This is a genomic window from Nostoc commune NIES-4072, assembly GCF_003113895.1.
GTDB lineage: Bacteria > Cyanobacteriota > Cyanobacteriia > Cyanobacteriales > Nostocaceae > Nostoc > Nostoc commune.
In genome coordinates this window covers 6,060,915-6,118,585 of the sequence record NZ_BDUD01000001.1, presented here as the reverse complement: position 1 = coordinate 6,118,585, position 57,671 = coordinate 6,060,915, and the positions used below count along the sequence as shown (strand labels likewise).

The window sequence follows — 57,671 nt, the reverse complement described above, 5'->3', positions numbered from 1 at the left end:
AGCAATTACGAGCTGAACTCAAAGAAAAAGAATTAACAGCTAAACTCGCAGAAAGTCAAAAGAAACAAAGGCTCAGTGAAGCTCAATTAAATCGTTCATTAAAAATTGCACTTACTGCTTCTGTTCTCGCCATATTAGGATTAAGTGTTTCCATCGTCACAGCAGTAGATAGCGAAATAAAAACCCTCAGCGCATCTAGTGAAGCCTTATTTGCATCCCAAAAAGGTATTGATGCTTTAAAAGAAGGTTTAAAAGCAGGGAGAAAATTACAACAAACAGTCTGGGTAGATTCCAATACTAGAGAACAAGTACAGACGGCACTATATCAAGCAGTTTCCGGGTTAAGAGAATATAACCGTTTCGACGGACATATATCCGGGATAAATAGTGTTACATTTAGCCTTGATCGCTCTTTAATTGCCTCAGCCAGTGCGGATACTACAATTAAACTTTGGCATCCCGATGGTAGCTTGGTCAAAACATTATCGGGGCATGGAGATGTAGTTAATAGCGTCAGTTTCAGCCCAGATAGCCAAATCGTTGCTTCCGCCAGTCAAGATAAGACGGTAAAACTTTGGAGTCGAGAGGGTCAACTGCTTACTACTTTATTAGGGCATCAGGGTGTCGTGAATAGTGCCAGTTTTAGTCCAGATGGTCAGATTATTGCTTCGGCGAGTAGTGACAAGACGGTGAAACTGTGGAATCGGGATGGTAAACTGCTCAAAACTTTGCAGGGACATAATGGTGCAGTTTTAAGTGTCGCTTGGTCAGCTGATGGACAAACCATTGCTTCCGGGAGTGCTGATAAGACGGTGAAATTGTGGAATCGGGATGGTAAGCTGCTTAAAACCTTCCAGGGACATGATGATGCAGTCTTGAGTGTAGCTTGGTCGCTCGATGGTCAAACTATTGCTTCTGCTAGTTTAGACCAGACAATCAAACTGTGGAATCTAGAGGGTAAGTTACTGAGAACCTTATCGGGGCATAGTGCTGGAGTTACCAGCGTCACTTTTAGCCATGATGGGAAAGCGATCGCTTCCGCAAGTACCGATGAGACGATCAAACTTTGGAGTTCTGAAGGTATGTTGCTCGGAACCCTGAAGGGGCATAATAATTGGGTGAATAGCGTCAGTTTCAGCCCAGACGGTCGCACCTTGGCTTCTGCAAGCCGCGATAAAAGTATAAAACTCTGGCATTTGGACGATGTGTTACTGCAAAAGCCGAAAGCCGATAACAATGACTGGGTAACTAGCATCAGTTTTAGCCCAGGCGATCGCACCTTAGCAGCAGCAAGTCGAGACAAAACTATAAAACTTTTCAGTCGAGACGGTAAACTACTCAATACATTCACGGGGCATAAGGGTGAAGTTTGGGGCGTTAGTTTCAGCCGCGATGGTCAAGTAATTGCTTCGGCCAGTAAAGATAAAACGGTGAAGCTTTGGAGTCGTGACGGTATACTACTCAATACCTTGCAGGGTCATAAAGATACCGTCTTGAGTGTAGCTTGGTCGCCTAATAGTCAAGTAATTGCCTCAGCTAGTAAAGATAAAACAGTAAAGCTTTGGAGTCGAGATGGTAAACTGCTCAACACCTTGCAGGGACATCAAGATGCGGTGAATTGGGTAAGCTTTAGCCCAGATGGCAAGTTGCTAGCATCAGCCAGCGATGACAAAACAGTAAAAATCTGGAATTTAGATGGTAAATTGCTATACAACTTAAATGGTCATAGTCGCCGGGTAAATGGGGTTGCTTGGTCGCCTGATGGAAAAGCGATCGCTTCAGCTAGTATTGATAACACGGTGAAGATTTGGAGCCGGGACGGTCATTTGCTAAATAATCTTACAGGCGATGGTGATAGTTTCATCAGTGTGAGTTTTAGCCCCGATGGTAAAACTTTGGCAGCTAGCAGTGATGACAAAGTGAGAATTTGGAACCGAGAAGGGACGTTGCTGATTGCTTTGAAAGGTGATAAGCAAGAGTTAACCAGCGTCAGTTTCAGTAATGACGGCAAGACTCTAGCTGCGGGTAGTGGTAATGGTACAGTGATTTTCCAGAATTTGGCAGATATCGAACTGGAAAAATTGCTGGCACGGGGTTGCAATTTGCTACATGATTATTTGCAGACTAATCAGAAGGTAATGAAGAGCGAACGTGCCTTGTGTTCTAGTAGGTGATGGAGACTTTGTTCCCATTCAGATCGTTAATTTAAAATGAAGCCGAGCTTTTATAATGTTGGGTTTCGTTCCTCAACTCAACCTCAAGCTGTTGTTTCAGAACTACGGCAGGAAAATCAAGCAGGATTCATAAACAAAGCTGTACATCTTGGTAGCATTGAGTGAAGTACTCGTCAGCAAGGGAGCGAGGGTGATGTATGCAACCGTCACACAACCACTGACTTTTGAAGAGTTTCTTGCCTGGGATGATGGTTCAGGCAGAGAATTTGAGCTATTGGATGGAATTCCTGTGCCATTATCAGAACCAAATGCAAATCATGAGGATTTGATCGAGCGACTGTGTAGCTACTTAGAAAATCACTGCCAAGAAAATGACCTGCCTTATGTGTCGCGTCAGTCCAAGCAAGTTCGGCTCAAAACAGCACCAACAGAAAAAGAAAAAAGCCGGAAAGCAGATATTGTCATATTTGCAAGAGTTGAATGGCAGAGAATGAAAACTAGCTCTAGTTCTGCTGCTGCATATATTCCACCACCCGGAATCATTGAAGTCGTTAGCAACAACTGGAAGGACGACTATCTGACAAAACTTGCTGAATATGAGGACTTGGGCGTTTTCGAGTACATCATTGTGGACTATGCTGCTTTTGGTGGCATTCGGTTTATTGGCTCTCCTAAACAGCCAACCATTACAATCTACCAACTTGAAGATGGAGAGTATTTACCCCCAAAGGTGTTTCGAGGGCAGGATCGAATTGATTCTAGATTGTTTCCGAATATTCCCTTAACGGCTGAACAGATTTTTGCAATGAGTCGCTGATTAGCGAAGAAATTTCTTCTAGTCGTCTTCTTGCCATATTTGATGCGCGATCGCTCTCAGTCTTGGAGGAGCGATCGCTGGCTTAACCCAATAGACTTTTTGCATGAGTAAAGTCTCTGTGTTTGAAATGGAGTTATCCCTCTTTTGCCACTTTCGGAAAACAATAATCGAAGCAAGATTCTGAAACTTTGATTTAGCCGAGCTTTGAGCCTTTATTTTCTAACATTAACTAAAGTTTCTAGGCAAAATACAGATAGATTTTGACATCTTTTTGCTTGGTTTATTGATATATCTTAGGTTTGAGCCATTTTTGAGCTAATGGCGTATTTCCCTTGCCCTGCATGGGTTTGAGGCTTGTTTCTCTCTCAAAAATGTCTAAGTTCCGTTATAAAATAAGTCAGACACATGAGATGTGCCGCGTGCGAACAGCGTATCGCGTTATATATATTAATAGGATTTAGACAAAAAACACCCAGAAAAAAATCTCAAATCTATATACAGAGAGATTTTGAAATCATTTTACTTGGTTTATTGATATATCTAGGTTTGAGCCATTTTTGGGCTAATGGTGTATTTCCCTTACCCTGCATGGGCTTGAGGCTTATTTATCTCAAAAATGTTTAAGTTCCGTTAATCATCTATCAAAATAATCTTAATCCATGCAAAAAATCGTATCCGATCCAAAAATAATGATGGGCAAACCTGTCATTTCAGGAACTCGTATTACAGTTGAGTTAATTCTTGAAAAACTTGCTGCGGGTGAAACACCTGAGCAAATGCTCGAAGCGCATCCACGACTTACCGATGAAGGGATTAAAGCAGCTTTGGCATTTGCGGCTCAAGCTTTAAGGTATGATGTGGTTTATCCAACGATTGAGAAAGCTTCTTGAAGTTTTTAGCGGATGAAAATTTAGATAGGCAAATCGTTGAACGTCTACGGCTTGATGGTCACGAAACTTTGTATGTTGTGGAAATGGAACCAGGAATTCCTGACGATGAAGTTTTGAATTTGGCTAACAATGAAGGTGCAATTCTATTGACATCAGATAAGGATTTTGGTGAGTTAGTTTTTCGTTTGCGCCGAATTGCAACAGGTGTTGTGTTAATTCGGTTATTCGGTTTATCTGCAAATGATAGAGCAGAAATTGTTGCCAATGCCATTAATCAACATGCAGATGAATTATTAGGAGCTTTTACTGTTATTTCTAGGACTTACGCACACTCTACGAATTCTCGGCGCTCTTGGCGTCTTGGCGGTTCGAGAAATTAAGCTTTTTAGCAATTTTTGCGTAAGTCCTAATTTCATCTAAAACTATTCGCATTCGTAAAATGACTTGATGCAGAAAAATTAAAAGAGGCATTTTCCAGCTACTAGAGTAAAAATAAAATCCCTATTACCTTCTATTAGTCAAGGTCTTAGGGATTTCTTTGCTTACGGGATTGGTGCGGCTCGAACGCACGACCTGACGCTTAGGAGGCGTCCGCTCTATCCAACTGAGCTACAACCCCAACTATGAAGCACATATAATTATAGCAGTACTTTTACCGAGACTGCCAAACATTATCCTAAGAGCCGCCGCCTACTTCTAAACCACAAAGAAAACTTTCTGCTTTCAAGATTATTTTAGATTTTCTCCCATTTAGTTCTCGTAACTCTAAATTTAACTTTCCTTGCATGGTGTCTTTGCAACAGTATCTTAAACCATCCTCTGTGGGCGCACGCAGAGGTGTACCAGCTAAATCCGTGGTTCCTGTCAATTCAATTTCATAATTAGAGTTGGTAGCTTTCATTTGCCATCTACCCCAAGGCTGAATTTCCCAATCTACTTGTGAATTCCAGGGAACGAATTCATAAAACTTGCCTTGATAGTGCAACCCAATCATCGCTACAGATTCCATCCACCACAGCACACCGCGCCGTCCACCGCCAGCAGTTAATGCTAAGTCAGGTTCGCCTTCAAAGCAATTACAATTTAGCCAAAACCATTTTTGAGGAAAAGCACCACCCCAATTTTTCTCGCCGTAGGCTGGCGCGTTGGTGAATTCGTAGATTTTGCCATTCCAGTCAATTTTTCCACTGGCTAAACCGTGAGCCATCAAAATTTGCCATCCAGGTTCAAAAATCTGCAAAAATGACACCCAGCCAGCAGTTGATTGCTGAATGCTATTTTGATTACCCCAACCGTATACTGGTTGAATTTCATACTTCCAACGGCAATAATTATTGGTGGCGCGATCGCAAATGATTCCTTGATTCAAGGTGGCTGTGGCTTGATATCCCTCTTGAACATGATGCTCAAACTCTGCTGGGAGCAAGTATAGAGGAGCAATTTGCAAATCTGTTTTACCCCAATGACCTAAACCCAGGACATCTCGACTACCCCAAAATTTATTCACATCAGGAAAAGTACGCCATAAATACTCATCATCTGGGCCGAGGATTTGGGCTGCACCGCCACTGTGGGGTTTACCGCCAATGGGATCTTCGATAGAGTACATAAAGGCGAATGTTTGCCCAATTTCCGGTAAAGTGACGCGGTAATACCAACCTTCAAAGAAGCGGCGACTACTACCATCCCAGTGATAACCAGAATGGGGCGTTTGTGTTGATTGGAGGAGATTTAGGGGAATAGTTAACATATATCTATATACTTGCCGATTTTTTCAGTATGCGCGATGACCTCGATATCAATCATGCTTATGAAATTCTTGGGTTGGAACCGGGTGCATCACAAGCACAACTAAAGCGAGCTTACCGTCAACTGGTGAAAATTTGGCATCCCGATCGCTTTCTTGAGCAAAAGCAAAAACAAGAAGCTGAGGAAAAAATCAAATCAATCAACTCAGCTTACAACAAGCTCAAATCAGAAAGTCCATCTGAGCCTCCTATTTCTGAAAATCTATCTTCATCTTCGCGTAAAAATCCCACAAAAATATCTGTGAATCGTTGGGATGCTGAAACTTTCTATAGTTTAGGGGTAGAAAATGCTACAGAAGGAAGGTATGAGGATGCGATCGCAGATTTCACCCATGCAATTCGTCTCAATCCTCACTATGTTGAGGCGTATAAATATCGTGGGCTAGTTTGTTCACAACTGGGATACGAATATAGAGCCGCTTCCGATTTAAATAAAGCTGCACAAATAGAAGAAGAGTTAACAAATCCGGGTGCTGCACGGAGAGTGCGATCGCCTAGATATGTATCAAAACCTAGACCTCTGCTAGAAAGATTTTGTCAGAAGATTAAAAAGATATTGCGGCTAAATCGGCGTTGGAGATGAGAAGTTGCGTAGAATACATATCAGACAAGCATTGCTCATCAACTTAACGTAAAAGCCATGTCCCGCAAGGAACTTTAGTTCCTTGCTAATAGCGAAAGTCTTCTGTTGATGACTAAAAATATAGCCAAAAATCTTTAGTCTACTTGAGTAGACTTTAGCTAAAAGCCAAAGAACTTTAGTTCCAGGCGAGTGAGGAAGCTAACAGTTAAGCCAATACGGTTCGGTTAAGGCAAGAGACGCGATAAATCGCCGTCTTTACAATAATCAGTCCTTTATCTTTACGGCGATGTTTTTATCAACACATCACCTAACCGTTTAATAACATCTATCTTTAGGAGAATCTTTCTTTCGATTAAGTATTAACTTCCTGGAGATAGAGCCACATGTCTAATCTCAGAGGTTATTCTGATAATTACCAACAGTTGAGTAGCAAATAAAACTCAATATTCTATCAGCAACATAAATTTTTAAGCTCATTAAAACCTCTTGTTCTTACAAAACTTTAGTTTTTCAAAATCTTATTGAGGAGTTAAATCAACAGCTATGTCTATTCCCAATGAACGCGAAAGCAAAAACAGTGAAATCAAGCAAGAATCTTACACAGATATTAATGGTAATATTCATACTGACTTGACACGAACTACTGAAACAGTCAAGAACAGCACAGCTAATCCTAACTCTTACACTAACGGTTACGTACAAGGTCGAAATGTTGAGCGTAGCTACCAGCAAGAAGATTTAGCCCAGCGTGATGAAAATAATGCTAGTGGTGGTTTGCTGTTGGGTATTATTCTTACTTCTATACTTGGTTTGATTATAGGTGGAGTTTGGTACTTCAACCAGCAGAATAACGCAGCCGTTGACAATACTGTGCCGGTCGCAGTTCCTGTACCAACTAGTAGTCCAACTCCTAGTGCTTCTCCTCAAACAAAAACAACGATAATCGAAAGAACTAGGGAAGTACCTGTTCCTGTTGCTGTTCCTGTTCCACAACAGCAGGTTACGCCTCCGTCTGCACCTCGCCAACCGGATATTAACATTACTATTCCACCCCAGCAGCCTGCCGCAGAAAAAGCGCCTTCTGTAATCCAGCCAACCCCTAAAGCGACACAAAGTCCAACTACTAATACTGTTGCGCCAAGTACGAAAAGTGATACCTCTAAAACCACTCCACCTCAAGGAGTAGACCAGTCAAACAGTACATCTAATAGCGGTTCTTCTACCGCAGATGATACTACTACAGGCGGTTCTGCTCAATAACGGCTTCTGAATCAGCCCACTTGATGATGCTGGGATTAACGCCAACATCTAACAAGTGGGAATAATTTTTAAGAAAGATTTCTGAATTGTTGCGAAAAGTAAATGGTACTCAAGTTTAGTAAAGGTGTCTTGTAGCTAAACAAACATGATGCTAGATTAAGAGCAAGGTACAAACAGGTTAAGAGTTAAACAAAAACTTTCCAGTTAGAGCCTGTACCTCCTGCTCTAATGTTCTTGTGATCGCTCTTGAAGTTGTGGCATCCATTGAATGTGTTTTCGCCTTAAGTTCAATGAGTTGTTTTGGAGGTATTAAAACGCACAGCCAGAAAATGCCTGCCTAGTTGGAATGTAAGGATGTGCAATTCTGAGTAGAGCGATCGCCAATGCTGTCCACCTTAGTTTGAGTTAGTTACTTCTGAATTCTCCAATCTTCAAGAAACCGCCCCAAGCTGCTGATACTTATCCACCGTAGCTTCAGGCGGTTTCTGCTTTGAGTGTTAGGTATTTAAATTGCACACTGACCAGTAAGGGCTGTCCTTTGTCATTTATTTAGACCAATGCCCAATGCCCAATGCCCAATACTAATGACTAACTAACGTAATTACAGTCACTTCTGGCGGACAAAATAAACGTCCTGGTTTATAAGTTCCTAAACCGCGATTGACATATAGTTGATTTTCTTCGACCTTGTGAAACCCTTGCGCCCACTCCCAATATCGCACGACTTTAGAACAGTCTCCTAAGAAAAATGTTACCCAACGCCGTAATTTTTTGGGAATTTGTTTGAGTAGCTTTTTATAATAAAATACTACAGGGCCAATACCTGGAATTACGATGTGCCCACCGTGGGTATGACCAGATAGTTGCAAATCTACCCGCCATTGTTGCAATATCTTAGCTGTATCTGGATTATGAGATAAAACGATACGGGGTGTAACCGAGTCTAGTTGATTCATGACTGGTGCAGGGTAAAATTCCCGTGACCAATAATCAGCTAATCCTACCAATGGTAATTGTTTTCCTAGTGGATAGGCGATTTCATTCCAAAGCACATGCACCCCAATGCTAGTTAACGCCTGTGTAACTTCTGCTTTTGAGTGGCTGTAATAGATATCGTGATTACCAAGTACGGCGTAGATACCACAGCGACTTTGCAGATGTTTGAGTCGATGCACCAATTGGTGAATCGGTGTCGGATCGTCAGTTACGTAATCACCAGTTAATAGAATTAAATCTGGTTCAGCTTCGTTAGTAAGTGCGATCGCTTTTTCTAACATATCCTCCGATAGCCGCAAACCATCGTAGTGAAAATCTGACAACTGCACTAGCGTTGTACCTTGTAAAGATGCTGGAAGTTCCGCAATCTTAACCGTGATTTTATCTACTCTTAAATGTCCTGTAAACAACCAATGCATAAGGCAACCGATACTCCTCATACCAGCGCTTACAGCTTACCAAAATTAAAATGTAACTTGATAAACTGCAATAATTTATGTCATCTACTCCAGATACAATTAACTAATTGATTGAAATTCTGAAACTAAACTACAGGTACTCATTAGCTAGAATACCTGCTGTGATTCTGTTCTTGAATTTTTAAATTTAGATTACTTACTCAACCTGTAGGGTGATTATAGTAACTTCTGGGCGGCAAAATAAGCGTCCTGGGAGGTAAGTTCCCAAACCACGATTGACATATAGCTGATTTTTCCCCAGCTTATGGAAACCCTGTGCCCATTCCCAATGGCTGACTACAGAAATATTTTCTGACAAAAATGGAAATCGACGCTGCACTTTTTTAGGTATTTTTTCTGCAAGCTTGTCGTAAAAAAACATTGCTGGGCCAATTCCGGGAATCACGATTTGACCACCGTGAGTATGACCAGATAATTGTAAGTCAACTCGCCATGTTTGCAGTATCTCCGCAGTATCTGGGTTGTGGGATAAAACGATGCGGGGTGTGTCGGGGTTTAGTTGATTCATTAATGGTACAGGATTAAATTCCCGTGACCAATAATCAGCTAATCCTACCAATGGTAATTCTTTTCCTAGTGGATAGGCGATTTCATTCCAAAGGACGTGGATTCCAATGCTAGTAAGGGCATCGGTAACTTCTGTTTTTGCGTTTTGGTAATGTATATCGTGATTGCCAAGAATAGCATAGATACCACAGCGACTTTGCAGATGTTTGAGTCGAAGTATCAGTTGGTGAATCGGCGTTGGATCGTCAGTTATGTAGTCACCAGTTAATAGAATTAAATCTGGTTTAGCTTCGTTAGTAAATGCGATCGCTTTTTCTAACATTTCTTCCGACAGCCGCAAACCATCGTAGTGAAAATCTGACAACTGCACCAGCTTCTGACCTTGTAAAGATGCAGGCAACCCTGTAATATTAACCGTCAATTTCTCTATACTCAACGGCCCAGATAACAACCAATGCATAAGACGTTCACTAAAGCTCAATCATAGCGCTAACAGCTTAACGAAACATCTTCGATTTGTGTGTAGAGATCAGTTCAACTTAGTGAACTACCCCAACTTACCGAGTACGGTTGAAGTTGGGGCTTCTGTAATCAAAGGGGAGTGCCTAAACTTAGACTTTCGCCCAAGAATAGGACTTACCTCCCCTCCTACAGCAGAGACGGCTGAACCTTCCGCCAAAATCATTCTGATACCCTCTGCTCTAATGTTCTGAGCGGCGTTCGCATCACGATCATGATGAGTATTGCAATGAGGACAAGTCCACTCACGGACATCCTCTTGTCTCTCACCTATTTGATAAAAACAGTTAGAGCAAAGCTTAGAACTGGGGAACCACCTATCAATTTCAACCAACTTTCCACCTCTGCGTTCTAGCTTATAGGCTAGAAAGTTAGTGAATGTTCCCCATCCTACATCAGATATTGATTTCGCCAATTTGTGATTACGAACCATGCCTTTGACATTAAGATTTTCTACTATGACAGCTTGGCTATCGCTGACCAACTTGTAACTAAGTTTATGCAGAAAATCTTGCCTTGAGTTACTAACTCGCTCGTACACTTTGGCAACAACTTTTCTATATCTATTTCTTGAATTACTCCCCTTTTGTTTACGTGCTAATTTTTTCTGCTTACGTTTGAGGTTTTTCTCATGCTTGGCAAGGTGCTTGGGATTATCGTAAAAAGACACTTTCTCGCCATCGGTTACGACAGCAAAGTGTTTTAGTCCTAAATCAATGCCATAAATTTTACCTTCTGAAATAACCGGATTTTCACCTTCAATTTCAGTCAGAATGGATGCAAGATATTTACCAGAAGGCGTTTTACTCACAGTAACAGTCTTGATTTTTCCCTCAATCGCTCTATGTATTTTGGCTTTGACTATCCCTATGTTGCCAGGAAGTTTGACATTACCATCTACGATTTTGACATTTTGAGGATATTGGACAGACTGTTTTCCATGCCGAGACTTGAACTTAGGAAATCCAGCACGTTTTTCAAAAAAGTTTTTGTAGGCTGTAGTTAGATTGAGTGTTGTAGCCTGTAAAACTTGGCTATAACAATCTGCTAACCACACAGTCTCTTCTGCCTTTTTGAGTGTAGGAAGAAATGCGTTGAGTGCTACACGGCTAAGTCCCTTACCCGTTTCTTTATAAGTTTCAATCGACTTATTTAGAGCGTAATTCCACCACCATCTAGCACACCCAAATGTTTGAGCTAGTTGCATTTCTTGCTCAACTGACGGATATAAACGGACTTGTACAACCTTGTGTAACACTCAATATCACCTCCTTGATGTCTTTATTTTATCATAAATATAGATTGTGATAAAATAAAATAATTGGTGATTTCTCAACCACCCCACTCCTTAATCAACCGCAGGTTGATTAAGGAGTGGGGTGGTTTCGTCATCACCCGGCTATCCATCCCCTGAGCTGTAGACGGATGGGGAATTCCGCCGAATTAGTTAAAAATTTAATGAAAAATAATCAAAAGCCTGAAAGCTATATATAGTAAAACTTTTTAGCCTAAATTCCACTTTTTTGCACAGATATTCGATTCAACCCAAATAAGAAAACCCCTCTGCGTGTAGTAATTTTACTACAACGCAGAGGGATTTCATTTTTTATTTTTGTATAGCGTATAGGCAGATTTTAAAGATAATGCTGGCAAAAAACCAGTTTCTCTGATGTTGTGTTTATTCTAACCTGCCTATTCAGTTTAGCCTAGTACAGTACGACCTAAATAAACCACCCCATTCAAAATGGCCAAAAAGTCTACCCTATAAGCTTTTTGAGTTTTGACTTCCTGCGGTACTAGTCCCAATCCGGAATCTCAGCATCTTCTCCACCAACCCCGATTCCAGTGTTAAAGATTTCGGCATCAGTGAGGTTGAGATCATTCATTGATGCTTTATACACATTAGAATCGTGAATCGTAGCGCGAGTAAAATTTACGCCGTTGAGATTGGTTTGCTTCAAATTCACATTGCTTACATAAGCGGATGTTAGGTTAGCACCTGCCAAGTTTGCACCAGTTAAGTCAGCACCTTCGAGGTTAGCGCCTACTAGGTTGGCTCCTTGGAGCTTCGAGCCTCTCAAGTCAGCACCAATTAAATGAGCGCCACTAAGGTTAGCTCCGGATAGATTGCAGTTAACACATGCCCCAGTTGAAAGCAGCTTTTCTAAGTCCTGCGGATTCTCGGCTCTAACCGAGCTACTGAAAAATAGGGGAGTTGCTAAGGCCATGGCCGCTAATAGCTGGAGTTTCATAATTTTCCCCCTTAAATAATCAAGTTGCGTCCGTTCTGTCCCTCACAACTCTATTATCTCATTAAACTTCTTGAGGTCAATCTATCTCTTGACAACTTAGTTGGGATATGAGACAGGCATAACGGTAATCTAAAAATGCCGTTAATTCTGATTTTTGGCGATTTTTCTTTGACAATCCTTCAAAAACTGCCAGTATTAAATCACTATTAAATCTTTTTAAAAGTTTCCACTACTTGCCATAATTTGGCTATTTTGATAAGTATTTATACTTCTTTAAGTCCTCAAAAATTCTCGCATATACTGATTAACCAATTCAGGTTGTTCTTGTTGCACCCAATGACCACAATTAGGTATGTACTTGATTTGAAAGTCTTTGACATAAGCTGCGGTGCCGTAGCTTAGTTCCTTGCCGAGTGCAGTGTCATTTTCTCCCCAAATCATCAGTGTTGGCACTTCCAGAACGTCCCAACTTGGATTTAGCATTCTCTGTTGAAAAATATTGCGGTAGTAGTTCAACATTGCTGTGAGGGCACCGCGTTTTGCCGCAGCATTTTTATAAGCGTCAATATCTGCTTGAGTGAAAGCATTCTTGTTAACTGCTGTATTTTTAAAAGCTGTTTCAATTACTTGGTAGTCTGAAGATTGTAAAAGTAATTCTGGTATCCACGGTAGTTGAAACAGAAATATATAGTTGCTACGTAGCAACTGTTGGGGAGTGCGTAACCCTTGAGCAAATTTGGCAGGATGAGGCAAGTTAAGAATAATTAATTGTTCTAACATTTCGGGGTGAGTGTATGCAAAATTCCAAGCGATCGCACCTCCCCAATCATGTCCAACTAATACACATTTTTGGTATCCTAATCCTTTAATTACTCCCTCAATATCTTTGATAAACTCATCCATTACATAAGCTGATTGCTCATTTGGTTTATCACTATCGTTATAGCCACGCAAGTCAAGGGCGACTACTTTAAAATCTTGGGCAAATTCTGGTATTTGATGCCGCCAAGAGTACCAAAACTCAGGAAACCCATGCAACATCAACATTAAGCGGCCTTCACCTTGGGTGACATAGTGTAGTTTCACCCCATTGGTAGTTATATATTCGTGTTTCCAAGAACTTTCTATTAGAGACATAATTAATCCCAACTCAGCATTAAAAAACACTAAATAATAATACTGTGCTTAATATAAGATTACTATTTGATTTTTGAACGAAATTAAGTATTGTAGAGTGTGTTAGAACGGAGTTCGTAACGCACTATTATCAAGGGTTTGATGCCGTACTCTCTGTGCTAAAACATCCTACGTATATTTTCAGAAATCAAACCGGATTCCTATAACTGTAATATTATTTTTAGCAGCCTCACATCTATTAAAAGACAGTATTACGATAGTGATTGTTTGCAAAAATATTAGACAATTTGCCTTGGGGTAGATGTGAGTCGTGGGTAAATTTTGGTAAAAGTAGATATAATTCTCTCCAACTACTCATGACACAACAGTTGACAAACCATACTTCATTGTGGGTTGAGCGACTGGGACGATTTGGCTATGTTTCCAAGGGAGTAGTTTACGGTATAGTTGGACTACTGGCAGCACAGGCGGCTTTTGGTAGGGGTGGTAAAACAACTGATACCCAAGGCGCTCTCCAAACAATCGTCAACCAGCCATTTGGTAAATTTTTGCTGGCTTTAGTTGCAATTGGCTTGATTGGATACGTAATCTGGCGTTTTGTACAGGCAATTAAAGACCCAGAAAATAAAGGTAATGATGCCAAAGGTTTGGCAGTGCGAATTGGTTATGCAGTTAATGGCTTGATTTATGCAAGTTTAGCCTTAAGTGCTGTGAAAATTGTTATGGGTACAGGTAGCGGTAAAAATAGTAGTGATTCTACTGAAGCTTCCACAGCACGTTTGCTTTCTCAACCTTTTGGTGAATGGTTAGTTGGAACTGTGGGGGTGTTTGTAATTGCTCTAGGCTTCTATCAGTTTTATCAAGCTTTTAGTGGCAAATTTCGTAAAGAACTCAATTTAACTGAGTTAAGCAACACAGAAGCCCAATGGGTAATGAGGATTTCCAGATTTGGTTTAGCGGCACGGGGTATAGTATTTTGTATTATCGGTTGGTTTTTAATTGAAGCTGCAAGGCAATCGAACGCTGCTACCGCAGAAGGTTTGGATGAAGTATTACAGACACTAGCGCAACAGCCTAACGGAGCATGGCTTTTGGGTATTGTGGCACTAGGTTTGGTTGCCTATGGGATTTACACAATAATACAGGCGCGGTATCGTCGGCTAGTCAATGTTTAGATGGTGCAGTGCCGAGAATTTCAATTTCTAGAAATGGCAATAATCGAAACCCGTGGTATCTGGCTGACTACTACTGATAGTAAGGTTCTCAGGTCAAAGGAACGCATTGCCGAGGCGATGGATTTCCTTGCCGAAACGGGATTTAATGTGGTGTTTCCCGTTGTTTGGAACAAAGCAGTAACTTTATATCCTAGTCAAACAATGCAGCAGACTTTTGGAGTCGAAATTGACCATCTGTCTGTAGGGCGTGACCCTTTAGAAGAGGTAGTAGTTGAGGCGCGGCGAGTTGGGTTAAAAGTTATTCCTTGGTTTGAATACGGTTTTGCCAGTTCCTACAATTTGAATGGTGGTGTACTTTTACAAAAAAAACCGGAATGGACTGCGCGTGACTGTAACGGCAATTTACTGAAGAAAAACGGCTTTGAGTGGTTGAATGCACTCGACTCACAGGTGCAAAAATTCTTCTTGAACTTGGTGCTGGAAGTTGTAAAGAATTATGATGTGGATGGTGTTCAAGGAGACGATCGCTTCCCTGCATTCCCCTGTGAAGGTGGCTATGATGAGGTAACTGTAAGACGTTATCATCAGGAATTTGATCGCAATCCGCCACAGAACCCCAAGGATAAACAATGGTTACAGTGGCGTGCAGATATTCTCACTGAGTTTTTGGCGAGTCTCTACCGGGAAGTGAAAAGGGTGAATCCTCACTTATTAGTAGCGATCGCACCTAATATCCATGATTGGGCATTCCAGGAATATCTGCAAGACTCACCCGCATGGCTGAAGCGGGGAATAGTCGATATGATTCAGCCGCAGATTTATCGCCGTGATTTTGGGAGTTATTGTGCGATCGCTGATAAACTAGTAAACCAGCAGTTCACAGATGCGACGTTGCTGAAGTTAGCACCAGGAATACTGATGAAGCTTGGCAGTTATTGTATTAGTCCAGAATATTTGGTGCAGGCAATTGAATACAATCGCCAACTTGGCATTCAAGGAGAGGTATTCTTTTTTTACGAAGGTTTGCGAGAGAATAACAATACCCTAGCTAAAGTTTTACGAAATGGGCCTTATGCTAAGTCTGCATCATTTCCCACTCTGTCTGATTTGAGTGCGGGTGCTGTGATTAACAAGAGTACATCTTCTATTTGGCAACGGTTGTTAAAAAAGATTTTTTAAGGAAAAATGCGCGTGGAATCTCAATTATCGGTAGAACGGGTAATTAAAACTCTAAAAGAGGATTTACCAACACTTTTTGAAAAAGATATTTCATATCACATTTATACAGACGATATCTATTTTAAAGACCCAGTAAATACAGGGTAAGCGCATCTCAAACCCTATTGACACGGTGGTTTTGGGGTTCAGCCAAAGCACAAATCAGTTCCAAATTACTACACTGAGCCAAGGGGTGGGATTGACATTTTCGTCTTTATGTGGTCAAAAAACATAAAAAGCTATTTGACCCATGTTTTTTCAATCATTTACGACAATTTGTCCTATTTTGAATGAAAGACTGATATTCAGATAGAGGTTTAAGCTTTTTGTCTGTATTAAGAGCTACAAAATTAGATGCGCTTACCCTGCCAGTAAATACATTCAAATACAAATTTAACTATCGCATTATATTTTGGACTTTGCGATTTCACGCTCGGCTATTCTTTACCCAAATTTACTTTGATGTACATGAGATTTATCAGTCAGCCGAAGATACGATTTTAGCAAATTGGACAGTGCGGGGAGTGTTGCGCGTTCCCTGGAAAACAGGTTTGCTTTTTAATGGCTATTCAACGTATAAGCTCAATCAAGATAATTTGATATACGAGCATATCGACACCTGGGATAGAAAGCCAGGGGAAATTTTACGGCAGTTTTGGCAAAGAGGAGAAGAGAACTAGTTAGCTGTTAGATATTTATTCTTGAGATGCAGAATAATTAAGATTAAAATAGGTGCGTCTTAGTCCTGCTGCTAACCAGGCTTTTGAGGAGTGCGAACGCGGTGAAATTGTTATTTACATACCAACGATTTGCCTTGTAGAAATTGTTTATTTACAGTAAATAAAAATAAATGGAATTATGAAATTTCTAGTTGCGTTTGTTCTGCTATCTTATGAGCTAATTTCTTAAAATCCTCATAAACATTTTTCACTGCTTTAGTATGAGCGCCAATAGCACCATCAGCAGGTTTTAAGTAGAACATAGGTTTATGAGCTTCTTGAGCCATTGGCATCAAGCTTTGGTAGTTTTTGAGCAGAGCCAAACAGTTTGGATCATTTTCTATAGAGATATTTTCACTCTTACTATTTAAAACAACCTCTTGATAAACTGTTGGAATACGAGCGATCCAACGTTCATATGCTTTTACTACACGATCTAACCTTACTGAGTGCTGTAAAACGATATAACCAACAGGTTGCATTGTTCCTTGAGGAAGCTGTAAATCTGATGCAAGACCTTTCTTACCTGAAGAACTTGTTTTGGCTAATCTTTCTTGCCACTCTTCGCGCCAAGTTCGCAATGTAGGGCCTAAGTTACGCAAGCCTTGTAGAGAAAATAAATCTGGTGCAAGAGGAACAACAACATAGTCGGCTGCAATTAATGCTGCACGATTGATTGCACCTAAATTAGGCCCTAAATCCATCAATATTATGTTTGCTTTATGATTAATAGCTGTTTGTTGCAGAATTCTCCAAAAAGCAGAAATTACCCGTAAAGCTCGTTCTTGACCACCTCCACCAAGACAATTAGGCCACTGTGCTGAAAGCTCATCTTCAAATCCAGAAAGTGCTAAATCTCCGACCAAAAGAGCTAATGAGCCTAATTCTAAAAACGGGGACAATAAGGTTAATTGTCGTGAGGGCTGATTTTCTTGAACATATTCCAAATGCGGATTATCAATATCCCCAATACCTTTTAATAGGGGTTGAATACAATCAAAAATAGTAGTTGGTTGATCATTCTCCAACCAAATTTGTTCCAAACGTTCCTCATCTAAGAAAGCAGCAGTGAGGTTAGCTTGAGGATCAAGATCAGCTGCAACTACTCGCAACCCTAAATCTTGATACATCCATGCCAAGTGATAAACCAAGGAAGTTTTACCAACTCCTCCTTTGTTATTGAAGAAAGCAATAATTTTTGTACTCATGGTTTTCTCTTAAGCGTGACCAAGACATGGGCATCTTCCACAGTGAATTCCAGAGGTGGATTACCATTTTTTTGAAGTTGCTGCCGAGCATATTGAATTCCTATACCAAATCTCTGAACATAGCCAAGATTTTTCATCGCTTCGGCAAGGTGAGGATTTCGATAGTCTGTTATGCCTGCTTTTCCAAAGTTTTGCCGATTTACTTGACCGAAAGGGCCGCCGGGATTTTGAATTTCGATTCGGTCATTAAACCATGTAATTCTTACTGGGGCATTTGTCCCTTCGTAAGTGCGATGCATAACCGCATTTCTTCCTAATTGTTGCAATGCAACTATTGGATAGTCAGGCTGTCGCAACTCTATTGGTTGAGCAGTGATGTCTGTCGCTACTGAAATATGAACTTGAAAAGTTTCGTCCAGCATCCGCAACAAATCTGGAAGCGGGCCGCCAATTTCCTTTTGGTCTTTAATAGGGTCTGTTAACTCGATGCCATCAATGCGAAGAAATTGAACATAGGCACTGGGAACGAATTGTCTAGGATCGTTACCTATAACTAGCACGCCCAAGATAGTTGGTTTAGGCAACGGTTCAACTGTTGCAAAACGCATTGATTGAAGTTGTTGTTCAATAGTGCGTTGATTTTCTTGAAGAATATCGTTTGCTAAGGCAGAAGGCAAATAAACTCGACGAAAAATTTCTAAATCGAGGTCATCTAAACTGGCTGATGATAGGGGTCGTAGATCGAAAGGTAAGTCTTTTGAGCGTCTTTTTTCAGCTAAACGACGTTCTTCTTCTGCTGTAGCAGTAGCTCGACGGGGGCCAACTCTGATCCAAACACGTCCATTAAAGCGTACAGGTGGAGCATCTGATGGTTCTACAATCACTACAGCGAGTTCACAACCACCAATACTTCGCTTTTGAACAATCATTGTCGGAAAAGGTAAAATGTTCCCATCAGACCGCATAGCTGAGAGTGTAAGCAAAAGCCTATCATCTATGGGAAGGTTTGCACAAATGCCATTATCATGAACCCCAATAAACAAAACTCCTGCTTTTTGGTGGTTAGGCAAGTCATTAGCAAATGCACAAATTGCCTCACAAAGCTTACCTTTGTCAGATATCGAAGCCTTACGTTCTACCCGATCTGATTCCAGGTCGTTCAGGAGAATTTCTAACTCCCGATCATTCATTGAGCTTCTCCTTTTAAAGACCCGTCAGCCTGTCTATCTATGTTTTATAGTAGTTGTATTTGCCGGATACTGTTTCAACACCTGCTTTAAATATTGCCCAGTATAAGACCTGGGATTTTTTGCAACTTCCTCTGGTGTACCCACAGCAATCAATTCTCCGCCTTTGTCGCCACCTTCTGGCCCCAAATCTATTACCCAGTCAGAACAACGAATTACATCTAAGTTGTGTTCAATTACTAAAATTGAATTGCCTTTATCTACCAATCGTTGCAACACATCTAACAATTTGTGAACATCGTAAAAAGATAACCCTGTTGTCGGTTCATCTATTAAATAAAGGGTCTTACCTGTGGCGCGTCGAGATAGTTCTGTTGCTAATTTTACCCGTTGTGCTTCACCACCAGATAAGGTAGTCGCAGGTTGTCCTAGTTGGACATAACCCAAGCCGACATCAAATAGAGTTTGCAAACGCGCGATCGCTTTGGGTATATTCTGGAAAAAGTCTAAGCTTTCCTCAACTGTCATTCTCAGTACATCAGAAATTGACTTATCTTTATACTTCACTTGCAAAGTTTCGCGGTTGTATCTTGCACCCTTACAAATTTCGCATTGCACGTAAACATCCGGGAGAAAGTTCATTTCAATCACATTCACACCCTGTCCGCTACAAGCTTCGCAACGTCCACCTTTAACGTTGAAGGAAAATTGTCCGGGTTTGTAACCCCTAGCTTTGGCTTCTACTGTTTGGGAAAAGACATCTCGAATCGCATCGAAAATTCCTGTGTAAGTTGCAGGGTTAGAACGTGGTGTGCGTCCAATTGGGGATTGATCGATAACGATCGCTTTATCAATCGCATTCAATCCCTGGATTTTATCTAAATGTCTGGGTAATGGAACTTTCTTAGTTAAATGGTGTTGCAGAGATGGATAGAGTAATTCATTAATCAGCGTAGATTTGCCAGAACCAGACACACCAGTAATAGAGACGAGTTTACCTAGCGGAATGTCTACATCTATATTTCTTAAATTGTTGCGATGAGCATTTTTAATTCCCAAACTACGCCCATTCCCTTCTCGGCGTTCTGCTGGTGTACTAATTACTCGCCTTCCTGATAAATATGCACCCGTCAAGGAATCTTCTGCTGCTAATAACGCCTGAAAATCACCTTGGGCGATAATATTTCCGCCGTGAATTCCTGCACCAGGGCCAATATCAACAATGTGGTTAGCTGCACGAATTGTTTCTTCATCGTGTTCAACGACAATTAATGTATTACCCAAATCGCGCAATTTAGTTAAGGTTTTGAGCAACCTGCCATTATCTCGTTGATGCAAACCAATACTTGGTTCATCTAAAACGTAGAGAACTCCTGTTAAACCAGAACCAATTTGCGTTGCTAGACGAATTCGTTGGGCTTCGCCACCGGAAAGAGTCATGGCGGGACGGTCAAGGGTGAGATAATCTAAACCTACATCCAACAAAAATTGCAATCTAGCTTTGATTTCTCTTAGGACTAAATCAGCAATTTGTAACTGGCGATCGCTCAACTTAAATTGCTCAATTCTCTCTCGACAATCTCGAATTGATACGGTAGTTAATTCTAAAATTCCATATTGTCCCAACTTCACCGCCAAGGCTTCCGGTTTTAATCGTTTTCCCTTACAAACTTCACAAGGTTGATCGATTAAATACTGCTCTAATTTTTGCTTAATTAATTCAGAACCACCCTCATACTGCCGTTGCAAAATTGGAATAGCACCTTTAAAACTCTGCTTTCTTTGTGCCTCTGCGGCTCGTTCATCTTTCTCTCCAAACAAAATAATTTGCTGCTGTTCTTCTGTCAGCTTGCTCCAATTTGTCTGTAACTCAAACCCATAAATCTGTCCTACACTATAAAGTAATTCCAAGTAATAAGAATTATCTTTTTCTGACCAAGGCGCGATCGCAGCATAAACCGGCGCTTCCCAGTCAGGTACGATCAAGTCTGGCGCAAATCTTCTTAAAGTCCCGATGCCATGACAGTGCGGACAAGCACCATAAGGCGAGTTAAAGGAGAACAATCGCGGTGATAGTTCCTCCATTACCGCGCCATGTTCTGGACAAGCAAAATTTTCCGAAAATACTAATTCTTCTTCTTTTTCTTGTCCGTCGTCATCAAGCAGACTCACCAGAATGGCGGCAATACCACCCGATTGCTTGAGACACGTAGACAGGGAATCAACCAAACGCTCCTGGATATCAGCCTTTTTCACCAAGCGGTCAATTACCACTTCGATTGTGTGGGTAAAATTTTTATCCAATTCAATGGAATCTGACAGTTCGCGGATCTCCCCATTGATCCGCACGCGGACAAAACCTTGAGAAGCCAGACTTGACAAAAGCTTACGGTGTGTGCCTTTCTTTCCTCTGACAACGGGTGCAAGAATTTGGAAGCGGGTGCGATCTGGTAATTCCATGATGCGATCGCACATCTCATCGATTGTCTGGGGTGCAATACAGCGATCGCATATCGGACAATGGGGTTCGCCAGCTCGACCAAACAACAGCCGCAAATAGTCGTAAATCTCCGTCACCGTACCGACAGTGGAACGCGGGTTATGAGACGTTGATTTTTGGTCAATAGAAATTGCTGGACTTAAACCTTCAATCGCTTCGACATCCGGCTTATCCAGTTGTCCTAAAAATTGCCGTGCGTAGGCGCTGAGGGATTCCACATAGCGACGTTGCCCTTCAGCGAAAATCGTATCAAAGGCTAGGGAAGACTTACCAGAACCAGAAACGCCAGTGAATACGATTAGGCGATCGCGTGGCAATTCCAAGTCAATATTTTTCAGATTATGCTGCCTAGCACCCCGAATCCGAATGGTATTCTGGCTGTTGTGGCTGGGGTACGGAAGATGTCCATTCAAGGATGCTGCTAGCTGTTGGTCTGACATATTGGGCGGCAAAGAAGGAGTTTCTTATGAAACAGTCCTTAATAATACTATCTTTAATCAGTTTATAGTAGAACAATCGTACTGTTTTAGTTAGTTCTCGTTCCAGATTCATGGCGCAAATATCCTTAAGAGTTTGCTAATTTGGAAGCATCCCGATTTAAATCCTTCTGAGGGCGAAGCTATGGTATCGCAAATCCAACCGCCGACGCAGCCAGAGGTCATCTACCCAGATAGTGACGGACAACCAGTGGCAAATAATACCATACAGTTTGGCTGGATTGTAGAAATTAAGCAGAATTTAGATTGGCTATTTGCCGACGATCCAAATGTATTTGTCGCGGGAGATTTATTTTGGTATCCCGTAGAGGGACGCAACAAAATCGTTAACGCCCCAGATGTGATGGTGGTATTGGGCAGACCAAAAGGCGATCGCCTGTGCTACCAACAATGGAAAGAGGAGGGAGTTGCACCGCAAGTGGTGTTTGAAATTCTTTCTCCCAGCAACACACAAACTGAAATGGACAAAAAATTACTTTTCTACGATCGCTATGGCGTGGAAGAGTACTACATTTACGATCCTGAGCGAAATAATTTGCATGGATGGTTGCGTAGCGAAGATGGGTTAGATGTCATCCCCCTAATGGAAGATTGGGTGAGTCCTCGGTTAAAAATTCGGTTTGCTCCATCACCAGAGGGTTTGCAGCTATATCGCCCTGATGGAGAACGGTTTTTAACTTACACAGAAATTTCTCGCAATGCCGAACAAGAACGGCAACGGGCGGAACTTGCAGAACAAGCTAGGAGAGATGCCATACCCCGATTATTGCAAATGAATTTGAGCATCGAACAGATTGCCCAAGCTTTGGGATTGTCAGTAGAAGAAGTGCGAACCCTTGCTCAGGAGTAATGCCGTGTGCAATTTTTACTCTGACCTAACCCCCCAGCCCCTTCCCTATAAGGGAAGGGGGGAAATTCAAAGCCTCTCTCCTTTTAGGAGAGAGGTTTGGAGAGAGGTCACAATCTTAAATTGCACATCGCATAAATTGAATTTGTACTTGAGATATTCTGATTATGCTAGCCAATGCAGCCACCCATGATGTCACCTGGGAAAAGTTACCTGATGATTTTGTTTTAGACAACGAGCCAGTGGATAACATTAACCAGCCACTCTTGGCTGCTGCTTTAACAGAAAGCTTAGAACTTGCTGACAGATTACCCACCGATGCTTTAACCATCACTAACTACGGTATCTGCGCCACTTTGAATAATCGATTTGTCGTCAAAGCACCAGATTGGGGTTATGTACCATCTATTCGAGTCTCACGAGAAGAAGTGAAGCGCAGTTATACGCCACGACTCCAAGGTGATATTCCCGTAATTGTGATGGAATTTCTCTCAGATACCGAAGGTGGAGAGTATTCGAGTAAACCGACCTATCCCCCTGGTAAATGGTTTTATTATAAGCAGATTTTACAAGTGCCAAACTATGCCATTTTTGAACCAGATAGCGGAGTGTTAGAAGTTTATCGGCGAGATGATTTAGGAAATTATGAACTGCAAACACCAGATGCAAATAATCGTTACTGGATTGCCGAAATGAATTTGTTTTTAGGCGTATGGCAAGGAAGCCGAGAAAACCGCATAGGTTATTGGTTACGTTGGTGGGATGACAACGGCGAATTATTACTGTGGGGTTTGGAGTTAACAGCAAAAGAACGGCAAGAGAAAAACGCTGCTCAACAGCGTGCAGAACAAGAACACCAGCGTGCAGAACAAGAAAGTCAGCGTGCAGAGAGATTAGCAGCTCAGTTAAAAGCGCTGGGAGTAGAACCGGAGGTTTAACTCGGAAATTCGACCTTTTTGCTCGGCTGTTCGTGTTCGGAACTCGGAAGTTCCACCTTTTTGCTCGGCTGTTCGTGTTCGGAACTCGGAAGTTCCACCTTTTTGCTCGGCCATTCGTGTTCGGAACTCGGAAGTTCCACCTTTTTGCTCGGCCATTGGTGTTCGGAACTCGGAAGTTCCACCTTTTTGCTCGGCCATTGGTGTTCGGAACTCGGAACTTCGACCTTTTTGCTCGGCCGTTGGTGTTCGGAACTCGAAACGCCGAGATCAGAACTTGAATTGCACCTTTTCATTACCAAGCGATGTCTACGACGGGCTACGCCTACACCCTGCCCCTATATTTAAACTCAGCAAGGTGCTTGAAGTACAATTACTTAAAACTGTGCTGCGCCATCTCCTCAGTTTTATTCGTGTCTAAACTTGTATTTCTCAGGAAAAATTCATCAAAAAGTTTAAAGAAATATTCAAATCCTGCTTTTTCATCATGGCAGGAGAGCATAATTAGCTTTGCCCAAGAGCTAACAGTTGTTACCCCAAACTTTTTTTGCAGCCAAGGTTGAAATTCATCATAAAATTTCTCTTCTTCCTCCGTCATATCAATTCCTAATTCGCTGCGAGAAAATTCATAACCGACTAAAAACATAAATAAGTCACTTACAGAAGGTCGTCCTAGATACATTCCAGGTCTGACTCTAATTTTGTCTACAACTTCTAATAGTCCACTCATATTTATTTCATCATCTACTTTGATTATTTATAGAGATTCTAACTCTTCAACAATAAATTGTTCACTTGGACAGTGGAAATTACGTAACCAATGTTCCCTTGTCATCCCCTCAGCAGATAGATTATCAAAAACTAGTCCTAATACTTCTACTCCATAGTGAGTTCCATTTTCGGTAATTGATTCATTGGGATTCCAGCGATCGCTAGTTATAAAAACTTCATTTCGTCTTTTGGTTCTAAGCTGAATAATCTTACCCTCAATGCTATTTTTTGCTAACCATTGCATGACTGCCTTGGCACATTTATCACATTCAAGTAAAGGAAAGTTTACTATTATTCTGCCAATTGCTTGATAAACTTCCTGTTGTGATAACTGACTCACCCAGCCTCCCCATGATTCAGTAATTTACCAAGCGATCGCCTTTAACTCTACATTTAAGCTGTTCAGAACTGCGATCGCATTTCTTTTTTAGCGAGGGATGTCTACGACGCGCTACGGCTACGCCTTTGGCTGTAGATTTCAGTTTAGAATCACTGCAACAATTAGGTTATAAAGTGCGATCGCATTTGTAATTTACCAAGCGATCGCTGTTTTTGAATATTAAAGGGCGATCGCTCCTTCATCCTCCTCATCCCCCTACCGCCCCGAACACACCTTAACCGCATCAGGATGGCTAGCCAAATAACCCTTAAGCCAACTGCAACCCTGTGCTAATAAATCATCAAGATTCAGATTCCACAATTTGATGGTGTTGTCACGACTGGCGGAAGCTAAAGTTTTGCCATCCGGGCTGAAGACGACGCTTGTGACATAATTACTATGCCCTCTGAGAGTGGTAATTTCTTTGCCCGTGTCGAGATTCCATAATTTAATCGTCTTGTCATTACTGGCGAAAGCTAAAGTTTTTCCATCTGGGCTGAAGACAACGCTGCTATGCCCTCTGAAAGTGGTAATTTCTTTGCCGAAACAGCACAAGCAAATCCCTCAGTTTGCAACTGCTGCATTACCTGCACCCGCAAGCTAGATTTCCCCATCTGCCGGGAATTGAGTACATAACAAAAATCCCCAGCCTTCAAGCCTTCATAGAGGTCATGGTCAGCTTGCCGTCTAACATAAGTTGGTGCATTTTGAGGCAGACTACCACCGACTTGATACTGGTACTGGGTCATAAACAATTCAAAATTCAAAATTCAAAATTCAAAATTATGAAATACAAATTTGGTAAGGTATGTTAGCACGGAGACTACGAACTACGGACTAAATAAGCTAGGTGTTTTAACACTTTTACAACAGTATGTAGGTCATCTCCACGATTGAGCGACAGTGTGTAAGATAATGCATATCTTGGTGTATCCTGTTTCGTCAACTTAATAAATTGAAATTCTCGACCATTGGTTACGAAACCAAACGTAGGTTTATCATTACCAGGATTAGCCAACATATAAGCTAATGCTTGAGAAATTGCTACCTCCAAAGAATATTCTGCTCGTTTCGCCTCAATAACGAGAACCCAAAATGGAGGATGAAACACCAAGATATCAATACGTCCTCTAATAACTGTGCCTTCGTCTTCAGAAGAAATTCTGACCTCTTCTTCCGATGCGATATAAAAAGGCGGTTGATAAAAACCTGCTAGACGTAATAGTGGAGATAGCACCACCATTTTGACTACAGGTTCTAAAATTTGGTAGCGGGATAAATGCAAATATTCTGCTTTGACTTCGTTGAGAGATTGCTTTTCTAAGTCACTCAACTCAGGTAAATCTTGCTGCCACTCTAAAAAAAACTGTTCGTTGTCTGCACGTTGTAGCCCAAATTGATCTATGAGTTGGGCTAGGGTGATATCTTTTCCTTGAAGAAATTGAACCATTGTTAATCCTTTTTGTTAAATGGTAATTGGAGATAAAAGTCCTATTGCACTCCTAATGTACTTTCTTAATTTTTAATTCCCAAGCGATGCCTGCGGCGGGCTACGCCTACGCCCAAAATATTGACGATACAATTTACACAATGGCACCACTTCATTGCCTTGAAACTTAACTAACCCCATACTGCGGAGTTTAAACGCTTTAGTTGTGCCTACATCCACGGGACGATTTGCCATCATCACTTGTTTAACCGCAGCTAGCAATTCTGCATCCTCTTGCAAATTCAGCCAATGGCGGCGCAGATGGTCACTATAAGGCCCTTCTTGAGTTGCCGCGATTTTTTGCAGATTTTCCAGCGTCATCCTACCACGGGCAATTTCATAAAGCGCCACCCGCACTAAATAAGGATGGCCACCCACCAGTGTCATTAATTCTTCAATTTGTGAGTTAGACCAATTGAGTCTGTGACGTTGTACTAAGTTTTGTATTTGTGTTTGATTTAAGTCTGGCAATTCAATGGGTAAGCCGACATTAAAAGGCGACTGATTAATGTTGAGTGGAATATAAACTTCCTTAGAATGCACAATCACCAACCGGAGATTTTTCCAAACTGTCTCATTCTTTGACCGTTCATGCCAAGCTCGTAGTAATCCAAAAAAATCAGCCGCAATTATGGGATGCTTGAAGACTTCATCGACTTCATCCAAACCTATAGCTACGGGGCTATTAATGGCGGGTAATAAATACCGTTGAAAGTAATTTGTACATTTATTCTTACTACCTAAAACACCCTTCCAATATTCGTCTAACTTATCGGGTAGATTCAGTTCGTAGGTAATGCTGGCGCAGAACCACTGCAAAAATTGATCTAAATTAGCGAGAAATTCTGCATCGGCTGACTGGAAATTTACAGGTGCTGTCTGATAGCCATGTTGACTAGCATGATGGAGAACCCGCGACATGAGCGAAGTTTTGCCCATCTGCCGGGGAGCTTTGATGCGAATTAACGCCCCTGGTTGAAGAATCGCTTCATAACAGTCTACCTCAATAGGCGATCGCTCTACATAGAAAGCAGAGTTTAGAGATACCTGCCCTTCTGGATTTTCTAAGGAGACTGCTGTTTTTATCTCGATATCTGGAATCGTTTCGTTAGCAGAGATAGCACCTTGGCGATTGTTCCGACTTTTCAGCACTGGGGTAGAAGACTCTGGAATACTTTCTAAATCAATAGCGCTACAGCCAAACTCATAGGCATCCTCATAAGACCTATCAGCACCCAGTGCATCATAAAAGCCTACCGCAAATTTAATCGCTGCCTTATCCCCAATTGCCCGATTCATCCCAACTACGCAGTTAATGTGTTGGTAAATTGCTTCAGCTTGCACTTCGCTATAACAGGCATTTAATAAGATACACTCAATTTTGTCTTTAAATAACTTAAATAGCCTTGCCAGTATCAAGTAGTTTTCATCGATAGCAGCGATTAATCCGAAAATTAGGAACACTTTTTCCTAATTATTTATCAATGCTAAAAATAGTATTTTAGTACACTTTATAACCAAGCAATTATAAGAAAAATATGTTGATTGATAGTATCAATTAGTAGCGTAAGCGTAGCCCGTTCTAGACATAGCTCTCCATTTTTGTTCAAAAGCGAAGCAAGTAATTTAATTCAAAGGCTGGAAGAACTGATCATGGGAAGATGGCAATTATTTTGAAAAAAAGTATAATCACTTACTGGATGATACGCCAAAAACCTTCTCTAATGGAGTGTCGATAATGACATTAGCAACAACTCCACAAACAAAGCCTTTAACAAAAGAAGAATTACGTAAGATCAACGCCTACTGGCGTGCAGCGAACTATCTTTCGGTTGGGCAGATATATCTACTCGACAATCCGCTACTGAGAGAACCGCTAAAGCTGGAACATGTCAAACCCAGGCTTTTGGGTCACTGGGGAACAACACCAGGGCTTAACTTAATCTATGCTCACCTGAATCGGGTCATCAAAAAATATGACCTAAACACGATCTATATTGCTGGCCCTGGTCATGGAGGCCCTGGACTGGTAGCCAACACCTATCTGGAAGGCACTTACACTAAGTATTATCACAACATCTCCCAGGATGCTGAAGGAATCCAAAAACTCTTCAAACAATTCTCTTTTCCTGGTGGGATTCCCAGCCACGTTGCACCGGAAACTCCTGGTTCCATCCATGAAGGGGGGGAACTAGGTTATGCCCTCGTCCATGCTTTCGGTGCTGCCTTTGATAACCCTGACTTAATTGTTGCTGCTGTTGTCGGTGACGGTGAAGCTGAGACAGGTGCTTTAGCAACTAGCTGGCATTCCAACAAGTTTCTTAACCCTGTGCATGATGGGGCTGTACTGCCGATCCTCCACTTGAATGGGTATAAAATTGCTAACCCAACAGTACTGGCACGGATTAGCCATGAGGAATTAGAAAGCTTATTTGTCGGCTACGGCTACAAGCCCTATTTTGTCGAAGGCGACGATCCCGCAGATGTCCACCAGCAGATGGCGGCGACTTTAGATATAGCGATCGCCGAAATTCAAAGTATCCAAAGAGAAGCCCGCGTACACGGTTTCACCAAACGTCCCCAGTGGCCAATGATTGTCTTGAAAACCCCTAAAGGTTGGACAGGGCCCAAGGAAGTTGATGGGAAAAAAACTGAAGGTTTTTGGCGATCGCACCAAGTTCCCTTGAGCAACATAGCTAAACAGCCAGAACATCTGAAACTACTAGAAGATTGGATGAAGAGTTACAACCCAGAAGAACTCTTCGACGCTAACGGTACACTAATTCCCGAATTAGCAGAACTAGCTCCCAAAGGGCATCGGCGCATGGGTGACAATCCCCACGCTAACGGCGGTCTTTTGCTTTGCGACCTGAAGATGCCCGACTTTCAAAAGTATGCTGTAGATGTTCTCAAACCAGGGCAAGCGATCGCTGAAGCTACCCAAGTTGCCGGAATTTTCCTGCGGGATATCATGCAACTTAACCAAGAAAGCCGCAATTTCCGCATCGTTGGCCCTGATGAAACGGTATCAAATCGCTTAGGCGCTGTGCTAGAAGTTACAGACCGGGATTGGGCTGCCCAGATTCTCCCGGAAGATGACCACCTTTCCCCCGATGGTCGGGTGATGGAAATTCTCAGCGAAACTAATTGTCAAGGATGGTTAGAAGGCTACCTCCTCACAGGACGCCACGGGTTTTTCTCTTGCTATGAGGCGTTTATTCACATCATTGACTCAATGTTCAATCAGCACGCCAAATGGCTGAAAACGACTAGAGATATTCCCTGGCGTAAACCAATTGCTTCCCTCAATTATCTACTCACCTCCCATGTTTGGCGGCAAGACCACAACGGTTTCTCCCACCAAGACCCTGGTTTTATTGACCATGTAGTTAATAAAAAAGCAGAGATCGTTCGTGTATATTTACCCCCCGATGCCAATACTTTGCTATCAGTAACTGACCATTGTTTAAGAAGCCGCAACTATGTCAACGTTATCGTTGCCGGAAAGCAACCAGCATTGCAATACCTAAATATGGATGCTGCTATCAAGCATTGCACCAAAGGCATCGGTATTTGGGAATGGGCAAGTAACGACCAAGACGGTGAACCAGATGTAGTGATGGCTTGTGCTGGGGATATTCCCACCTTAGAAACTTTAGCGGCTGTGGACATTCTGCGTCAGCACTTTCCTGAGTTAAAGGTGCGGGTAGTAAACGTAGTCGATTTGATGACACTACAGCCAAAAAGCGAACACCCCCACGGTTTGAGTGAAAAAGACTTTGACACGATTTTCACCACTGATAAACACATTATCTTTGCATTTCATGGCTATCCTTGGCTGATTCATCGCTTAACCTATCGCCATACCAATCACGATCAGTTGCATGTGCGTGGCTACAAGGAAGAAGGAACCACCACCACTCCCTTTGATATGGTTGTGCTTAACGAACTTGATCGCTTCCATTTAGTGATGGACGTAATTGATCGCGTACCAAAACTAGGATATAGGGCAGCTTATGTCAAACAGCAGTTGCAAGATAAGCTGATCGAACACAAACATTACATTGAGAAGTATGGCGACGATATGCCAGAAATTCGTGACTGGAAGTGGCCCTATTAAACCAATTCGCAATTCGCAATTCGCAATTCGCAATTCGCAATTCGCAATTCGCAATTACGTTTTGTGACGGGGATTTAGACCCCGACACAAAACGTGCTGCCTATCTTGCTGGGGACTTAAACCCCCAAAGTTCGTTAACTAATTACTAATTCGTAATTCGTAATTCGTAGTGAAGAATTCTTTACTACGAATTATTTTAACCTTTCATGGTTAGCGCTAAGATAGCTATGTATTTTTTGGAAGTATAATATGGCTCAGAATTTTTATGTAAATCCAGTATCCGGCAAAGATACTAACCTTGGTAGCCAACAAGCCCCATTCAAAACTATTACGCAAGCCCTTAAAGTATCTACAGATAACACCAAGATTCAACTAGCAGAAGGTAATTACAATACTGCTAGCGGTGAAGCCTTTCCGCTAACGGTTCCATCTGGGGTGACAGTGGTGGGTAATGAAACCAATAAAGGCAATGGTATTTTAATTGAAGGGAGTGGTAGCTATTTGAGCCGTACTTTTGCTGCTCAGAATGTCACATTTGTACTACTCGATAAAGCCGAACTGCGGGGAGTGACTGTAACAAATTTAGCTAGCCGTGGTAGTGGTGTCTGGATTGAATCAACTGCCCCTACTGTTGCCAATAACACCTTCACCAACTGTAAACGGGAAGGAGTATTTACTACAGGTGAGGCTAATCCAGTTATTCTAGGTAATGTGTTCAGTGAGAATGCAGCCAATGGAATTGCGATCGCTAAAAATTCCAAAGGTCAAATTCAAGATAATACCTGCTTAAAAACAGGTTTTGGCATTGCCATTAGTGATACTGCATCACCCACCCTTCGAGATAACAAAACTTACGAAAACCGTTCTGGAATTGTCATCTCTGGCAGCGCTCGTCCTGTATTGCGTAACAATGTCTGCGAAAATAACACTGACGATGGTATCACAGTAATCGGAACTGCCTTACCAGATATCGGCAGTACCAATAACTTAGGAGGCAATACTTTACGCAATAACGGTAAATTTAATTTGCAAAATGCCAGTTCCAACAAGCTGGTTTCTGTGGGAAATAAAATAGATACGTCTAAAGTCACAGGAAACGTAGAGTTTGCAGATAATTCGGTTCCGACGCCCACACCAACACCTACTCCCACTCCCATTCCCACTCCAACACCAACACCAACACCGACACCGACACCGACACCGACACCAACACCAACGCCAACACCTACTCCCACTCCCATTCCCATTCCAATACCAACTCCTACCCCAACACCAACTCCCACTCCCACTCCGACACCAACTCCCACGCCTACTATAGAATTAACCGATATTAAAAATCATTGGGCAGGTGGCTTTATTCGGGAATTAGTCAAGTTAGGGATAGTTAATGGTTTTCCAGATCGCACATTTAAACCAGATGCTACGATGACACGGGCACAATATGCAGCATTACTGGTAAAAGCTTTCAATCCACCCCCAAGCCGCCCCGCGATTAAATTCAAAGATGTACCAGCAGACTTCTGGGCATCGAAAGTAATTCAGCAGGCATATCAAGGTTCATTTCTCTCTGGTTTTCCTGACAATACCTTTGCCCCCAACAAAAATATCCAGCGCGTGCAAGTAATTGTTTCCTTGGTGAATGGATTGGGGTTATCTGCTGATAGTACAACCGTTACCAAAACTTTTGATGACCAAGCAAAGATTCCTGAATATGCTAAGGATGAGGTAGTAAAAGCTATAGACAAGGGGATTATCGTCAATCACCCGAACGTCAAACAACTCAATCCTACCCGCGATGCTACACGCGCTGAGGTGACGGTGATGGTATACCAAGCTTTGGTAGACGCTGGCCGTGTAGCTGCGATTGACTCGCCTTATATTGTTGCTTAATTGGTAAACTAATTTATTTTGCAAAATTGCATGAGTTTTGTAGGGGCAATTGATTAATTATCCCTACAAAAAGGTGGTTTTTAGTTTCTACTCCAACGGAGGCAAATTATTCGGGTCAATACCCTGAGATTGCAAATAAGCAATCAGTCGTTCTTTTTGCTGGCGTTCTTGTTCGGCGCGTTGGTGTTCTTGTTCAGCACGTTGACGTTCTTGTTCGGCGCGTTGGCGTTCTTGTTCAATCTGTTCTACAGCCCACGGTAATAGATTACCAGCTTGATCCCACCAGCGCAACCAATAACCAGTGTGAGCTTCTTTTGTTCCTTGCCAAGTTCCCAAAAATAAGCCCATTACATCAATCCAATGACGGCCATTTTCGTCAGGTTGCTTTAACTCATAACGTTTATTTTCCAGTTGATAATATTCCAATAAACCGCCATCTGGTTCAAAAATTATGTAAATGGGAATCTGCAAAATTTGCTCATAGAAAAACCATTTGCCTGGTGGATAACTTCGCTTTACCGAATATTCTCCACCCTCAGTATCCGATAGAAATTCGATGGCGATCGCTGGGATATCTCCTTCTAAATTGGGTGTATAACTTTTGCGATTACCCACAACTTGATTCACTAATGGTACATAAACCCAGTCAGGTGCTTTGGCAATAAATTGCCCGTTGACTGTCGCACAAAGACCAAAGTTAGAAGCTATCAACATTTGGGGTTGGATGAATCCACTGATTTCTAAGCTTTCACGCAAAGCACCAGCCAAAAGTGGCTGACCTGTATTCTCCACTGGTTCATCCTCTAGTTTAAAATCCTTGGGTAAGGCTTCCCAAGAGATTACCAGTTCAGTTTGGGATTTGGCTTCACTGAGTTGGGTTGCCATAAACACAGTATGAATTTATTTTTCATCTTATCGCTTCTAGGACGGTATGAAGGCGATACCAGTCTGTGGGTGATAAAGTAGCAAAATATGCTAATATCTGCACTTTTTCCTCCTATTCCTTGGTAGCAAACCATTGTAGTGGCAAAAATTTCATAATATTTGTTACACTTTTTAAAGTTTTTAATTCTGGTATATCTGGTTTTAGTTGCTCTGCGATCGCTAAATTTTGTTCAGCTTGTACAGGTTGAAAATTATATAAATAAACAAAAGCTAAATAAATCCATGTATAAGGATTTTGAGCATCATATTTAGTTAATTCTTTCAAATTTTGGATTAATTCTGGGACTTGGCGCTGTAAAAGTTGTGATAATACTAAGGTGTAACGCCAATTTAAGTTATTTGGCTCTGTTTGCAGATAATAATTAGCTACGAAATCAATTTGTTTTAAATAATCTTGAGTAGGATCGTATTGATTGAAATGAGCTACTTGCACAAATATATTATTTATTTTACCCTGTTGTAACTCTTGGGCTAGCTGTGAAGTTCGGTTAACTAAATCTAAAGCTGGCGATTTTTCTACTGTTCCGACATTTGTCACATCTACAGTAATATCTGGAATATTTAAAGATGTGGTTTTGTTGTTTCTTCTATCTAAATATAGTGCTGATAGCTGATATTTACCTAGTGGTAGTGTTTTAGGAATAAATGTAGCTAAGGCTTCTTTCACCCGGAAAGTTCCTTCAGGATGACATTTGATGCCACAGTATAAATTACCCAAGCCAATGCCATGATCGTGATACCAAGATGATTGGACATTTTGCCATCTTAACAGTAAGATACCATTCTGCAAATCATCCCATGAACCTGTTATTTCATAATTTACAGGGTTGTTTTTATCTAAAACTAATTGTTGAGAAATCGCTATTTTTTCTAGACTAATTACAGACTTGCTATTATTTATTTTTTCAACAATTACAGGAGGATTTTTGCAACCATATAATCGCATTTTATCTCCATGAGGTAATATCCAATTGCCCTGTAATTTTAAATCAGTAGAAGATTCGACTAAAGATTTTAATTTCCGTTTAGTCTCTCCACTTTCTCCAGGGTTATATGGTTCATTATCTCTAGTAATATACCAACAAAAATATTGTAAATCTTGCTCTACCTGAGATAATTTGGTTGTTAATTTTCTGCCGGATACGCGAAAATCTGCTAATGCCCCAAAATAATTTAAAGTATACTCATTTATCTGCGGTGTAGAAACAGGAATTACCCCTAAATTCGACCTTAAATATAAATTGGTTTCGGTAATTTTGTGTATCAGTTTGTCCAGAGGATATTCTTTAGCATCATTATTAGGTAAATGTCTACCACCCCATGCTTGAATTAGGGGTAATGGAAACAAATTATTTAGTAAAACTATGCAACTTAATACTAAAGTGGCTAATCTCAGTCTATCAAAATATATATTTTCAATTAAATTGAATAAATCCGCCAATATTAAACTAATTATCGGAAAACATGGCAGAATAAATCTAATGTCTTTATTTGTGCCTAAAGAACAAATTATATAGCTACTTACTAAGGTAACTAATAACCAAATTCGAGCCGATTTATGGAGATTTGCTGAAATTAAGTTAGTAGTAAATTTATATTTAATCAGATAAACCAATAAAATGCCAATACTCACACATAATATTGGTAAACCAACGGTTTCTGGGATCATTTGTGGATAGTATAGCCATCCAGCAATAGTTATGGGAGAAGGATCACCCTCTCTTTTTCCAACTTGGTTAGCGTTTAATGCCGATGTAATAATTGTTAACCAATTTAACCCATACCAAAAACTACAAATTAACCAAGCTATTATCAAAGATAAGCAAGCTTGAATTAGCTTAATAAATCTGCGTTTTCTAATAAAACTAATTAATGCCCAAATACTAGGAACTAAAATAAAAATAAAACCTGTAGGTTTAGCTAACAAGATTAAACCTATTCCAACGCCCAATAGAATAGTTAACCCCCATGATAAAAACCCAATATAACTATTTTTCCAAATCGTCAAAACTGTAAAAGTTACTGTAATAATTGCTGTCAAACCATAATCTATTAAATAATCTGTCCGAATAACTCCTAAAATAGGAAATAACACACAAAAGATACTGGCAGTTATGCTAGTTTTTCGGTTATTAAATAAAAAATTACCTAAATAATATACTGAAACTATAATCATCGCAGTATACAACAAGTTGACCAAACTTGCTTGGTCATATCCACGTCCAAACAACATCAAAAATGGGACAGTGCAAATATATACAAAAGGAGCGCGATAACTTGGAGTTAATTGCCACAGAGATAACCACCAATCTCCTGAGAAGATATTGAAGTTTTGAAAAATTCTATAATGATGTAATGCTGTAGCTAAATGTGCGCTTTGATCGTAGGCTGGAATCGAGTCATCTAAGAAAAACCAAACTCTATCTATAGCTAGTGCTATCAGCCAAATTATTAAAAGGATGATATAATCTTTTCGATGTTGAGAATGGTCAAAATCACTCATATTTGTTTGCTCAAGAACAAAGTTTAACCAATTATATAGGATTACTATTTGATTTTTGAACGAAATTAAGTATTGTAGAGTGTGTTAGAACGGAGTTCGTAACGCACTATGAACACGAGTTTGATGCCGTACTCTCTGTGCTAACACATCCTACGTATATTTTCTCCAAATCAAACCGGATTCCTATATATTTGTCATGTATCGCCGTTTCACTAACGATCGCCTAATAAGGTTGGCTTTTAAGACAGTCGCTACATTGATAGATTTTATTAAAAGTTATCACCAGAACCTGATATTACATTATTTTTGTTAGACTTTTACACCATCGTATTTATCTTAGTCTTGTTCAAAAATCAAAATAGAAATATAGGGTTGAAATAAATGAGAACTGCTGTAATTAATAAAGCGATACCTACGGTAAGCTACGCTAACGCATGATGGCGGATATGATCTTCAATAAAACTGGCAATAAAATAATAACTGTGGTCATAACCTTCTTGGTAACGCAACTTTAGCGGCTGGTTAACATCTGCACAAGCTTGCTCAAACACTTCAGGCATTAATTGTTCAGCTAAAAATTTATCAGCAGTGCCTTGGTCAATGAGAATCGAACTGTGATATCCTACTTTTTTGACTAATTCACTAGCATCATAAGCACGCCAGCTTTCTTGATTATTGCCAAGATAACCACTAAAAGCCTTTTGACCCCAAGGACAACGCATAGGTGCAGTGATAGGTGCAAAAGCTGATACTGATTTGTAAAGTTCTGGATTTCTCATTGCACAGACAAGCGCCCCATGTCCACCCATCGAATGACCGAAAATACCTTGTTTTTCAGGTTGCGTAGGGAAATTTGCGGTAATTAAAGCAGGTAATTCCTCGACGACGTAACTATACATTTGATAGTTTTTACGCCACGGTTCCTCTGTAGCATCAACATAAAAGCCTGCACCTGTGCCAAAGTCCCAGTGATCATCCTCACCTGCAATGCCAGTATTACGCGGACTTGTATCTGGTGCAACCAATATCAAACCGTACTCAGATGCAAAGCGCTGCACTCCCGACTTAACCATAAAATTCTCTTCCGTGGAACTTAACCCAGAGAGGAAATAGAGAATCGGCACAGGTTTTTGATTTGCTTGTGGTGGTTGATAGACAGCAAAGCGCATTTCACCGTTACAGGTTGAGGAGAAATGGCTATAAAAGCCGAGTTTGCCACCAAAGCTTTTATATTCGGAAATGAGGTTGAAGTTAGACATTGATTATTATCACTTTCCTGAGCGATCGCCAGAGAAAGATTATTTTACCGTGAACTACCTGGTAATTAACACGCTATAGTGAGCGTACAATATGCCGCAGTTGCAATCGCTTTGAGAATCGAAACCAAATTGCGATGGTTGGTTGGCGCTTCATCCCCTCTGCACTCGCTATGCCAACAGGATAACCAAACCAACACACAATTAAGCGGCTAGTAGGTTCATAAGCCAACAGCCATGTTTTTTCGTAGCGTACCAAGTCACTAATCCAAAATGGATCTAGGTTTTCCTCTTGGGCAACTTTAAAGATAAAATTAGCAAAAGCGATCGCATCTTCTTTGTGTTTTTTGATTCCCTTTGGTACATGAGTTTGAGCATATCGCCAAAATAAGGCAGTAAAATTTTTACCCAACGCCCGCGCAGTGCGTGGAAGTAGTTGGCGTACTTCCCCCAACCGTTTCCACTTCAGAGAATTAGCAAAGATGTTTACCTCTTTTGCTGAAAGTTGAGCTAACTTTTGTGCTTCATCGCAACTTAGCCCCAACTCTGCGCCAACGGTTTCTGGGTTAGCAAAGAAACGCTCTCTCAAATCGGTATTGGTGTAAAGTTGGGCTAAAACTTCCTGGGTTTGTGCTAACCCCATCTGGCATTACTCCTGCTAATTTCCCGTGCTTTTTGCAGTTCTTTTGTCAATTCTGCAAAGGGTGGCAAGTTTTCATCTCGTTCTAGGATAATCCCTTTAACTGGAACACGGGCAACAACTTCTTCCATCAGTTGCCAGACTTCCACTGGTGTGGATTGGGAATGGCTGTCAATTAATACACCATCATGCCAATGTCCACCAACAAAATGTAATTGTACGATGCGATCGCACGGTAATTGTTGCAAAAAGTCATGGACATCATAGCCGTAGTTCACAGCATTAGTGTGGAGATTCGTTATATCTAATAACAGTCCACAATCAGAACGTTCTACCACCTCGGCTAAAAATTGGGCTTCAGTCATTTCTGCACCTGGAAGCGTCACCATATAAGTGATATTTTCCAGAATCAGTGGTACATCAACCCAGCGATGAACTTCGGCAATATTGCGACAGACTACTTCCACAGCTTCTTGAGTATAAGGTAGCGGGGATAAATGCCCGATATCGACTCCACCCGCTTTTGTAAAGCAGATATGCTCACTCCACCAAGGCGGGTTGAGTTGCTTAATTAATGCTGCAAGTTTGCGTAAATAATCTGTATCCAAACCTTCAGCACTGCCTAACGAAAGATTAATCGCGTGGGGAATTATCGGGAAATGAGCAGCAAGCAGTTCTAACTCCTGCTGTTTTTGCCAAGATGCATCTAAATAGTGTTCAGCAACAATTTCCAAAAAGTCAACCTGCTGACGGTTGAGAAACAGATCACTTTTAAACGGTTCTCGAAAACCCAACCCCACGCCTAAACTAGGGAGATGAGAAAGCATTGCTCTTAACCTCCTCCACAGCCACCGCCACAGCCACCGCCACAACCACCACCGCATGAGGAGCCACTGTCAGAACCACTACTGCATGAGGAGCCACTGTCAGAACCACTACTGCATGAGGAGCTACAGCCAGAACTAGTACTGCATGAGGAGCTAGTGTCAGAACTACTACTGCGATAACTAGTACTATATGAGGGGCTACTGCTACTGCATGAAAAGCTACCGCATAAGCTACTAGACGAACTCTCTACTGTGGTAACTTTTCTAGAAAATGTTGGTGGAAAAAAGGCTTTGTAGTAGGAGTCATAAGAGGTTCCAGCTAGCGCCTCAACGCCAAAGAGTGCCACCAGTAAGTTGTAATCAAATACAGAAGGGATGTCATACTTTGCCTTCTGCTGCAATCGGGTAAATGTTTCTTGAAGTTGTTGCAGATACATTTTTCCCCGATGGCTGAGATGTGTACGCCTACTGACAAACCACAGCAAATAGATAATGGATAATACACCAATGGTGATTAATAAACCTGCGTTATAGCGCCCCTTACCCAAGGCGATGAGCAGCTTATAGCCCCCCAAGCTGAAAATAATCATCGCCCCAATCAAGCCAACTTTGATATTCCGTTCTTGCCACTGGGAAGCATACAACAATTGCTCATTTTGGAGTTTTTCTTCATAGGCATTGCTGTATGACTGGATACTCTCGGTTGCCAACCAAACAGATGTTTGAGCAGTGGAAGAAGAAGAGAATTTATCAAATACCTCACGCTCTATAGGCTGTAGGTGAGATACATCAGGATGATTTGGTACTTGGCTGATGGATTGTTCATTGACTTGCAAATAATCCCGAACAATCAAGTCAAATAAAGCTACATTGGCGATTCCTGTTTCTTGGGAACGCAAATAAGCGATTTCGTAAGGATCTGGTTCAGCAGGAATTAACGGCAGAGGCTGGTTTTTGGTTGGATCTTGCACTAGCTGCTGGCAAACTACCAAAGTTATCCCAATGACAAAGCAATAAAACAGTAAAAAATCTGGCCCATACATATCTGCAATTTGATTATGCAGTAATGCATTCATTGGCTTTACTCCTTTTTAGGGAATTACTGAAAGTAAGAGAAATTAAATGACTCAATGTTTGCAGCGTTTTTTAGAACATTTGGCTTTCTCAGGTTTGTCATCTACTTTACCACAAGATTGTAGCACACCCTAAAATTTATGCTTCGTCAGTGCCACTACTTACTCTGTCAATCAACCCTGCGACTAGGCAACTTAGCCCCGCACCTTTTACAAAACCCAGCATCTACATCATGGAAAGCCAAACCACAACCTAAACAAGCTGTTTCTACCTGATTAGCAGTTTTCACAACTCGCTTAATTAAATCCCCTACTTGCCAAGGAATCAGCGCAATTCCGGTGAAAATCATCAGTACTGTTAGCAAGCGCCCTAATTCAGAAATTGGAACAACATCGCCAAATCCCACAGTTGTCATTGTGACAACAGAGAAATAGAATGCATCCAAAAACGTACCATAATTTTGAGGATTAACCGGATGCTCTACTTGATAAATTAAGCCAGAATAAATAAAAACAATTGCAAATAATGTAAATAATATTCGCGCAAAAATCATTCCATCTTCGGTGCTGATAGTGGCGAATAGAAATTTCCTATCGATAAATCTGATTAATCGTAAAATCCGAAACCATCGCAGTAGGCGGATAAAGCTGATATCCACCATTCCTAGAAAGAAAGGCAAAATCGCCATTAAGTCAATAATCGAATAAAAGCTAAAAATATACTTAATTTTGTTTTCTGCACTCCACAAACGGAGTGAATATTCCACCGCAAAGATAATGACGATCGCACTATCGACTAAATGCAATTGAAACCGCACAGAATCAGGAATATTATAAGTTTCTGCCACAAAAATCCCTGATGATATTAGCACCATAGCGGCAAGCGTTAAATTAATTGCTTTACCTATTGGTGTTTCCAGGTCTTTTAAGTAGAATTCTGTTTCTTGTCTGCTCAGTAACATATTCGACCATCATTAACTAATCTTAATTCCCAGTTATAGCATTAGAAATACGATATTATTAATCATTATCCTTATGTTAACCTTAGCTTATATGAACCCAGAATATTTTATGCGTTTAGCTTTGGCAGAAGCAAAAAAAGGAGATGCGCCTTATGGTGCTGTAATTGTTAAAGATAACGAAGTCGTTGCCGTAGCTCATAACACTGTTAATAAAGACAACGATCCATCAGCCCATGCGGAAATTAATGTTATTCGTAGTTTAACAGCTAAACTTAAAAACCCTTCTTTAGAAGGTTATAGCATATATACAACTGGCGAACCTTGTCCGATGTGTGCAACTGCTTGTGTTTGGAGTGGTGTAGCAGAAATTGTATATGGTGCTTCAATTCAAGATTTAATTACTCTAAATCAATCACAAATTAATATATCTTGCGAAGAAGTGATCGCTAAGTCATTTAGAAACATCAAAGTTACCAAAGGCGTTTTAAAAAATGAATGCTTGGATTTATTTAAATAAGCGTGATGAATTACGAATTATTTAACTTGATTCATTCAAATAGGATAAATATGTATTTGCCCAAATCGCAGCTTGAGTGCGATCGCGCAAGTTTAATCTGTTTAAAATATTCGTAACATGATTTTTTACTGTCCCCTCAGAAATGTAGAGTTCCTGAGCAATTTCTCGGTTACTAGCACCTGTAGCAATTAACCGCAAAACCTCTTTTTCTCTAGGAGTAAGTTCAGCTAAACTAGACGGTACAGGCTGTGATTGGGTTGGTGTACCATTAGAAAACTGAGTTAACAGCTTTTTAACTATACCTGGGCCTAATTGAGTATATCCTTTATAAATGGCACGAATAGCAACAGCTAATTCTTCTGAGGGTGTATCTTTCAATAAATAACCCATTGCCCCATTTTGCAATGCTGCTGATACATACTCATCATCATCAAAAGTCGTCAGTACTAATATTTTAGTTTTGGCAAAACGTTTTTGAATTTCTCGTGTCGCTGCAACTCCATCCATAATGGGCATTCTGATATCTAGCAATACTACATCGGGCTGAAATTCAGCAACTAAATTAATAGCCTGTTCACCGTTTTCTGCTTCTCCTACTATCTCTAAATCTGGTTCTAATTCTAATAACGCTCTTAATCCTTGACGAATTAAACCTTGGTCATCTACTAACAGCACTTTAATCATTATGTCAACCTCGTTAAGGGAATATTAACTATAATTTTGCAACCAGAACCAGGAGCGCTACTAATATTAAACTCACCTCCAAGTGCTAAAGTGCGATCGCGCATACTATGAAGTCCAAAACCTGTAGTATTTTGCCCTAAGTCAAAACCTCTACCATTATCTTGAATTATCAATCGCAAATTGCCTCTATTCGTAGCCAGTTCTAGTTTAACCTCTGTGGCATCAGCATATTTAGATATATTTGTCAAAGATTCTTGAGTAATCCGGTAAATAGCGGTGTTTATTTCAGGTGGTAGAGGATATTCCAGGTTGATTTGATAAATTGGTAAAAGACCATTTGAGCGATGAAAGTTTTCTGAAAGACTAGCGATCGCCCGTTCTAAAGATTGTTCTTGTAAGGGATTTAAACGCATAGTAGAAACAGATTCGCGGACATCTTTTAGGGCTTTTGAACCTAATTCTTTTGCTGTTGCTAGAAATGTTTCAGCCTTACCTGGGTTAGCTTGCCATAATTTTAAAGCAGTTTCTAATTGCAGATTTAAAGCAGTTAGAGAATGTCCTAAAGAATCATGAATTTCACGAGCAATGCGGTTGCGTTCTTCTAAAGTAGCTTGATTTTCAATTTGCATGGCATATTGGCGCAGTTTTTCATTAGCGATCGCTAGCTTTTCTCTACTTTGCCGTTCAGACAATACTGCATTCATCATCAACAACACAAAAACCAAACTTAAGCCAAATACCAGTGACGAATTCAAAATCAAAAATCGATATCGCTCTTGTGCTTGTGGCGATGCTTGAAAATTGAATAATTGATATTTTAGTTGTGTAGTAAGTAAAAATAAGGCAAATGACAAAATTGTAACGAATAAACGCCCATTTAGCTGAAAAATTAGGCAACTACGAGTCACTAAAATTATATATAGAAAGGGAAACAACCGAGCAAATCTCTCTCCAAAAAGCCCAATTATTAAAATCAATAAAATTTCAATGCCTGTGTAGATTGCCTTATTTTTATGGTTATTCCTGGGTAATCTTAAGCCCATTACTGCAAAAACAATCAGACTATAAATTGATAGTTCTGGTAATATGCTACAAACTGACAAATCTGGAAATGCCCCACAAATTGATATTTCTGGAGGCTTAGGACGAAAATGCTTTAATGGAGGTGGTATAAAGGCTGTCAATGCGGTGATTGCCAGTAATGTCCACTCTAGATAAAGTAGAGACGGAAAAGGATGTTTTTTAATTTGAATTAGATGACTCATTAGCCACATTGCTCCAGTTAAAAATGAGTTAAAAGTTAAGAGGTTGAAGTTAATAATTGATTTTTTCGGGTATTTTAGCGATAGCCTTTACTATTTAAAAATTTCGCTGGATGAAGAACTAAGAGTGAATTTAGACTATAAGTACATTATGTAATAAGCTAAACAATGATTGATAAATTAATCATAATCAAAAATTTTATTATTCCTAGCTCTCACTCTTTATTGTCAATCATGTTTGTTGAAATTCAATCATGACTAAAGTCATGGGTAAAACCATGACTTTCTCCTCATGTGATTACTAAAGAGAAATTCTTATGATAATGGCATCCAACCAGGAAAAACCCACCAGACAAGTAATGAAATTCAAAGCATTATCGCTAGTCGCTGGAGCCATCGCTCTCACTTTAACTGCTACTTCCTTTGCTGTTAATGCCCAAACAGCTTCTCCTTCACCCGTGTTACTTGCACAAACTCCACAAAAAGAAAGGGGCCCTTGGAAAGAATTGGGTCTAACAGATGCCCAAAAAACCCAAATCCAAGCAATTAAGCGCGATAGCCGCACCAAAATGGAGGCAGTTTTCACCCCAGAACAAAAGGCCAAGTTAGAGGCGGCGAAACAAGCACGTCGGGCTGAGTGGCAAGCGCGTAAGGCTCAGGGGCAAACAGGTCAAGGTCAACGGCAACCAGGTCAACGTCGAGGAAAAGGTGGTTATGGTGACTTAAATCTGAGCGAAGCACAGAAAACCCAAATCCGACAAATCCGGGAATCTGAAAAACAACAGATTCAAGCAGTGTTGACCCCCGAACAGCGCCAAAAAATAGAGCAATTCCGTCAAAATGCTCCTTCGCGTCGTCAATAAGGTAATCCCCAATAAGGGACAAAATATCCCATTGCTTTAGGGGGAGAGAAAGTCGTAGTGAAGCCCAGAAATTGGATAATTTATTTTTTGGAGTTTCCTAATTAGGACTTACGCACTGTACAAAATAACTATCTTGTGCATCAACCTAAATACGTTGTTTCGGGCTTTTATCAATCACCTTTGATTGAGTGCGTAGGCGTAGCCCGCCGCAGGCATCGCTAAAATCTCATTGAAAAATCTAGCTATCAGCCTTGAAAACTCTACCTGTTATTTTGGCTTTTCTGTCAATGCGTAAGTTCTACTAATAATTTTTCAAAAAATAGCTAACTTGACTTATGTCTAAGCATTGTTTTCCATAATCAAAAATTAATAGACTTCTTGCAGAAGATGCGGAAAGGGGATGAAATTTTTCTCCTTTCCCTTTCCCTATTTATCGAAACAGAATTTAGGAGTCAGCCCCTGTGGGTAAGTCAAAAGTCAAAAGCTGAAAGTCAGAATTCAGAATAAATTTTGTGCGACTGGCGGATAGCGCAGGGTCTTGCACCAGAGCATCAAGATTGGTGGCTCCTGAATTATGAATTCTGAATTCTTCTCCAATCCATGCTCAATTTAGTAGACTTTCAAGCTGGTTATGAGTTATGAGTTAATTCAAAACTCCTAGCTTGATAAAATGTCTAAAGAATTCGCAATTGGTAGTAAAGTCCGGGTTGTGGCACTACCGCCCTACGTCAAAACTGCTGAACCCATGCCCATGCTACGCCCGCCCGATGTAATTCACATTGGCGAAGAGGGTATAGTCATTGACCGCAGACCTGGTGGATATTGGGGTATTCGCTTTACTAGGGGAGCCTTTCTCTTAGATAGCCAATACATCGAAAGCACTGATACCCCACCCGAATCTCATTTAGAATGAGATTAGCAGCAACCAAGAATTGTAAACTTGTGTAAAGTTGTAATTCTGGTTTGCACCATGATTTCCCGCCGCACTTTTTTAAGCATATTATTTGCCAGCTGTATTTCTCTCATCAGCTGGCTGAATTTTACCCCTGTTGCTAACGCTCTTGGTGGTAAACTTCCTGCAATTAATCAACCCGCACCAGAGTTTACTTTGCCAACCAATACAGGTAATGGCAAAATTTCCCTCTCTGACTTGCGCGGTAAGTGGCTAGTTCTCTACTTTTATCCTAAAGACTTCACGTCCGGTTGTACTATAGAGGCTCGCCGTTTTCAGCAAGACTTACCCCAATATCTCGAAAAAAATGCCCAGATTATTGGCGTAAGTGCTGATGATATTGATTCTCACGCCGAATTTTGTGATTCAGAGGGACTAAAATTCCCACTGTTGGCTGACACTGATGGTTCAGTGAGTAAAGCTTACGGTTCGTGGCTCGGCTCCTTATCTATGCGCCACAGTTTTATCATCGATCCTCAGGGCGTCTTGCGCGAGACTTTTGTCAAAGTCAACCCAAATATTCATAGTTCAGAAGTGCTGGCACGATTAGAAAAATTACAGTCTACACCCTGGCTGTCTAATCAGTATTTAGGAGTTTGAGACTCAAGTACAGTACGAAGTTCCTGAGTAAGACAGTGGGGGGTTTGAATCCCCCACTTTCTTGTTCTGATACCAATTCACTAAAATTATGAAACAGTTGTAAACCTTGAAAGGCAAGTATCTCTAAAATTTTAATTGCGTTAGTGTCTCCAAGAGTTGCTCATTGCGTAGCTTGCTTCTCGCCTTTGGCTTTGCTTCTGAATTTTTACACTGGCGATAAGCCGGGGATATCATAGCAGTAGAATAAGTTAATTCTGCGCTTTGGTAATTGATATCAATTGTTCGTAATCCTTTGGTGTATCAATATCGATACAGCAATTCTCATTTTGAAAATAAAAGAAGATAAAGTCCTCTTGTTTACATAGAGAAATTCTGTCTAATTATGATTTATTTGAAAGATAATCATGATAATTAGTTGAAGAGAAACAATTTTAAAATTCTGCCCATGAAAAATAGATTTCAACTTATAAATATAGCTGAAATTCCAACCTATTTTGTAAATTCTCTCAATTAATAATCTTTACCTCCTCTCAAATTTTGACATTTTTAACTAGAATTTCCTTTTGTGAGCGGGATATATTCGGTAAGAATAAATAAGAAAAACTCCGACCAACTTTTAAACCAAATAAATTTTAATAAGGTACGAATATCATTAAAAAAACTAGTCCGAGTTGCTAATAACTCACGAACTTTTTGATAAGTATAATTAACTAAATCTAAAACAGTATGGAATAAAAAAGCTAGTAAATTTAAAGACAATAAGAATTCGCACAGATGATTTTGACCATGACCAAAGTTATGCTCTAAATTGTAACCGTGATTTTTTAGAACGTTATTACCTTCATTCTCAACTTTCCATCTACTGCGTCCAGCTTTGACAATTTCTTCAACATTGTCGCCAGTGATTTTATGATTAGTTATCCAATTATTTTTGTAGATGATTTTCTGGGTTTTCTCATTAATAACAGTCACTTCACACCAATTAGCTTCGAGACTTGAATCTCCATCTCTTAAGGGAACTCTAGAAGCATAACGATAACGATAAATTAGATTTTTTCGCCCATCCCATTGTTTCTTTTCAAGAGTTGTAACGTCTCCACTTCTTTCTAAAAATTCTAGCCATTCATATAACGTTTTATGTGACGTTTCTAGGCAAACAAAAATAAAATTATAACCTTGTTTTAGTGCTAATTGACAAATAGGTTGGCGAGAATACAAGTCATCCCCTAAAAGGGTTACAGGATAACCATACTTATTTTGATGATTATTATTTAACCATCTTTTAACAGCTGCATTTTCACAATCTTCTTTTTGATGTCCATCTTGCTTTTTAATAAATTCTGGCTCTAAATTAATTACTTGTTTTTGATTAGGAGAAACTATAACAGGTGTGACACAGCCATGAAAATAAGTTGTAGTTCCGTTTCGATGATTACGACAATTACAATGAGGGCAATTAATTTTCTTAGATGCAAAATATTCTGTGCCATCTAAAGCTACTAAAATTTCTCCATCTAAGTAGAGAAACTTTTTTAAAACTCCCTTTGACTCTAACCATTGATATACTTTTTGAAAGGTCAAAAAAATAGTAGTCGCTGGAACCGGATCTAATAAATTTCTTATTTGGTTATCGCTAGGAATTGCCTCAATTGAAAATAAACTTTCAGCATTATCTTTCCCCTTATTGCTATTCATTAAACGTTGATGCTCTAAAAAAGATGGTGACTGAGTAAAAAAGACTGAAAACGCAGCCATCACTGCATCTTCTACCTGATATTTAGTATTATTTCCGGGTTTCCTTTCCAGAGGGTAAGTCATGTAATGATGACCGTAAAAATTGCATTAATTCATGAATTTCTAGGGTCGCCGTTTTTTGAGCCATCTTGGATTAATTTGACGCGAGATGTGGATTTTTAACTTACCAATTTTACCTGAGATGACAACAGTTATAAATTTTTATTTCGCTTGAGTTCTCTTTTCTCAAAACAGAACTTTTTTCTGGATTTCCTTTTCGTTGTCAGCCAATTCCCGCAAATGAACTGAGTATTTATACTTAATCAATTGGTCAGCACAATTCGCAATTCGCAATTCGCAATTCGCAATTAAAGCCCACGGATAAATCCGGGGGCTTGAACCAAGCAAAGTTTAAAATTTATCTATCCATAAATAAATTTAGGGGCTTGTACCATCAAGGAATAATTGGTCAAATTGTTTTTTTAGCGATCGCTTCCCTCGCCACAAGCATCGCCTTTCCCAGAAAAATAGTTATTTTGTACTATATTTTGAATTTCTAGATGGGGGTTAATACTCTATTTATTTCAAAATGAGAATTGCTGGTATTTTTTAGACCATCCGCACATACCCCCTGATAATAATTTAGCTGAACGAACGTTACGTTTAGCAGTCACAAAACGAAAAGTTAGTGGTGGTTCCCGTTCTCTGGAGCGGTTTCAAGATACTGCCAATTTATTGACGGTTATTCAAACTTGTCGTCGTCAAGGACGTTCTGTAATTGACTTTTTTGAGCAAGCTATTAAAGCGATGGTTAACTCTGCTGTGCAGACCCCATCTTTAATCCCTCTAGCTTAGACCTGAATCCTTACGATCGTTGCTCCTACTGTGCTGAGAATCATCAATTGACCTAATTTGCGGCGTCTTAGGGCAAACCTCATCTGTTTACTCCACTCTCTTTTTGTTGGTAATAATATTGAGTAATTCTTTTGATTTCAATTCTTTATATAAATGACATTGTTAACAGAATACAATTTCATTTTGTTATCGTCTCTCTATCAGAAGATTTATGCCATAAGTCTCATTTATAGTTGTCATCATGTTCTTAATTTTTGTCTAATTTCCCGCTAACTGTAGATGCTTATACCCACGAAAGCCAGCTATTAAAATTCCCCGCCTCTTTAGAGACAGGGAGCTTCAATAAGCTGACATTCCACAATAATTATTTGTTTAGCATTACTGAAATGCCTTTGTGGACGCTGGCAAAACTTTTTTCTATCACGAAGGAATGGCTAGTGATAGATGTTTTTTCAGCTTACTTGCAAACAACTACTAATTAGACACTCAGACAATAAACCCATATTTTCTCAATACAGTCTTAGCTTGACTGCCAGATAAAAACTGGACAAATTGTTTGGCAGCAGAAATATTTTTACTGCTTTTAATTACTACTACTGGATAGACAATCGGTGAGTGAAGTTTTTCATCAGCAGTGACTACGACTTTTACCTTGTTGGAAGTTTTGGCATCAGTGGCATAAACTATGCCTGCTTGGGCATTACCACTTTCTACTGCTGCCAAGACTTGACGCACATTGTTACCAAAGACAAATTTTGATTTAAGCTGATCATAAAGTTTCAAATTCTTTAAAACTTCCTCTCCATATTGCCCTGCGGGTACACTTCTGGGTTCACCGATCGCAATTTTATTAATTCTGCTACTTATTAAATTGGAGAAACTACTGATACCAACAACATCCTGAGCCACAATCAAGACTAGACTGTTATTTGCCAGGTTAGTACGGCTACCTGGTAGCAACAATCCTTTTTGTTCTAAGGCATCCACCTGCTTTTGACCAGCAGAAATAAAGATATCCGCAGGCGCACCTTGCTCAATCTGTTGCTGCAAAGCACCAGAAGCCCCAAAGTTATAACTAATGTTGATATTTGATTTACTTTGTTGGTACAAAGGCTTAATTTCTTCCAGCGCATCTTTTAAGCTAGAAGCTGCGGACACGGTTATGTTGGTGCTTGATTGTGCTACTACAGAAGAAGGAGTAACCAATGGTAAACCAATTGCCAGGAGCAAGCCTGCAACTGCTATACCGAGAAAGCCAAGAATTTGTCTTCTTTTCATAGAAAAGGTGCAATATAGGTTGTTTCCAAAATTGATGCTAGGTAAAATCGTACCAGTAATACCAACTTTTAACCAACTTTATCGGTAAAATTCCTAAAAAAGAACAGGGTAAGTATTCTATCTTACAGTTAAAAACTTCTGAAATATCACGGTAAGCTAGTTGGAATTACAAGTGATTGTGTCATTGAAGAAGGAGTCAGAAGTCAGAATCCAGGAGTCAGAATCAATGTTCGTTGGGGATTCAGACCCCAACCAATTGTAGACACCGTGCAGACGATAGCGCAGCGTTAGCGACGCAGGAGCGTCTGGGGTTTTAAACCCGTTTATTCATCCACTAAATCGATTCAGAATTCAATTCTGAATTCTGGCGACTGACTCCTGAATTCTGTTTGATAAACTGTCAAATTAGCTGCTCAGTTTTTCGGGGTAAAATTTGCGATGACTGTAAATCTAAAGTCTTTAGAAAACCCAACCCATATAGCGGCCGATTCAAAAACCGCTTCTACCACTAAGAGAACCAGCTACGTTCCCTCGCAACATCGACGTATCCTTTGCATCTTTCCCAAGTACAGCCGCTCTTTTGGTACTTTTCATCACGCCTACCCACTCATGGGTAATGTCCGGGCTTTTATGCCACCCCAAGGTATTTTAATTGTAGCTGCTTACTTACCTAAAGAATGGGAAGTGCGGTTTATTGATGAGAATGTCAAATCAGCAACGAGAGCTGATTACCAATGGTGTGATGTGGTGATTGTGAGTGGAATGCATATCCAAAAACCACAGATTAATCAAATTAATGAACTTGCCCATCGAGCGGGCAAAATTACAGTTGTTGGTGGCCCCTCGGTATCTGGGTGTCCAGAATATTATCCTGAGTTTGATATTTTACATTTGGGTGAATTGGGAGATGCAAGCGATCGCATAATCGAGTATCTAGACCAAAACTTGGAACGTCCTCAAGCGCAAATTCGCTTTGAAACCAAGGAACGTTTACCTTTAACAGAGTTTCCCACACCAGCTTATCATTTGCTGAATATTAATGATTATTTCCTGGCAAATGTGCAGTTTTCTAGTGGTTGCCCTTATCGCTGCGAGTTTTGTGATATTCCAGAACTCTACGGCAACAGTCCCCGCATGAAAACACCAGAGCAAGTGGTCGCAGAGTTAGATGCAATGCGACAATCTGGCAATCTGGGGGCAGTGTATTTTGTTGATGATAACTTTGTTGGCGATCGCCGCGCCGCTATGAAGTTGCTTCCTCATCTGATTGACTGGCAAAAACGCAATGGCTACCCCATCCAGTTTGCCTGTGAAGCAACGCTCAATTTAGCTCAAAGTCCAAAACTGCTGGAAATGATGCGCGAAGCCTATTTTTGCACAATCTTTTGCGGTATTGAAACACCAGAACCAGATGCTCTCCACGCCATTTCTAAAGACCAAAATCTGAGTATGCCAATCTTAAAAGCAATTCAGGTTTTAAATAGCTATGGTATGGAAGTAGTATCAGGAATCATCATCGGGTTAGATACAGATACACCAGAAACAGCAGACCGAATTCTCGAATTTATTCGGGCATCCCAAATTCCTATGTTGACAATTAACCTACTTCATGCATTGCCAAGAACTCCTTTATGGCGGAGGTTAGAAGCAGAAGGACGGCTTGTGTTTGATGAAAGCCGCGAATCAAATGTTGAGTTTTTGATGCCCTACGAGCAAGTTGTTGAGATGTGGCGGCGCTGCATTACAACTGCTTATGAGCCAGAATTTTTATATCAACGGTTTGCCTACAACATAGAACACACCTATCCAAACCGCATCGAAGTACCTAACAGTCCAGCTCGTACCTCTGGGGCTAATATTCGCAAAGGTTTAACTTATTTAGTCAATATTTTGCTGCGAGTAGGCATATTTAGTAACTATCGTCAAACTTTTTGGAAAATGGCAAAGCCAGCATTAAAAGCAGGTAATATTGAAAACTTGATTCACGTTGGACTTGTCGGACATCATTTGATTAAGTTTGCTCAAGATTGTGCCAAAAACGAAGAATCAGCTTCGTTTTATTCTCAAAAAATCCTGACTAAAGTTCGTAGTTAATAAGCTAAAAGTTTTTTAACGATAAATTATTCGTAATTCATAATATTTCCTCGTTCCCGTGTTTCACATGGAAACGAGGAATCCCCAATAAATTACGAATTATTTTAACAGGGCATCAAAGCATCGAATCTTCCCAATACTGCCATATCTTCTGCATCTAACTCCGCCGGAATCCCACTGCGAATCAATTCCGAAAAGTCTTCATTGGGAATCATAACAGTCAATGTGTACAAGCGACTAGAACCAGTATTTTTAATCAAATGAGTACCAGTGGGAGGCACTAATAAACTATCTCCAGCTTTGATTGTGGCACTCTTACCGTCACAGATGGCGATCCCTTCGCCTTTGAGGACGAAAAACATTTCCACCGCCCACTGATGGCGATTTGGGGGTGTTTGTCCACCAACATCAAAAATTTCTATACAGCAAGTCAACGAAGTATTAGCACTTGTCGAATCGAAGATAATTGCTAATCGATTAGAGGCATCGGGACTGATGCGATATACTTGGTAATCTTTGCTAGATTTGATAACCGGAATTACACAACGAGTAGCGTACATTTATTTATCCCCTCAGAAGTTATCGATGGGTATGAAAATTCCTAAAATCGAGTTTTGAATCACATAATTTTGGATTTTGGAATTTGAATTATTCAATTCAAAATTCAAAAATGTCCTAGAGCAAGCAAATTTAAACACGAGAACAAATCTAAAATATTGATCGTTCGCGCAGCGTCCCGTAGGGAAGAAAGAGAATTTATGCATGAAATCAATCTAAAATCTAAAATCTAAAATTGATTCACTCCTCACCTGTTTGCAGCGCTGTTAAAATCTCTTGGGAGTCAGTCACAAAACCGAAGCATTGTTTAACATTGTACAATGTCGCCAACCAACAATATTCAGGAGAAGTGGTAGCGCTACAATCTTTAACTAACACACAGTCATATCCTAAGAAGCTGGCATCACATAACGTAACTAGAACACATTGATCGGCATTAACACCAGCAAAAAATAATGTTGTCTTTCCCAGATTCCGCAAGATACTATCTAATGGCGTATCCCAAAATCCACTCATGCGGTATTTGTCCACACAAATATCTTCGGGAATTTTTTCTAGTTCGTCTACTACTGCTGCGGCCCAACTACCTGCCATGAGTACTCTAGCACCATTGCTTGGCAGTGGATCGCCCAATCCTACACCCTCCCCTGTGGGGTTATAGACATGGCGCGAACTAGCACTAATATTGAGCAAATCGGGACGATTTCCCCAATTTATCCAAATGACTGGAACACCAGCTTCACGCAGTTCTGGAAGCAAGTTGTTCAAAGGTTCAATAGGCTGACGCGCTGGAGTTACGTCCACGCCGATATGCGCTAACCAGCCATCAGGGTGACAGAAGTCGTTTTGCATATCGATGACGAGGATAGCTGCTTTTGCCAAGTCTAGGCGCAGGGTTTTAGTTTCTGTTGATAAAATAACGGGTTGTGGGGCCTTTTGAGGACGAGTGATATCTGCGATCGCATCATTCACTGTCCACGCATTTGGTGGCACTCCCAATGTCCGTAATGGTAAATTCATAAAATTGCAATACCGAACGCCATTTTCTATTTTGTAACTTGAAATTCACTTGAGAATACAATTACTTAATCAAGGTTAAATATGCTAAATTTCACCATCTTGAATGTTTTGATTGCCGCCGATGATGATTATGCAACGGTAGATGTGCAGATTATAGATGGTGCGATCGCAGCCATTGCTTCTAATCTACAGGTAATCGGCACACCTATAGATGGCAAAAATAAGCTATTGCTACCTGGCTTTTTCAACGCTCACACCCACTCATCAGAGATGTGGCAACGGGGGATCATGTCAGCTTTCCCTTTAGAATTATGGTTGGCGGAACTGTATGATTTTGCTCCCCTCGATCCTGAACAGGTTTATCTCAGCGCCTTGGGTACTGCGGTGGAAACCCTACTTTCCGGCGGGACAAGTGTAGTAGATCATCTGGTGTTAATTCCCGGACTTGAGTTAGAAACCATCGCCATTGCAACTCGCGCTTACAGAGAAGTGGGAATTCGCGCCTTTATCGCCCCCTTAATTCAAGATGAGTCTCTCAGCGCAGGTATCCCATCTGGGGAATCAACCCAAACTCATGAACCTTATTTTCGCTCAACTGCGGCAACATTGGAAATTATCGAAGAAGCAGTAAAACAGTTTCATCGCCCGGATGAGGGCATAAATATTTTAGTTGCACCAACAGGGATACAATTGTGTACTGACGCTTTATTTGCAGGATGTAGTGAGTTAAGCGATCGCTATAATCTTTGTCGTCACTCCCATTTACTTGAAACCAGGGCACAGCAAAAACTTGCCCAAGAAAAGTACGGTTGTACTGCTGTGGAACATTTGAAAAGGATTGGGTATTTGAGCGATCGTACAACACTAGCTCATTGCGTTTGGTTAAATGATGCTGATATCGCCATTCTCGCCGAAACTAAATCTACAGTTGTTCATAATCCCTTAAGTAATTTGCGCTTAGGCAGTGGCATCGCCCCTATTTTAAAATATCGCCAAGCTGGAGTAAATGTAACTTTTGGTTGTGATGGTGCTTCTAGTAATGACTCTCAAGATTTGCTAGAAGCAATCAAAATGGGTTCTATTTTACATAATATTACAGACTCAAATTATCAAAACTGGATTACACCCAAACAAGCTGTAGAAATGGCATCCTTGGGAGGTGCAAAGGGGCTGAATATAGCAGACAAACTCGGTTCTTTAACTGAAGGTAAACAAGCCGATTTGGTACTTTATGATCTCACCAATTTATCATTATTACCCCGTACAGATCCTATTGGCTTATTAGTCTTAGGTCGTCCTACCAATGTTGTTGATAGTGCTTGGGTAAATGGTAAGCAAATTGTTGCTGATGGCAAAGTTACCACAATTAACGTTGATGAATTGCGACAAGAATTATTTAACCGCAGCCAATGGGAGACAAAGCGTAAGTCTGAAACCGTCGCGCAAATCGAGGCTCATTATCGCACGGTTATGGGATTGTAAAACATAAATTATGGTTTAACCTAATATAAAAACTGTCTCGTTCTACAATGATGACAGAAGTCTAATAAGGTGTGATTCTAGTGGATAACATGATATCTTGTAGTACTAGGCAAAGCCTAATTGAATTAAGGTTGGCTACTTATGAGTGAAGAAAACAATCATAATCAAACAGATCCGCAATTTTTCAATGCTACTTTTGCTCCGTCTGATGCTGAACGCCTTGCTGCTTTGGTGCGCCAGCATCCACTGTCTGGTTTTGAACACTTTCACTTTGTTGGCAACTTAATCAATGCGCCATGTGGAGATGCCAATTATCAAGGTTCTTACGATTTGTATGTTGACCTCCAGAATACCGCCATGTTTTTCTACAATAATTTGAAGTGCGATCGCTAAGTCCTTATTTACAACATCAAAACCCTAGTAATTGACTACAAACCCATAAAAACACGCGGATTTTTGTGTATGCTTTGTGTCCAAGTGCCTTTGCCATACATTTCCGGGAGTAAACATGGAACGCGCTATTTCTGCGTTGGGGATTTTAGTTTTTATCGGTATATCCTACGCCTTCTCGGTTAATCGTCGTGCGGTGCGTTGGCGCATAGTGGCGTGGGGTTTGGGATTAGAGTTTGCATTGGCGCTAATGATTCTTAAAACTCCTTGGGCTGATTGTCGGCAAGTGGGGGCTTTATTGGGTACAAAAACAATTCTGAATGAGTTTATTGCTTTTTTGGATTTGAAGACACTAATTGAAAGTGGTAAAATTTCCCAACGTGCAGTAATTATTGCGACTTACGCTTTATGTAATTTTGCCAATATCGGTTCAATTGGAATTACTATTGGCGGCATTACTGGAATAGCACCTAATCGCCAGCATGATTTAGCTCGCATGGGTGTAAGGTCAATGATTGGCGGATTGTTAGCGGGTTTTATTACCGCTTGTATTGCTGGGATGTTGATTTAAAGGAGGCGGGGGGGAAAGAGGGTTTTCCGATTTTGGCGATCGCCCTTACCCCCGATGCTGGAGAAAGCGATCGCTGGATGAGTCTTAGCAGCCGGGTTTCCAAAACCCGATAAGTATTGAAACCAGTACACCAACTTAATTACTAACCTCAATTGCAGATTTGCTAGTGCAAGGGTATAACTAAAACTTTTTATAATGATGCTGCCCAGTAGCTTAAAACGCAAGAATACGTTGCATTTATGTGAAAATACTAGATTGAATGGTGGAGTAAAACCGGATTTATTATCCTACCTCCACAGGAGTTCTGAGTAAACATGTTACATATTAGACACTTTAAAAATCCTAATTTATCCGTGGATTGCTTTTTATAAAATTGGATTTTGTAAAAAAATAATTCCTAGCCAAAAATCTTGGCGCAATCATGCCCAAAGTTTTTGATTGCGATCGCTAATTTTCAGTCTAGTATTTGAAAATTTCCCATTAGAAACAACTATCTAAAGAGTGAAAGTTATTCCTCGGAACCCAGCCATTAGTTAGTTGTATAATTTCGCTCAAAGATTAATAATACAATATATCGTCAAAACAAATTTTATTTTTTAGATGTTGCTAATCATGATGCATGTAGCTTGACGGCATTAACCATCTTCTGCAAATATAAAGAGATGGCTATTAAAAGCTAATTATTCTAGTGCTTGGCTGCGATTTTATCATTTATAAAATCGCTTAGTTGCATGTAAGAATCTTTATTTTTGCAACATTCCATATAGCATAATATTGCTACTTATGCTTATTAGTGTTATGTGCGGTTTTTCAAAAACCAAATAGGAATTTTGTATTATGTGTGGTGAAAATTTAGATAATAGAGGATGTCTCCATGTTTAGTTCGTTTCGTCGGCCATCAGCAAGGGTTGCTTTAGTAGTTTTGGGAATGACAGCTGCTACAATCACTCCCATAGTAATTTCTACCCCAGCTTCGTCTCAAACTACTGTTCCATCTACGACACCATCGCCTGAAACACAATCACCTGCGACACCATCGCCTACTTCATCAGTAAACTTGTCTGATGTTTCCTCAGATTATTGGGCGCGTCCTTTCATTCAAGCTTTAGCTGACAATAACGTAATTAGTGGCTTTCCTGATGGCAGCTTCAGGCCGAATCAAGGTGTGACTCGTGCAGAGTTTGCCGCCCTAATTCAAAAAGCTTTCCCTAACCAAAATCGAATTCGGCAATTAAGCGCAGGTGGATTTAGAGATGTTCCTGCTGGCTATTGGGCAGCTTCTGCAATTCAGAATGCCTACGAAACTGGATTTTTGGCAGGTTATCCTGGTAATGAGTTTAGACCAAATGAACAAATACCGAAGGTACAGGCGATCGTTGCTATAACCAGTGGTTTGGGTTTAACCGGTAGCACCACTGGAAGCAGTACTGACCTCAGCACCTACTACAACGACGCTTCAGCTATCCCGAACTATGCTGTTGCTAGTGTGACAGCAGCAACGCAATCTAATATTGTTGTTAACTATCCAGATGTAAAACAACTCAATCCGCAACAGCCCCTAACTCGTGCTGAAGCTGCGGCACTCTTATATCAAGCTTTGGCTAGACAAGGAAGGGTGCAACCCATTGCTAGCAATCTTCCAGCTAGTCAATATATTGTGGGTGCAACTCAAACTGGTACTGATATTGTTTCTCTTGCTGCATCCAGTACTTCTTTGACAACTCTGACTTCTTTATTAAAGACAGCTGGTTTAACAGATATTCTTCAACAGCCTGGCCCCTATACAGTCTTCGCTCCCACCGATCAAGCATTTGCTGCTTTACCTGCTGCTACCTTACAGCAGTTACAGCAACCAGAAAATAGAGATGCATTGATCAAGATTTTGTCATACCATGTCGTTCCTGGTGCAGTAACTTCTAGTCAACTCTCGACTGGAGAATTGAAAACCTCTGAACAAAGCCCTGTAAATATTCAAATTGATCGCGCTAATAATCAAGTCTCGGTGAATAATGCCAGAGTTATCCAGGCAGATGTCCAAGCTAGCAATGGTGTTATCCATGCAATTAATCAAGTCCTGATTCCGCCTGATGTTAACATCAGTCAGTTAAATCAACCAGGAACAGGAACCCCAAATGCTACAACGCCTCAGGTAAGGCCAGGTAGAACTACTCTTGGTGGCCCTAGCTATATTGGAGTTGCTGGTAACATTGGTTTGAGTGGCAGCGATACAGCTCTGAGCGATGGTAAC

At 40.5% G+C, this 57,671-nt stretch carries 51 protein-coding genes, 1 tRNA gene and 2 pseudogenes (2 of these 54 cut by a window edge); 24 read left to right on the top strand and 30 right to left on the bottom strand.

The genetic code is table 11. From position 1 onward, the window contains the following. From CDC33_RS27235 to CDC33_RS27220, 4 genes are all read left to right on the top strand, one after another. Positions 1-2,174: the 3' end of a WD40 domain-containing protein gene (locus tag CDC33_RS27235; RefSeq protein WP_109011572.1), read on the top strand. It extends 2,956 nt beyond the left edge of the window; only the last 2,174 of its 5,130 coding nucleotides appear in the window; its start codon lies beyond the left edge, outside the window; the stop codon is at positions 2,172-2,174. Positions 2,175-2,367: 193 nt separating this feature from the next. Beyond that, a complete protein-coding gene (locus tag CDC33_RS27230) occupies positions 2,368-2,991 on the top strand; it encodes a Uma2 family endonuclease (protein ID WP_109011571.1) in 624 nt (207 codons plus the stop codon). 659 nt (positions 2,992-3,650) lie between these two features. Further along, complete coding sequence (locus tag CDC33_RS27225; RefSeq protein WP_109011570.1) at positions 3,651-3,881, top strand: DUF433 domain-containing protein; 231 nt, start codon at positions 3,651-3,653, stop codon at positions 3,879-3,881. Next, positions 3,878-4,261, top strand: coding sequence for a DUF5615 family PIN-like protein (locus CDC33_RS27220; RefSeq protein WP_109011569.1), 384 nt, complete (start codon positions 3,878-3,880; stop codon positions 4,259-4,261). The genes CDC33_RS27225 and CDC33_RS27220 overlap by 4 nt, the downstream gene beginning before the upstream one ends. 165 nt (positions 4,262-4,426) lie before the next feature. Here CDC33_RS27220 and CDC33_RS27215 read toward each other — a convergent pair. Together CDC33_RS27215 and CDC33_RS27210 are read right to left on the bottom strand one after the other, a co-directional pair. Next, positions 4,427-4,500, bottom strand: a tRNA-Arg gene (locus CDC33_RS27215). Positions 4,501-4,557: 57 nt separating this feature from the next. Then, positions 4,558-5,631, bottom strand: coding sequence for a tocopherol cyclase family protein (locus tag CDC33_RS27210; protein ID WP_109011568.1), 1,074 nt, complete (start codon positions 5,629-5,631; stop codon positions 4,558-4,560). A 29-nt stretch (positions 5,632-5,660) separates the two neighbouring features. On the opposite strand from CDC33_RS27210, the gene CDC33_RS27205 reads away from it, so the two are divergent. Together CDC33_RS27205 and CDC33_RS27200 are read left to right on the top strand one after the other, a co-directional pair. After that, a complete protein-coding gene (locus CDC33_RS27205; protein WP_109011567.1) occupies positions 5,661-6,272 on the top strand; it encodes a J domain-containing protein in 612 nt (203 codons plus the stop codon). Between the two features lie 543 nt (positions 6,273-6,815). Continuing rightward, the gene (locus CDC33_RS27200) at positions 6,816-7,532 is read left to right on the top strand and encodes a hypothetical protein (RefSeq protein WP_109011566.1); all 717 of its coding nucleotides are present in this window, start codon (positions 6,816-6,818) and stop codon (positions 7,530-7,532) included. 581 nt (positions 7,533-8,113) lie between these two features. Here CDC33_RS27200 and CDC33_RS27195 read toward each other — a convergent pair. The 5 genes from CDC33_RS27195 to CDC33_RS27175 all read right to left on the bottom strand — a co-directional run bounded on the left by CDC33_RS27195 (position 8,114) and on the right by CDC33_RS27175 (position 13,422). Beyond that, positions 8,114-8,947, bottom strand: coding sequence for a metallophosphoesterase (locus CDC33_RS27195; RefSeq protein ID WP_109011565.1), 834 nt, complete (start codon positions 8,945-8,947; stop codon positions 8,114-8,116). A gap of 196 nt (positions 8,948-9,143) precedes the next feature. After that, positions 9,144-9,974 (bottom strand): metallophosphoesterase, encoded by an 831-nt coding sequence (locus CDC33_RS27190; protein ID WP_109011564.1) that lies wholly within the window; start codon positions 9,972-9,974, stop codon positions 9,144-9,146. A gap of 87 nt (positions 9,975-10,061) precedes the next feature. Next, positions 10,062-11,291 carry an RNA-guided endonuclease InsQ/TnpB family protein gene (locus tag CDC33_RS27185; protein ID WP_109011563.1) on the bottom strand — a complete coding sequence of 410 codons (1,230 nt, stop codon included), beginning with the start codon at positions 11,289-11,291 and terminating at the stop codon, positions 10,062-10,064. A gap of 538 nt (positions 11,292-11,829) precedes the next feature. Next, the gene (locus tag CDC33_RS27180; RefSeq protein ID WP_109011562.1) at positions 11,830-12,285 is read right to left on the bottom strand and encodes a pentapeptide repeat-containing protein; all 456 of its coding nucleotides are present in this window, start codon (positions 12,283-12,285) and stop codon (positions 11,830-11,832) included. A gap of 273 nt (positions 12,286-12,558) precedes the next feature. Further along, positions 12,559-13,422 carry an alpha/beta fold hydrolase gene (locus tag CDC33_RS27175; protein ID WP_109012726.1) on the bottom strand — a complete coding sequence of 288 codons (864 nt, stop codon included), beginning with the start codon at positions 13,420-13,422 and terminating at the stop codon, positions 12,559-12,561. A gap of 356 nt (positions 13,423-13,778) precedes the next feature. On the opposite strand from CDC33_RS27175, the gene CDC33_RS27170 reads away from it, so the two are divergent. From CDC33_RS27170 to CDC33_RS27155, 4 genes are all read left to right on the top strand, one after another. Beyond that, complete coding sequence (locus tag CDC33_RS27170) at positions 13,779-14,597, top strand: DUF1206 domain-containing protein (RefSeq protein ID WP_109011561.1); 819 nt, start codon at positions 13,779-13,781, stop codon at positions 14,595-14,597. 33 nt (positions 14,598-14,630) lie between these two features. Continuing rightward, the gene (locus tag CDC33_RS27165; protein ID WP_109012725.1) at positions 14,631-15,776 is read left to right on the top strand and encodes a glycoside hydrolase family 10-like protein; all 1,146 of its coding nucleotides are present in this window, start codon (positions 14,631-14,633) and stop codon (positions 15,774-15,776) included. 6 nt (positions 15,777-15,782) lie between these two features. Then, positions 15,783-15,923, top strand: a complete 141-nt coding sequence (locus CDC33_RS27160; RefSeq protein WP_439956629.1) for a DUF2358 domain-containing protein — start codon at positions 15,783-15,785, stop codon at positions 15,921-15,923. Between the two features lie 218 nt (positions 15,924-16,141). Further along, on the top strand, positions 16,142-16,495 hold the full coding sequence (locus tag CDC33_RS27155; protein ID WP_244919364.1) for a DUF2358 domain-containing protein: 354 nt from the start codon (positions 16,142-16,144) through the stop codon (positions 16,493-16,495). Between the two features lie 176 nt (positions 16,496-16,671). Here CDC33_RS27155 and CDC33_RS27145 read toward each other — a convergent pair whose 3' ends face one another. Genes CDC33_RS27145 through uvrA form a run of 3 tightly spaced genes read right to left on the bottom strand, consistent with a single transcriptional unit; the run spans position 16,672 to position 21,869 of the window. Then, entirely contained in the window at positions 16,672-17,742 is a 1,071-nt protein-coding gene (locus CDC33_RS27145) for a ParA family protein (protein ID WP_109011560.1), read from the bottom strand. Further along, complete coding sequence (locus tag CDC33_RS27140; protein WP_109011559.1) at positions 17,739-18,932, bottom strand: RNA/DNA-binding domain-containing protein; 1,194 nt, start codon at positions 18,930-18,932, stop codon at positions 17,739-17,741. Before CDC33_RS27140 ends, CDC33_RS27145 begins: the two co-directional genes overlap by 4 nt. Before the next feature lie 33 nt (positions 18,933-18,965). After that, complete coding sequence (gene uvrA / locus CDC33_RS27135; RefSeq protein ID WP_109011558.1) at positions 18,966-21,869, bottom strand: excinuclease ABC subunit UvrA; 2,904 nt, start codon at positions 21,867-21,869, stop codon at positions 18,966-18,968. Between the two features lie 181 nt (positions 21,870-22,050). Here uvrA and CDC33_RS27130 point away from each other — a divergent pair, with 181 nt between their 5' ends. Together CDC33_RS27130 and CDC33_RS27125 are read left to right on the top strand one after the other, a co-directional pair. Then, positions 22,051-22,776, top strand: a complete 726-nt coding sequence (locus CDC33_RS27130) for a Uma2 family endonuclease (RefSeq protein ID WP_109012724.1) — start codon at positions 22,051-22,053, stop codon at positions 22,774-22,776. A gap of 164 nt (positions 22,777-22,940) precedes the next feature. Next, positions 22,941-23,711 (top strand): Uma2 family endonuclease, encoded by a 771-nt coding sequence (locus tag CDC33_RS27125; RefSeq protein ID WP_109011557.1) that lies wholly within the window; start codon positions 22,941-22,943, stop codon positions 23,709-23,711. Positions 23,712-24,081: 370 nt separating this feature from the next. Here CDC33_RS27125 and CDC33_RS27115 read toward each other — a convergent pair whose 3' ends face one another. The 6 genes from CDC33_RS27115 to CDC33_RS27090 form a co-directional block, all read right to left on the bottom strand. Then, on the bottom strand, positions 24,082-24,438 hold the full coding sequence (locus CDC33_RS27115; protein WP_109011555.1) for a hypothetical protein: 357 nt from the start codon (positions 24,436-24,438) through the stop codon (positions 24,082-24,084). A 27-nt stretch (positions 24,439-24,465) separates the two neighbouring features. Next, positions 24,466-24,819, bottom strand: coding sequence for a papain fold toxin domain-containing protein (locus tag CDC33_RS27110; RefSeq protein WP_109011554.1), 354 nt, complete (start codon positions 24,817-24,819; stop codon positions 24,466-24,468). A gap of 255 nt (positions 24,820-25,074) precedes the next feature. Next, positions 25,075-25,413, bottom strand: a complete 339-nt coding sequence (locus CDC33_RS27105; protein ID WP_109011553.1) for a WD40 repeat domain-containing protein — start codon at positions 25,411-25,413, stop codon at positions 25,075-25,077. Then, positions 25,335-25,607 carry a hypothetical protein gene (locus tag CDC33_RS27100; RefSeq protein ID WP_244919363.1) on the bottom strand — a complete coding sequence of 91 codons (273 nt, stop codon included), beginning with the start codon at positions 25,605-25,607 and terminating at the stop codon, positions 25,335-25,337. Before CDC33_RS27100 ends, CDC33_RS27105 begins: the two co-directional genes overlap by 79 nt. A 74-nt stretch (positions 25,608-25,681) precedes the next feature. After that, a complete protein-coding gene (locus CDC33_RS27095) occupies positions 25,682-26,308 on the bottom strand; it encodes a type I restriction endonuclease (RefSeq protein ID WP_109011552.1) in 627 nt (208 codons plus the stop codon). Positions 26,309-26,380: 72 nt separating this feature from the next. Then, the gene (locus CDC33_RS27090) at positions 26,381-27,811 is read right to left on the bottom strand and encodes an AAA-like domain-containing protein (RefSeq protein WP_109011551.1); all 1,431 of its coding nucleotides are present in this window, start codon (positions 27,809-27,811) and stop codon (positions 26,381-26,383) included. A gap of 274 nt (positions 27,812-28,085) precedes the next feature. Here CDC33_RS27090 and CDC33_RS27085 point away from each other — a divergent pair, with 274 nt between their 5' ends. Together CDC33_RS27085 and CDC33_RS27080 are read left to right on the top strand one after the other, a co-directional pair. Next, positions 28,086-30,467 (top strand): phosphoketolase family protein, encoded by a 2,382-nt coding sequence (locus CDC33_RS27085; RefSeq protein WP_109011550.1) that lies wholly within the window; start codon positions 28,086-28,088, stop codon positions 30,465-30,467. 249 nt (positions 30,468-30,716) lie between these two features. After that, positions 30,717-32,357, top strand: a complete 1,641-nt coding sequence (locus CDC33_RS27080; protein WP_109011549.1) for a DUF1565 domain-containing protein — start codon at positions 30,717-30,719, stop codon at positions 32,355-32,357. A gap of 87 nt (positions 32,358-32,444) precedes the next feature. Here CDC33_RS27080 and CDC33_RS27075 read toward each other — a convergent pair whose 3' ends face one another. From CDC33_RS27075 to CDC33_RS27045, 7 genes are all read right to left on the bottom strand, one after another. Then, positions 32,445-33,242 carry a Uma2 family endonuclease gene (locus CDC33_RS27075; RefSeq protein WP_109011548.1) on the bottom strand — a complete coding sequence of 266 codons (798 nt, stop codon included), beginning with the start codon at positions 33,240-33,242 and terminating at the stop codon, positions 32,445-32,447. Between the two features lie 112 nt (positions 33,243-33,354). After that, positions 33,355-35,805: a hypothetical protein gene (locus tag CDC33_RS27070; RefSeq protein WP_109011547.1), complete on the bottom strand. Its 2,451-nt coding sequence runs from the start codon at positions 35,803-35,805 to the stop codon at positions 33,355-33,357. 422 nt (positions 35,806-36,227) lie between these two features. After that, positions 36,228-37,064 (bottom strand): S-formylglutathione hydrolase, encoded by an 837-nt coding sequence (gene fghA, locus CDC33_RS27065; protein ID WP_109011546.1) that lies wholly within the window; start codon positions 37,062-37,064, stop codon positions 36,228-36,230. Positions 37,065-37,137: 73 nt separating this feature from the next. Continuing rightward, complete coding sequence (locus CDC33_RS27060; RefSeq protein WP_109011545.1) at positions 37,138-37,704, bottom strand: SCO6045 C-terminal-like domain-containing protein; 567 nt, start codon at positions 37,702-37,704, stop codon at positions 37,138-37,140. Continuing rightward, positions 37,695-38,585, bottom strand: coding sequence for an MbnB/TglH/ChrH family RiPP precursor modification enzyme (locus CDC33_RS27055; protein ID WP_244919362.1), 891 nt, complete (start codon positions 38,583-38,585; stop codon positions 37,695-37,697). The genes CDC33_RS27060 and CDC33_RS27055 overlap by 10 nt, the downstream gene beginning before the upstream one ends. Further along, positions 38,534-39,604: a TIGR04222 domain-containing membrane protein gene (locus tag CDC33_RS27050; RefSeq protein ID WP_109011543.1), complete on the bottom strand. Its 1,071-nt coding sequence runs from the start codon at positions 39,602-39,604 to the stop codon at positions 38,534-38,536. Before CDC33_RS27050 ends, CDC33_RS27055 begins: the two co-directional genes overlap by 52 nt. 167 nt (positions 39,605-39,771) lie before the next feature. After that, positions 39,772-40,563: an ion transporter gene (locus CDC33_RS27045; RefSeq protein WP_109011542.1), complete on the bottom strand. Its 792-nt coding sequence runs from the start codon at positions 40,561-40,563 to the stop codon at positions 39,772-39,774. A gap of 91 nt (positions 40,564-40,654) precedes the next feature. Between CDC33_RS27045 and CDC33_RS27040 the strand changes: the two genes are divergently transcribed. Then, on the top strand, positions 40,655-41,080 hold the full coding sequence (locus tag CDC33_RS27040; protein ID WP_109012723.1) for a nucleoside deaminase: 426 nt from the start codon (positions 40,655-40,657) through the stop codon (positions 41,078-41,080). 21 nt (positions 41,081-41,101) lie between these two features. Here CDC33_RS27040 and CDC33_RS27035 read toward each other — a convergent pair whose 3' ends face one another. Then, positions 41,102-41,764, bottom strand: a complete 663-nt coding sequence (locus CDC33_RS27035) for a response regulator (protein ID WP_109011541.1) — start codon at positions 41,762-41,764, stop codon at positions 41,102-41,104. Continuing rightward, entirely contained in the window at positions 41,764-43,029 is a 1,266-nt protein-coding gene (locus CDC33_RS27030) for a sensor histidine kinase (protein WP_109011540.1), read from the bottom strand. Before CDC33_RS27030 ends, CDC33_RS27035 begins: the two co-directional genes overlap by 1 nt. Positions 43,030-43,385: 356 nt before the next feature. Between CDC33_RS27030 and CDC33_RS27025 the strand changes: the two genes are divergently transcribed. The 3 genes from CDC33_RS27025 (at position 43,386) to CDC33_RS27015 (ending at position 45,441) form a co-directional block, all read left to right on the top strand. After that, a complete protein-coding gene (locus tag CDC33_RS27025) occupies positions 43,386-43,889 on the top strand; it encodes a Spy/CpxP family protein refolding chaperone (RefSeq protein ID WP_109012722.1) in 504 nt (167 codons plus the stop codon). Between the two features lie 670 nt (positions 43,890-44,559). Beyond that, the gene (gene sipA / locus CDC33_RS27020) at positions 44,560-44,802 is read left to right on the top strand and encodes a regulatory protein SipA (protein ID WP_100900296.1); all 243 of its coding nucleotides are present in this window, start codon (positions 44,560-44,562) and stop codon (positions 44,800-44,802) included. Between the two features lie 57 nt (positions 44,803-44,859). Beyond that, positions 44,860-45,441 (top strand): peroxiredoxin, encoded by a 582-nt coding sequence (locus tag CDC33_RS27015; RefSeq protein WP_109011539.1) that lies wholly within the window; start codon positions 44,860-44,862, stop codon positions 45,439-45,441. 632 nt (positions 45,442-46,073) lie between these two features. Here the strand turns inward: CDC33_RS27015 and CDC33_RS27010 are convergent. Then, positions 46,074-47,323, bottom strand: a pseudogene (locus tag CDC33_RS27010) (ISNCY family transposase). A 443-nt stretch (positions 47,324-47,766) separates the two neighbouring features. On the opposite strand from CDC33_RS27010, the pseudogene CDC33_RS27005 reads away from it, so the two are divergent. Next, positions 47,767-48,030, top strand: a pseudogene (locus tag CDC33_RS27005) (IS66 family transposase); the annotation flags it as partial. A gap of 486 nt (positions 48,031-48,516) precedes the next feature. On the opposite strand, the gene modA reads toward CDC33_RS27005, so the two are convergent. Then, positions 48,517-49,308, bottom strand: a complete 792-nt coding sequence (gene modA / locus CDC33_RS27000) for a molybdate ABC transporter substrate-binding protein (RefSeq protein ID WP_109011538.1) — start codon at positions 49,306-49,308, stop codon at positions 48,517-48,519. A gap of 438 nt (positions 49,309-49,746) precedes the next feature. Between modA and CDC33_RS26995 the strand changes: the two genes are divergently transcribed. Next, complete coding sequence (locus CDC33_RS26995) at positions 49,747-51,402, top strand: B12-binding domain-containing radical SAM protein (protein WP_109011537.1); 1,656 nt, start codon at positions 49,747-49,749, stop codon at positions 51,400-51,402. Positions 51,403-51,506: 104 nt separating this feature from the next. Here the strand turns inward: CDC33_RS26995 and CDC33_RS26990 are convergent, their stop codons facing one another. Further along, on the bottom strand, positions 51,507-51,962 hold the full coding sequence (locus CDC33_RS26990; RefSeq protein ID WP_109011536.1) for a cupin domain-containing protein: 456 nt from the start codon (positions 51,960-51,962) through the stop codon (positions 51,507-51,509). A gap of 238 nt (positions 51,963-52,200) precedes the next feature. Beyond that, on the bottom strand, positions 52,201-52,980 hold the full coding sequence (locus tag CDC33_RS26985) for a cysteine hydrolase family protein (protein WP_109011535.1): 780 nt from the start codon (positions 52,978-52,980) through the stop codon (positions 52,201-52,203). Between the two features lie 81 nt (positions 52,981-53,061). On the opposite strand from CDC33_RS26985, the gene CDC33_RS26980 reads away from it, so the two are divergent. From CDC33_RS26980 to CDC33_RS26970, 3 genes are all read left to right on the top strand, one after another. Next, on the top strand, positions 53,062-54,462 hold the full coding sequence (locus CDC33_RS26980; RefSeq protein WP_109011534.1) for an amidohydrolase: 1,401 nt from the start codon (positions 53,062-53,064) through the stop codon (positions 54,460-54,462). A 141-nt stretch (positions 54,463-54,603) separates the two neighbouring features. Then, a complete protein-coding gene (locus CDC33_RS26975; RefSeq protein ID WP_109011533.1) occupies positions 54,604-54,855 on the top strand; it encodes a hypothetical protein in 252 nt (83 codons plus the stop codon). A 115-nt stretch (positions 54,856-54,970) separates the two neighbouring features. Continuing rightward, positions 54,971-55,423, top strand: a complete 453-nt coding sequence (locus tag CDC33_RS26970) for a nucleoside transporter C-terminal domain-containing protein (RefSeq protein WP_181374145.1) — start codon at positions 54,971-54,973, stop codon at positions 55,421-55,423. Here CDC33_RS26970 and CDC33_RS39920 read toward each other — a convergent pair. After that, positions 55,420-55,575 (bottom strand): hypothetical protein, encoded by a 156-nt coding sequence (locus CDC33_RS39920; protein WP_219930068.1) that lies wholly within the window; start codon positions 55,573-55,575, stop codon positions 55,420-55,422. The two genes, CDC33_RS26970 and CDC33_RS39920, sit on opposite strands and share 4 nt — an antisense overlap. Positions 55,576-56,297: 722 nt before the next feature. On the opposite strand from CDC33_RS39920, the gene CDC33_RS26960 reads away from it, so the two are divergent. Continuing rightward, positions 56,298-57,671, top strand: the 5' portion of a protein-coding gene (locus tag CDC33_RS26960) for a fasciclin domain-containing protein (RefSeq protein WP_109011531.1). Its footprint extends 333 nt past the window's final position; the window shows 1,374 of its 1,707 coding nt (coding positions 1-1,374); it begins with the start codon at positions 56,298-56,300; the stop codon falls past the right edge of the window.

Bases quoted from the DNA above. Each gene is read 5' to 3' on its own strand.
- CDC33_RS27230 (WP_109011571.1), top strand. From the start codon at position 2,368: ATGTATGCAACCGTCACACAACCACTGACTTTTGAAGAGTTTCTTGCC.
- CDC33_RS27225 (WP_109011570.1), top strand. From the start codon at position 3,651: ATGCAAAAAATCGTATCCGATCCAAAAATAATGATGGGCAAACCTGTC.
- CDC33_RS27210 (WP_109011568.1), bottom strand. From the start codon at position 5,631: ATGTTAACTATTCCCCTAAATCTCCTCCAATCAACACAAACGCCCCAT.
- CDC33_RS27205 (WP_109011567.1), top strand. From the start codon at position 5,661: ATGCGCGATGACCTCGATATCAATCATGCTTATGAAATTCTTGGGTTG.
- CDC33_RS27200 (WP_109011566.1), top strand. From the start codon at position 6,816: ATGTCTATTCCCAATGAACGCGAAAGCAAAAACAGTGAAATCAAGCAA.
- CDC33_RS27195 (WP_109011565.1), bottom strand. From the start codon at position 8,947: ATGCATTGGTTGTTTACAGGACATTTAAGAGTAGATAAAATCACGGTT.
- CDC33_RS27190 (WP_109011564.1), bottom strand. From the start codon at position 9,974: ATGCATTGGTTGTTATCTGGGCCGTTGAGTATAGAGAAATTGACGGTT.
- CDC33_RS27180 (WP_109011562.1), bottom strand. From the start codon at position 12,285: ATGAAACTCCAGCTATTAGCGGCCATGGCCTTAGCAACTCCCCTATTT.
- CDC33_RS27175 (WP_109012726.1), bottom strand. From the start codon at position 13,422: ATGTCTCTAATAGAAAGTTCTTGGAAACACGAATATATAACTACCAAT.
- CDC33_RS27170 (WP_109011561.1), top strand. From the start codon at position 13,779: ATGACACAACAGTTGACAAACCATACTTCATTGTGGGTTGAGCGACTG.
- CDC33_RS27165 (WP_109012725.1), top strand. From the start codon at position 14,631: ATGGCAATAATCGAAACCCGTGGTATCTGGCTGACTACTACTGATAGT.
- CDC33_RS27160 (WP_439956629.1), top strand. From the start codon at position 15,783: ATGCGCGTGGAATCTCAATTATCGGTAGAACGGGTAATTAAAACTCTA.
- CDC33_RS27145 (WP_109011560.1), bottom strand. From the start codon at position 17,742: ATGAGTACAAAAATTATTGCTTTCTTCAATAACAAAGGAGGAGTTGGT.
- CDC33_RS27140 (WP_109011559.1), bottom strand. From the start codon at position 18,932: ATGAATGATCGGGAGTTAGAAATTCTCCTGAACGACCTGGAATCAGAT.
- uvrA (WP_109011558.1), bottom strand. From the start codon at position 21,869: ATGTCAGACCAACAGCTAGCAGCATCCTTGAATGGACATCTTCCGTAC.
- CDC33_RS27130 (WP_109012724.1), top strand. From the start codon at position 22,051: ATGGTATCGCAAATCCAACCGCCGACGCAGCCAGAGGTCATCTACCCA.
- CDC33_RS27125 (WP_109011557.1), top strand. From the start codon at position 22,941: ATGCTAGCCAATGCAGCCACCCATGATGTCACCTGGGAAAAGTTACCT.
- CDC33_RS27115 (WP_109011555.1), bottom strand. From the start codon at position 24,438: ATGAGTGGACTATTAGAAGTTGTAGACAAAATTAGAGTCAGACCTGGA.
- CDC33_RS27100 (WP_244919363.1), bottom strand. From the start codon at position 25,607: ATGACCCAGTACCAGTATCAAGTCGGTGGTAGTCTGCCTCAAAATGCA.
- CDC33_RS27095 (WP_109011552.1), bottom strand. From the start codon at position 26,308: ATGGTTCAATTTCTTCAAGGAAAAGATATCACCCTAGCCCAACTCATA.
- CDC33_RS27085 (WP_109011550.1), top strand. From the start codon at position 28,086: ATGACATTAGCAACAACTCCACAAACAAAGCCTTTAACAAAAGAAGAA.
- CDC33_RS27080 (WP_109011549.1), top strand. From the start codon at position 30,717: ATGGCTCAGAATTTTTATGTAAATCCAGTATCCGGCAAAGATACTAAC.
- CDC33_RS27075 (WP_109011548.1), bottom strand. From the start codon at position 33,242: ATGGCAACCCAACTCAGTGAAGCCAAATCCCAAACTGAACTGGTAATC.
- CDC33_RS27070 (WP_109011547.1), bottom strand. From the start codon at position 35,805: ATGAGTGATTTTGACCATTCTCAACATCGAAAAGATTATATCATCCTT.
- fghA (WP_109011546.1), bottom strand. From the start codon at position 37,064: ATGTCTAACTTCAACCTCATTTCCGAATATAAAAGCTTTGGTGGCAAA.
- CDC33_RS27060 (WP_109011545.1), bottom strand. From the start codon at position 37,704: ATGGGGTTAGCACAAACCCAGGAAGTTTTAGCCCAACTTTACACCAAT.
- CDC33_RS27055 (WP_244919362.1), bottom strand. From the start codon at position 38,585: ATGCGGTGGTGGTTGTGGCGGTGGCTGTGGCGGTGGCTGTGGAGGAGG.
- CDC33_RS27050 (WP_109011543.1), bottom strand. From the start codon at position 39,604: ATGAATGCATTACTGCATAATCAAATTGCAGATATGTATGGGCCAGAT.
- CDC33_RS27045 (WP_109011542.1), bottom strand. From the start codon at position 40,563: ATGTTACTGAGCAGACAAGAAACAGAATTCTACTTAAAAGACCTGGAA.
- CDC33_RS27040 (WP_109012723.1), top strand. From the start codon at position 40,655: ATGAACCCAGAATATTTTATGCGTTTAGCTTTGGCAGAAGCAAAAAAA.
- CDC33_RS27035 (WP_109011541.1), bottom strand. From the start codon at position 41,764: ATGATTAAAGTGCTGTTAGTAGATGACCAAGGTTTAATTCGTCAAGGA.
- CDC33_RS27030 (WP_109011540.1), bottom strand. From the start codon at position 43,029: ATGAGTCATCTAATTCAAATTAAAAAACATCCTTTTCCGTCTCTACTT.
- CDC33_RS27025 (WP_109012722.1), top strand. From the start codon at position 43,386: ATGAAATTCAAAGCATTATCGCTAGTCGCTGGAGCCATCGCTCTCACT.
- sipA (WP_100900296.1), top strand. From the start codon at position 44,560: ATGTCTAAAGAATTCGCAATTGGTAGTAAAGTCCGGGTTGTGGCACTA.
- CDC33_RS27015 (WP_109011539.1), top strand. From the start codon at position 44,860: ATGATTTCCCGCCGCACTTTTTTAAGCATATTATTTGCCAGCTGTATT.
- modA (WP_109011538.1), bottom strand. From the start codon at position 49,308: ATGAAAAGAAGACAAATTCTTGGCTTTCTCGGTATAGCAGTTGCAGGC.
- CDC33_RS26995 (WP_109011537.1), top strand. From the start codon at position 49,747: ATGACTGTAAATCTAAAGTCTTTAGAAAACCCAACCCATATAGCGGCC.
- CDC33_RS26990 (WP_109011536.1), bottom strand. From the start codon at position 51,962: ATGTACGCTACTCGTTGTGTAATTCCGGTTATCAAATCTAGCAAAGAT.
- CDC33_RS26985 (WP_109011535.1), bottom strand. From the start codon at position 52,980: ATGAATTTACCATTACGGACATTGGGAGTGCCACCAAATGCGTGGACA.
- CDC33_RS26980 (WP_109011534.1), top strand. From the start codon at position 53,062: ATGCTAAATTTCACCATCTTGAATGTTTTGATTGCCGCCGATGATGAT.
- CDC33_RS26975 (WP_109011533.1), top strand. From the start codon at position 54,604: ATGAGTGAAGAAAACAATCATAATCAAACAGATCCGCAATTTTTCAAT.
- CDC33_RS26970 (WP_181374145.1), top strand. From the start codon at position 54,971: ATGGAACGCGCTATTTCTGCGTTGGGGATTTTAGTTTTTATCGGTATA.